Consider the following 57,088-nt stretch of genomic DNA (forward strand, 5'->3'; position numbering starts at 1 on the left):
GGTCACCCAGTGCGATGCATCGGTCCATGATCCGTCGCCGGCCTTGGTCTGTGCGTAGCGATACGGGTTGTTCGCGGTGATATAGTCGGAGAACAGATACAGCGGCTGGTAGAAGCTCTCGGTACCATAGGCGCCGAACGGCTGCGCGGCGTAGAAGCGGCTGCCGCCCGACAGCACGCCGATCACGACCTGCTTGGCAAAGGTCCGATCGAGGATCAGCGGTCCACCCGAATCGCCGCCCGCCGTCGTGCCCTCGTTGGGGAGCGCGTTGTCCTTGAACAGGTTGAAGTCGTACGGGCTCGCTGCCGCCGTGCCGCGGCGCGGATCGTCGAAATCGAGCTGGTACAAGTTCTGCGGAAGGCCGCTGGTGGAGCCGAACAGGAACGCGTCGCGGTCGTCGAACGAACCGAGGATGCCGATCGTGTTCTCGGCGATACGACGGCGATAATCGATGCCGTTGGTGTCGCCCGTCAGCGTACCGCCCTGGCCGTTGCGACCATAGCCGGTGATCGTCACGTGATAGCCGGTGCCGGTCGCCGCGTTGATCGTGGCCGGTGCCGGCAGCGCGGACAGCAGCAGTGCCCAGGTCGGAACGTTGGCAGCCGGCGTATCCAGCGTCGCGATCGCGACATCGCCCTGCAGGAAGTTCTGCGCCAGGCCGAGCTTCAGCGAGTCGGCATTATAGACGACCTGGTTGACGTTGTAGAGGAAGTTGGCGGTGTTGGTCTTGTATTGCTGCGTATTGACCGCGCCGGACGTGGTCGTCGGCAGGAACCAGTCGCGCACCGCGGGCAGGTTGTTCTGCGCGAAGCCGAACGCGATCGGAATGCCGCCGCCCTGCGAGCCATAGCCCCATGGATTCTGCGCGCCGGTACCCGCCGCATTCTCGTTGACGCAGTGGGCGGCGAAGATGACCGTGCGCGGATTGATCAGCGTGCCGGTGCAGATGCCGAGGCCCCCGCCCCCGGAGGCGATCGTCATCTGGCCGACGCCGTTCACCCCGCCCGCAATGTCCTGCGACGTGGTCGGCGTACCGGGTGCACTGATGACGATGTTCGGTACGGTCTGAAGATCGGCCGGGTTCAACGATCCGGTATAGGCATAGGCGATGGTGTCGGCGCCGGTCGGCCGGTCCTGCGCGAACGCCGCCGTCGGCACCATCATCGGTGCCAGCACCGGAAGCGCGACCGAAGCCAGCAGTCCGGTCGACGCGAGCAATCCCGCGCGCGCGCGGCATGCCGCCGAGCGCCTCGAAGCGATCTTCATCCGTATAGTCCCCTGTTAGGGCCCGTTCCTCCCCTGGAACGCTTGCCATAATGGGAGGCTATTCAGACCATTTTGGGAACGCAATCGACGATGGGTCGGAAAGACATATTGTGTAACAATTCGTAACCGTTGCGCCAAATCTGCCACAGGTCGCCCCAGTCGCTATGACCTCGACATAACCTTGATCAAACCAGGATGATTAGGACTCGGCGAAGCGCGCGCGTATAAGGGTGCATCGCCGCCGCCATGTCGCGAGCAGGACGACGACAGAGAGCGCTTTTGCTCCCGCTCGCAGAGCCGAGGAGCGTCTGCGATGATCCCGAAATACGATATCGAGTACAGCCTCATGCGCGAGGCGGTCGAGCGCGCGGCGTGCGAAGCCGCGACCGACGTCACCGCGAAGTCGGCGCATCTGCGCCTCGCCGATCGTTATGCAGATCGCGCCTGGGGCGATCGCGAACAGCGTTGCGCAGATAACGAATGCTGAACTCCGCCGCGCCCGTGCGTGGGTATGCGAGCGGGTACCGGAAGGTTATTCGGGCGTGTCGGAGTCACGTTCGCCCAGCGCTCCGAGGCACTGCGCAAGCAGCGCGGCGACGAGGTGGTTTGGCCGCGCGTCCGCGATGGTCAACGCCTCGGCGATGATCTCGTGCAGCGCGCAGGGATCGTCCTGATCTGGAGCCATGCACTCCGATCGGCATTTGTCCGGTTCGACGCATTTTACTGGGTAAAGATCTCGGTACTTATCCTGTGTTATGTTCGCGCCATGCACATGGCGTTCGACCGGGCCTTGGACCGGCGATGGCGTTCCATACCGATTACGCCACCGCGCTCTTCCCCGATCCGCTCCCCCTTGCTAAGGCCCCCTCGGTAACAGCATTTTTCGCTCGGTCCCCGACGCGCCCGCGTGGCCTATACGGCTGCTTTCCCCTCGGCGCCCGGCGGCCCGACGCCCACGGGAAGGACCCCTATGACTGCCATTGGCCAGGATACCCTCAAGACCCGCACCAGCCTGTCGACCGGCGGCAAGTCGTACGACTATTACAGCCTCGCCAAGGCGTCCGAGCAGCTCGGCGACATCAGCCGCCTGCCGTTCTCGATGAAGGTCCTTCTCGAGAATCTGCTCCGCTTCGAGGACGGCGTGACGGTCACCCGCGAGGATATCCAGGCGATCGTCGACTGGCAGAAGGAGCGTCGCAGCGACCGCGAGATCCAGTATCGCCCCGCGCGCGTGCTGATGCAGGATTTCACCGGCGTGCCCTGCGTGGTCGATCTCGCCGCGATGCGCGACGCGATGACCAAGCTCGGCGGCAATCCCGAGAAGATCAACCCGCAGGTTCCCGTCCACCTCGTTATCGATCACTCGGTGATGGTCGACGAGTTCGGCACCCCGCAGGCGTTCCACGACAACGTCGACCTCGAATATGAGCGCAACATCGAGCGCTACGAGTTCCTGAAGTGGGGCAGCAAGGCGCTCGACAATTTCCAGGTCGTCCCCCCCGGCACCGGCATCTGCCATCAGGTGAACCTCGAATATATCGGTCAGGCCGTCTGGTCGTCGGCGTCGTCGGGTGACCACGGCGACGGCACGATGATCGCGTATCCGGATACGCTGGTCGGCACCGACAGCCACACGACGATGATCAACGGTCTCGGCGTACTCGGCTGGGGCGTCGGCGGGATCGAGGCCGAGGCCGCGATGCTCGGCCAGCCCGTGTCGATGCTGATCCCCGAAGTCGTCGGCTTCAAGCTGCTCGGCAAGCTCAACGAGGGCATCACCGCCACCGATCTGGTGCTCACCGTCACGCAGATGCTGCGCGCCAAGGGCGTGGTCGGCCGTTTCGTCGAGTTCTTCGGCCCCGGCCTGTCGTCGATGACGCTCGCCGATCGCGCGACGATCGCCAACATGGCACCCGAATACGGCGCGACCTGCGGCTTCTTCCCGATCGACGACAAGACGCTCGATTACATGCGCCTCACGGCGCGGTCCGATGAGAACGTCGAGCTGGTCGAGGCCTATGCCAAGGCCAACGGCTTCTGGCGCGACGAGAACGCCGAGGACCCCGTCTTCACCGACACGCTCGAGCTCGACATGGGCACCGTCGTCGCCTCGCTCGCCGGCCCGAAGCGCCCGCAGGACCGCGTCAGCCTCAACAAGGTCGACGAGGTGTTCAACAGCGACCTCCACAAGCTGTACCACAAGGAGCAGCCCGCGCGCGTCGCTGTCGAGGGCCGCGAGCATGACATCGGCGACGGCGACGTTGTGATCGCCGCAATCACCAGCTGCACCAACACGTCGAACCCGTCGGTACTGGTCGCCGCAGGGCTCGTCGCGCGCAAGGCGAACGCGCTCGGCCTGAAGTCGAAGCCATGGGTGAAGACCTCGCTCGCCCCCGGTTCGCAGGTCGTCACCGACTATCTCGACAAGGCCGGCCTCACTGCGGACCTGAACGCACTCGGCTTCAACCTCGTCGGTTACGGCTGCACCACCTGCATCGGCAACTCGGGGCCGCTCGCGCCGGCGATCTCGGCCGCGATCAACGAGAACGACCTCGTCGCCGCGTCGGTGCTCTCGGGCAACCGCAACTTCGAAGGCCGCGTGTCGCCCGACGTCCGCGCCAACTTCCTCGCCTCGCCGCCGCTGGTGGTCGCGTATGCGATCAAGGGCACCGTCACGACCGACATGATCGAGACGCCGCTGGGTCAGGGTTCGGACGGCCAGGACGTGTATCTGCGCGATATCTGGCCGACCAACGAGGAAGTCCGCACGACGATGGACGCCAACATCGACGCCGGCATGTTCGGCGCGCGCTATGGCGACGTCTATGCGGGCGACGCCAAGTGGCGCGAGATCGACGTCACGGGCTCGGACACCTACGCCTGGCGCGCAGGGTCGACCTATGTCGCCAACCCGCCATACTTCGAGGGCCTCAGCATGACGCCGTCGCCGGTACAGGACATCATCGACGCCAAGCCGCTCGCGATCCTCGGCGATTCGATCACCACCGATCACATCTCGCCGGCCGGTTCGATCAAGGCCGACAGCCCCGCAGGCCGCTTCCTGCAGGAGCATCAGGTCAGCAAGGCGGACTTCAACAGCTATGGCGCACGCCGCGGCAACCATGACGTGATGATGCGCGGCACCTTCGCCAACATCCGCATCAAGAACGAGATGGTCCCCGGCATCGAGGGCGGCATGTCGAAGTACGACGGCGAAGTCATGGCGATCTACGACGCCGCTATGCGCTTCAAGCAGGACGGCACGCCACTCGTGATCGTCGCCGGCAAGGAATACGGCACCGGCTCGTCGCGCGACTGGGCCGCGAAGGGCACCAACCTGCTCGGCGTCCGCGCCGTGATCACCGAGAGCTTCGAGCGCATCCACCGCTCGAACCTGGTCGGCATGGGCGTGCTGCCGTTGCAGTTCGCAGACGGCACCGATCGCAAGACGCTCGGCCTCGACGGGTCGGAGACGTTCACGATCCTCGACGTCGCAAGCATCCGCCCGCGTCAGGACGTCACGGTCAAGATGACCCGCGCCGACGGCACCAGCGAGACGTTCCAGACCAAGTGCCGGATCGATACCGTCAACGAGCTGGAATATTTCCTCAACGGCGGCATCCTCCACTACGTCCTGCGCAAGCTGGCCGCGTAAGAGTTCCGTCATCCCGGAGCGATCCGGGGTGACCTCACAATACCGTCATCCCAGCGAAAGCCGGGGTATCTCCGTGAGGCCCACGTCGCCCACCACGAGGGATATCCCAGCGTTCGCTGGGATGACGTATTTTGGGGAGGTTGACGCGAGCAATCGCGCCTGATCGAAACGTCAAAGCCAGTCCGTCATCCCAGCAAAAGCTGGGATATTCCTGTGAGGCTCACGTCGCCCACAACGAGGAAGACCCCGGCTTGCGCTGGGGTGACGGCGGTAATCAGCCGAAAAAAGGCGGGGCGACCGCAAGGATCGCCCCGTAGTTCAGGGAGAAGACCGGGACAGGGGAGACCCGGTCAGTCGCCGTCCACAGGGGGAGAGGGGCGGCGACGCACTCCCTTTCGGCCCGATATGTTGCAGCCATATGTCGGCGATGTGTGGGACCGCCATTTTTGCATCCCGGTGGTTCGGAGATGTTCAATACACCCCTACCGGCCTCGCCACCGCGAGGGGATCGTAAGCCGGGGCGGATCGCACCGCCCCGGGACGGTCATCCGATCATCATCAGGCTCGCATTGCCACCCGCCGCCGTGGTGTTGATCGACGTCGAGACTTCCTCCAGCAGCCGGTCCAGCGCGTACAGGCCCCGCGCATCAACGGTGAGGACCGAAACGATCGGTCCGGATGCCGCCGCCATCGCCTCGACCATCGTCGTCACCCTCGCAGCGTCGCCTTCCACCAGGACTGCAGCAAACGCGCCGCCCTCTCCCTCGAACTTTTCCCGGACGCTCGCCGGAAGATCTGCCGGCAACGCCATCCCCTCGACCCGCCCCGAATTGCCGGTCGCGAGCACTGCCGCCATCTGCGCGAACAGGCCCGTCGACGTCGCTGGCTTCATCAGGACGCAGCCGCGCGGGTGCAGGGCATACAAATTCCGCTCGCCGACGGGGCCAGGCAGTTCCAGTTCGACGCCCAGCGCCGAGTGTATCCCGTAATGCCGCGCGATCGACGCCGCCTGCACCTCGCCCTGCTGGTCGAGCCATTCCACGAATGCCGCCAGCGCCCTGTGACCGTGATCCGCGCGCAACCCTGCGCGCGGTGCCGACGCCGCGAGGCGGCCGAGATACAAGGGACCGCCAGCCTTGGGGCCCGTCCCGGACAGGCCGCGCCCACCGAACGGCTGGACGCCGACGATCGCACCGATGACGTTGCGATTGACGTAGAGATTGCCGGCTTTGACGCGTGCAGTAACGTCGGCCACCGTCGCGTCGAGGCGGGTGTGAAGCCCGAAGGTGAGGCCGTAGCCGGTCGCGTTGATCGCATCGATCAGTGCGTCCAACCGGTCACGGCGGAAGCGGACGACGTGGAGCACGGGGCCGAACACCTCGCGGTCGAGATCGGCGATAGAATCGATCTCGATGATCGTCGGTGGCACGAACGTCCCGTGGACGCACTCCGGCGACAGCTCCTGCTGGTCGATGCGGTGGCCGCTCAGGCGCATCCGCTCGATGTGCGCCGCGATGCCCGCCTTCGCCTCGGCGGTGATGACCGGGCCGATATCGACCGCGAGCCGATCGGTGCGGCCGATCCGCAATTCCTTCAGCGCGCCCTTGAGCATCGCCAGCGTACGGTCGGCGACCTCCTCCTGCAAACACAGGATGCGGAGCGCCGAGCAACGCTGGCCGGCGCTGTCGAACGCCGAGGCGATCACGTCCGCCACCACCTGTTCGGCGAGCGCGGAGGAATCGACGATCATCGCATTCTGGCCGCCGGTCTCGGCGATCAGCGGGATCGGCGCGCCGGCCGCGGAGAGCCGCGTCGACAATTGCCGCTGGATCAGGCGTGCGACCTCGGTAGAGCCGGTGAACATGACGCCGGCCGTCTCGGGCGCGGCGACCAGCGCGGCACCGATCGCGCCGTCACCGGGGACGAACTGCAGCGCGTCGGCGGGAATCCCGGCGGCGTGGAGCAGGCGGACCGCTTCGGCGGCGATCAGCGGGGTCTCCTCGGCGGGCTTGGCGAGCACCGGGTTGCCCGCCACCAGCGCGGCGGCGACCTGCCCGGCGAAGATCGCGAGCGGGAAATTCCACGGGCTGATGCAGACGATCGGGCCGAGCGGCGTGGCGCCGGAGCCGAAATTCGCCCGCGCCTGCTGCGCGTAATAGCGCAGGAAATCGATCGCCTCGCGGACTTCGGCGATCGCGTTGGGCACCGACTTGCCCGCCTCGCGCACCGCCAGCCCGATCAGCAACGGCATCCGTGCCTGCATCGCATCGGCCGCACGGTCGAGCATCGCGGCGCGCTCAGCAACCGGCGTTGCGTACCAGCCGCTCGCGTTCGCCCGCGCAACGGCGGCGCGCGCCTGATCGACCGAAACCTCCGTCACCTGCCCGACGACGTCGCGGTGGTCAGCCGGATTGAGCACCGGGCGCGTTTCGCCTGCCCCGTCGGCGGACGCCGCGGTCCATGCGATCGCCGCGCTTTCCTGCAATGCCGCCGTCAACGCGGCTAGCGCGGTCTCGTCGCTGAGATCGATGCCGTCGGAGTTGCGGCGATCGGGATACAGGCCGCCCGGCAGCGCGATCTCGTCATGGCGCGCGCCCGGGTTCGGCATCGCGGCGACGATCTCGACCGGATCGGCGATCATCTCGTCGACCGACACCGCGGGGTCGGCGATCCGGTTGACGAACGACGAGTTCGCGCCGTTCTCGAGCAGCCGCCGGACCAGATACGCGAGCAGCGTCTCATGCGTGCCGACCGGGGCATAGATGCGGCACGGGCGGTCGAGCTTGTCCTTGCCGACCACCTGTTCGTACAGCGGCTCGCCCATGCCGTGGAGGCACTGGAACTCGTATTGCCCGATTGCGAAGTCGCGCCCGGCAAGGCGGTAGATCGTCGCGAGCGTCTGCGCATTGTGCGTCGCGAACTGCGGGAACACCGCGTCGGGCGCCGCCAGCAGTTTCTTCGCGCAGGCGACATAGGCGATGTCGGTGTGGAGCTTGCGCGTATAGACCGGGAAATCGGCGAGCCCGTCGACCTGCGCGCGCTTGATCTCGGCGTCCCAATACGCGCCCTTGACGAGGCGGACCATGATCCGGCGATCCGCGCGACGCGCGAGGTCGACGATCCAGTCGATCACGAACGGGCAGCGCTTGCCATACCCTTGCACGACGAAGCCGAGCCCGTTCCAGCCGGCGAGCTCGGCATCGAGCGCGAGGCTTTCGAGCAGGTCGAGCGACAGTTCGAGACGATCCGCCTCCTCCGCGTCGATGTTGAAGCCGATGTCGTAGCGCTTCGACAGCAGCGCGAGCCGCTTCACCGCCGGCAGCAGTTCCTCCATCACGCGCGCCGCCTGGCCGCGGACATAGCGCGGGTGCAGTGCGGACAGCTTGATCGAGATGCCCGGCCCGGCATAGACGCCGCGCCCCGCCGAAGCCTTGCCGATCGCATGGATCGCGTTCTCGTAATCGGCGTAATAGCGCACCGCGTCGGCGGCGGTGGTCGCCGCTTCGCCGAGCATGTCGTAGCTGTAGCCGAAGCCCTTGCTTTCCATCTCTTTCGCGCGCTTCAGCGCCTCGGCGATCGTCTCGCCGGTGACGAACTGCTCGCCCATCATCCGCATCGCCAGGTCGACGCCGCGGCGGATGACGGGTTCGCCGACGCGTGCGACCAGCCGCGAGAGCGCCGCGCCGAGCCCGCGATCGTCGACGCTGCCGACCAGCTTGCCGGTCACCACCAGCCCCCAGGTCGCCGCGTTGACGAACAGCGACTTGCCGCCGCCGAGATGCGCGCGCCAATCGCCGTCCGCGATCTTGTCGCGGATCAGCGCATCACGGGTCGCCGCATCGGGAATCCGCAGCAGCGCCTCGGCAAGGCACATCAGCGCCACGCCCTCTTGGCTCGACAGCGAATATTCCTGGACCAGCCCCTCGACGCCGGTGCCGCGGTGGTTCGCGCGGAGCTGCGTCACGAGGTCGCGCGCCGTCTCGCGGACCGCGTCACGGGTCTGCGGATCGAGCGTGGCGGCGGCGGTCAGCGGCGCGAGCGCCTCGGCTTCGTCGCGGCGATAGGCGGCGGTGATCGCCGCTCGCAACGCCGAGGGTGCGCGGATGGCAGGAGCGAAGGCGGCGAAGGGCTGGCTGGTCATGCAACCGCCATAGATCGCTTCCGAAAGTCGATCCGACTTATGTATCGGCGCGTGAGAGGCTATATCGCTTTTATAGGCGCGGTTCCCGGATCGATTGGAGTGATTTTATGCCGTCGACAGTCGAAATGGATGGCTTCGACCACAAGATCGTCGCCGCGCTGTCGAACGACGGCCGGATGTCGATCACCGACCTCGCAAGCGCGGTCGGCTTGTCGAAGACGCCGTGCCAGGTCCGCCTGCGCAAACTGATCGCGAGCGGCGTGATCCGCGGGTTCTGCGCGATCGTCGATGCCGAGAAGATGGGGCTGGATCACGTCGCCTTCGCCGAAGTGAAGCTCGACGACACGCGCGAACAGGCGCTGAAGGCGTTCAACGCGGCGGTGCGACGCATTCCCGAGGTCGAGGAATGCCACATGATCGCGAGCAGCTTCGACTATCTGCTGAAGGTGCGGACGGCGGATATCCGTCGGTATCGGGTCGTGCTGGGGGAGAAGATCTCGAGCTTGCCACATGTGGCGAGTACGTCGACGTTCGTGGCTATGGAAACGGTCAAGGATCGGAGTCGGTAGGGAGACGGCGTTAGGTGACCGGCCGATCTCTCACCTTTGTACAGATGCACCACCCCGGCGAAGGCCGGGGCCCAATTGGCAAGGTCAGCGTAACGGACCGCACCCCTCATCATCACCGTTTCCTAATTGGGCCCCGGCCTCCACCGGGGGGTAAGCGCACGGTCTAAGCAACAAACGGACGTAGATGTATCTGGAGCACGCGTGTGTCCGCTAGCATGCTGCATGACAAAGAATTCATCGGTACTATAACCTATGTTGCACGTTCATCCAGGAGACATGACGAGGACGAAATGATGGGGCGTATCCTGACGGTGGCGTTGGCGTGGGCCGTGGCTGTTCTGGGCGGCTTCTTTGCCGTCGCGGGTGGCGTGCTTCTCGCCTGGCATGGGTCGCCCTATTACCTGATCGTCGGCCTTGCGATGATCGTCAGTGGTGCGCTGATCGGCCGCGGCGATCCGCGTGGACGCTGGCTGTTCGTCGCGATCTGGGTGGCGACGTTGATCTGGGCGGTTTGGGAAGTCGGCCTCGACGGCCTGCAACTCGTTCCCCGCGTCGTCGCGCCCACCGTGCTGCTGGTGCTCGTCCTACTCACCGGATTAAGCGGTCGGCGGCAACGCGGCGGCTTTCACGTCAATTCGCGCGCGGTACCGGCTGCGTTCGGCGTCGGCGCCGTCCTGTTGACGGGCGGGTTCCTCGTCCGCGGTCACGACGTCGATGCGCAGGGCTCCGTTCCCGCGCTTCCTGCAACCGGGCCGGCAGCGGGCGCGGCGAGTGAAACCGATGGCGACTGGACCGAATATGGCGGCACGCTGTCCGGGCGTCGCTATTCGGCGCTGGGCGACATCACCCCCGCCAATGTCGGTCGCCTCGAACTCGCCTGGACGCAGCGGACGGGCGATCTCCCCGACGCAGCCGAAGCGGTCGAGCACAAGCGCGAATATCATTCGGAAGCGACGCCGATCCATATCGGCAACACGCTGTTCACCTGCACGCCGCATTCGTTCGTCCAGGCGATCGACGCGACCACCGGCCAGACGCGCTGGTCGTGGCACGAGGACGCCAAGCGCGAGGGCAACAACTACCTCGTCTGCCGCGGGGTCGCGCATTACCAGGCACCTGTGGGCACACCCTGCCCCAACCGGATCTTCGCACCGACCTTCAACGCGCGCCTGGTCGCCCTCGATGCCGAGACCGGACGCCCCTGCCCGAGCTTCGGCCAGAACGGCTCGATCGACCTGCGCGAGAACATGGGCGTGTCGACGCCTTCCGATCAGATCGGCACCTCGCCGCCGGTCGTCGTTAACGGCCGGCTGATCATCGGCGAGCGGATCGTCGACAACGTCAACCGCAACATCCCGAGCGGCGTCGTCCGCGCCTATGATCCGATCTCGGGCAAGCCGGTCTGGGCCTGGGACGTCGGCCGTTCGCAGGACGCGATCGCGCCGCTCGCCAAGGGCCAGGTGTATACGCGGGGCACGCCCAACGTGTGGGGCGCGATCACCGCCGATGCGGCCAATGGCATCGTCTATCTCGGCACCGGCAACGCCTCGCCCGATTACTGGACCGGCTACCGGCGGCCGTTCGACGACCGGTTCGGCACCTCGATCGTCGCGCTCGACGTGGCGACGGGCAAGCTGCGCTGGACCCGCCAGCTGGTGCACCACGACATGTGGGACATGGACCTGCCGATCGGGCCGTCGCTGTTCGACTATCGCGCGCCCGACGGCCGGACGATCCCGGCGCTGCTTCAGACCACCAAGATGGGTCAGGTGTATTTCCTCAACCGGCTGACCGGTGCGCCGCTCGCCGCGATCGAGGAACGCAAGGTGCGCACCGATGGCGCGACGCCCGGCGTGAAGGTTTCGCCGACGCAGCCCTTCTCGACCGGCATGCCATCGTTCACGCCGCCCGCGCCGAGCGAAGTCTCGACCTGGGGCGCTACGCCGATCGATCAGCTCATGTGCCGGATCGATATCCGCCGCTCGCAGGGCGCCGGTATCTACCAGCCGATCGGCACCACGCCGATCATCGGCCACCCCGCGTTCGACGGCGTGACCGACTGGGGTGGTGCCGCGGTCGATCCGGTGCGCGGGATCATGACCGTGAACACGATGGAAATGCCGTTCAAGCTGTGGCTGATGCGGCGTGACGATCCGCGTGTCGCCGAGCTGATGAAGCAGAAGAAGGGCGGCGAGAATGCGCGCCAGGCGCAGCTCCAGACGCAGTACAACACGCCGTATACCGCCGTCGTGCAGGCGTGGATCGGGATCTTCGGGGCGCCGTGCAACGCGCCACCCTGGGGTCACCTGACCGCAGTCGACCTGAAGACGAAGAAGATCCTGTGGCAGGAGGTGCTGGGTACCGCACGCGATACCGGGCTGTTCGGATCGCATCTCGGGGTACCGATCAAGACCGGCGTGCCGAACCTCGGCGGCTCGATCGTCACCGCGGGCGGGCTCGCGTTCATCGGCGCGACCACCGACCAGTATCTGCGCGCGTTCGACCTGCGCAACGGCAAGGTCGTGTGGAAGGCGCGGCTGCCGGCCGGCGCTCAGGCGACGCCGATGACGTATCGGGGCGCCGATGGCCGCCAATATGTCGTCATCACCGCGGGCGGGCATGGCGCGCTCGGGACGCGCTACGGCGACTACACGATGGCGTTCGCCTTGCCGAAGACCAGCTGACGTTCCGTTACCCGCTTGTCGACCGCGGTCCTGTGGGACATCCTGTCGCGGTCGATACAGGCGGGAGTGGATATATGGTGCGGGTTACGGGGTATGTTCTGGCGTTGCTGGCGTTGGGTGTGGGGGTCGTGCCCGCATTGGCCGCCGATCCGGTGACCGCCTACCATCCCGCCCCCGCAGCGATCGCCAGGATCCTCGAAACGCCGCCGACTCCGAGCGTCTGGGTCAGCCCGGATCATCGCACGCTGGCGATCCTGGGCCGCGAGAATTTGCCGACGATCGCCAATCTGTCGAAGCCGATCCTGCGGCTGGCGGGCTACCGGATCGACCCGGCGACCAATGGCCCTGCCGAAGTCCGCGTCCAGTGGCTGAACGCGCTGTCGTTCAAGGACGTGGCGAACGGGCGGACCGTCGCGGTCGCACTGCCGGCGGGAACGCGGTTCGCATCGCCCGACTGGTCGCCCGATGGCCAGCATCTCGCGTTCGTCGTGCAGGAGCCGGCCGGGCTTGCGCTGTGGATGGCCGATCGCTCGGGCAGCGCGCGCATGCTGGCGCGTGGATTGAATGCCGCGTTCGGGTCGTCGTTCGCCTGGACACCCGACAGCAAGGCGATCGTCGCGCGGCTGGTGCTGGCCGACCGGGGCGCGGCGCCTGCCGAAGCCGCCACGCCGTCGGGGCCGGTCGTGCAGGAGAGTTCGGGCCGCACGTCCGCCGCGCGCACCTATGAGGATCTGCTCGCCAATGCGCATGACGAACGGCTGTTCGACTATTATTTCACCGGGCAGATCGCGCGCATCGATCTGGCGAGCGGTGAGACGATGCCCATCGGCCGGCCCGGGCTGTTCACCGGGTTCAGCATATCGCCCGACGGGCGCTATCTGCTGACCGAACGGCTCAAGCGGCCCTATTCCTACCTGCTCCCCGCCAGCTTCTTCCCGACCGAAATCGCGGTCTCGACGATTGACGGCCAGCCGGTGAAGGTCATCGCAGATCGTCCGCTCGCCGACGACCTCCCGGTCGATTTCGACGCGGTGGTGACGGGCCCGCGCGAGGCCGAGTGGCGCAGCGATGCACCCGCCACGCTCGTCTGGGCCGAAGCGCTCGATGGCGGCGCGCCCAAAGCGAAGGTGCCGTTCCATGATCGGCTGGTGATGCAGGCGGCACCGTTCAGCGCCGCGCCGGTCGAACTGGCCAAGACCGTCAGCCGCTATGCGACGACGATGTGGGGCGACGACGGCTTCGCGCTGGTCGTCGACCGCGAATGGAAGACGCGCACCGAGCGCCGCTATGCGGTCGTGCCCGGCCAGCCCGGAGCGGCCAAACTGCTCGCGACGCGCAATTATCAGGACCAGTATGGCGACCCCGGCTTCCCGCTGACCGAGGAGAATGCGGCGGGCAAGCCGGTGATGCGCTTCACGCCCGACCACAAGGCGGTATTCGCGAACGGCGACGGCGCGACCAAGACGGGCGCGTTCCCGTTCCTCGCACGGATGCCGATCGCAGGCGGCGAACAGACACGGCTGTGGACCGCGAAGGCGCCCTATTACGAGACCGTCGTGTCGTTGCTCGACGACACGGGCGCGCGCATCCTGACACGTCGCGAGAGTGCGAAGCTCGCTCCCAACTACATGATCCGCACCGTCCGCGGCGGTACGGCCAAGCCGATCACCGACTTCGCCGATCCCGCCCCGGTGTTCGCGGGCGTCACGCAGCGAACGATCACCTATGCGCGCGCCGATGGCCTGCCGCTGTCGGGCAAACTCTACCTCCCCGCCGGATACGATGTGAAGCGCGACGGGCCGTTGCCGACCCTGTTATGGGCATACCCGTCCGAATATACCGACGCGAAGGTGGCGGGGCAGACCGTCGACCAGGGCAACCGCTTCACCCGGCCGCGCGGGATCAGCCATCTGTTCCTGCTGACGCAGGGCTATGCGGTGCTCGACGATCCGGCGATGCCGATCATCGGCGAGAACGGCGCCGAGCCCAACGACAGCTATGTGAAGCAGTTGCAGGCGGATGCGCAGGCCGCGGTCGATGCGGTGGTGAAGCTAGGCGTGGCGGACCGCGACCGGATCGCGGTCGGCGGGCATAGTTACGGCGCGTTCATGACCGCCAATCTGCTCGCGCATACCGACCTGTTCCGCGCCGGGATCGCGCGGTCGGGCGCGTATAACCGCACGCTGACGCCGTTCGGCTTCCAGGCCGAGCAGCGCACCTATTGGCAGGCAACGCCGACCTATACCGAGATGTCGCCCTTCACCTATGCCGACCGGATCAAGGCGCCGATCCTGTTGATCCACGGCGGCGCGGACGACAATTCGGGCACCTTCCCGATCCAGTCGGAGCGGATGTACGCGGCACTCAAGGGCAACGGCGCGACGGTTCGCTATGTCGTGCTGCCGAACGAGCCGCACGGCTATCGCGCGCTCGAATCCGCCGAGGAGACGCTGTGGCAGATGACCGACTGGCTCGACCGCTACGTGAAGCCCGTGCGCCCGGCGCCGACGAAATAGTCGCAGGCCGAAGGGAGAGCGGAGCCCGCTCTCCCGTTGCGTGGTTCAGGACGTCGCGGGCTCCGGCGCCACCGTCGCGACACGAACCGGCAAACCGTCGATACTCTTCGTACGTCCTGCCCATTTCGCGAGCCGTTCGGTGCCGGCCTGCGCGGCATGATATTTCGACAACGTCTCGCGCTCGCGCTCCAGCGTCATGAACGGGACGCCCCAGCCGCAGCTCGTCTGGACCTCGTCGACGTCGATGACGAAGATCTGCCGCGTGCCGGGCAGCGGCGTGAACCGCGCGTACAGATCGGCCCAGCCCTCATCCTGCGGCAGCACCGCCCGCCCCTTGCCATAGATGCGGAAGATCAGCGCCGGCTGGTCGAACGCGCAGAACATGATCGTGATACGCCCATCCGCCGCCAGATGCGCATTGGTCTCGTTCCCGGAGCCCCCAACGTCGAGATACGCGACCGTCTTCGCATCCAGAACGCGAAAACTGTCCATGCCCTTCGGACTGAGATTGATCCGCGCGCCCTCCGCCGCGGTCGCAACGAAGAATACCGGTTGCCGGGCGACGAATGCGCGATGATCGTCGGTCAACGCAGGAAAAAATTCCATCATTCGGCTCCGAATTGACGCGTGCAAGATCCGCGCATAGGCTTTGCGCATGAAACACGACCCTATCGCCACCGGCAAGCGTAAATCGGTCAATATGTCGGTCGATACCGGCATCGTGGCCGCAGCGAAGGAAGCGGGCGTCAACCTCTCGCGGGTCACCGAGGCCGCGCTGCGTAGCGCGATCAAGATCGAGCGTGAACGGCGGTGGAAGGACGAGAATCGAGAGTGGATCGAGGCGCAAAATCGATGGATCGACGAGAACGGAATACCACTTTCCGGTCTTGAGACGCTCTAAATGGCGCAATTCGACGTCCATTCGATCGACGGCCATGGCCTCGTCGTGAATTGCCAAAGCGATCTTTTGAGCGACTTACGCTCGCGGGTCGTTGCTCCGTTACGCCGGCCGGACGAATCGTCTGTTTCGCAATCCAGGCTCAATCCGCTCGTGAAGGTGGATCGCACGGAATATAGGGTAGCCGTCCACTTTCTACGTGCCGTCGATAGTCGACAATTGGGCGAAAAGATCGGCTCACTTCTCGACTATGAATACGACTTAAAGGCCGCGATCGACATGGTCGTAAGCGGACTTTAAGCCGCCGTCCCGCCGACCGTGAGCCCGTCGACCAGCAACGTCGGTTGCCCGACGCCAGCCGGTACCGACTGCCCGCCCTTGCCGCAGATGCCGATACCTTCGTCGAGCGCGAAGTCGTTGCCGATGCCGCGCACCTTGGTCAGCGAGCTCGGGCCGTCGCCGATCAGCGTCGCGCCCTTGATCGGGGCGCCGAGCTTGCCGTCCTCGATCAAATACGCCTCGGTGCAGCTGAACACGAATTTTCCGGACACGATATCGACCTGCCCGCCGCCGAACGCCTTGGCAAAGATGCCCTTCTTCACACGCGACAGAAGCTCGGCCGGATCGTCGTTGCCGGCCTTCATGAAGGTGTTGGTCATCCGCGGCATCGGTGCGTGCGCGTAGCTCTCGCGACGGCCATTGCCGGTCGCCTCGACGCCCATCAGCCGTGCGTTGAGCCGGTCCTGCATATAGCCCTTGAGGATGCCGTCCTCGATCAGCACGGTCTCGCGCGTCGGCGTGCCCTCGTCGTCGATCGTCAACGACCCGCGACGATCCTGCAAAGACCCGTCATCGACCACGGTCACGCCCTCGGCCGCAACGCGTTCGCCGATGCGGCCGGAGAACGCCGACGTCCCCTTGCGGTTGAAATCGCCTTCGAGCCCGTGACCGATCGCCTCGTGCAACAGAATCCCAGGCCAGCCATTGCCGAGCAGCACGGTCATCTCACCGGCCGGCGCCGCGATCGAGTCGAGGTTCACCAGCGCCTGCGACAACGCCTCGTCGATCGCACGGTTGTAGGTCGCCGGTTCGAACAGGTCGGTGTAGAGATAGCGACCGCCGATCCCATAGCTGCCCGTCTCGCGTCGGCCATTCTGTTCGGCGACGATCGATACGTTCAGGCGCACCAGGGGCCGCACATCCGTCGCGACGAACCCGTCTGCGCGGACGATCTCGACCACCGACCATGTACCCGACAGGCTGACCGACACCTGCGCCACGCGAGGATCGCGGGCGCGGGCGGCGGCGTCGATCGTCTGGCAGAGGTTCACCTTGTCCGCGAACGGCACGAGGTCGAGCGGGTCGGCGGCGGTGTAGCGGCGCTGGTTGGTGCCTTGCGGCGGGCCAGCCTTCGCGGCCACGCCCGGCTCGATCAACGCCATCGTCTCGGCGGCGCGGCGGATCGCGGCGGGGGTCATCTCGTTCGAATGCGCGAACGCGGTCATCTCGCCCGAGACGGCGCGCAGGCCGAAGCCAGAACTCGTATCGTAGGAGGCCGTCTTCAGCCGGCCATCGTCGAACCCGAACGCCTCGGCCTTGCGATATTGCAGATACAACTCACCGTCGTCGGCCTTGCCGAGCGCCTTGGCGGTCAGCGCCTGCGCCTGTTCGGGGTCGAGCGTGTCGCGGTAGAGGAACGAACGGGGGTCTGCTGCTATCGTCATCCGATAGATATAAGGGGCTTAGCGGCCTGCGCCATCCCCGTGATCGCGCAATGTCGCCTGGTCCGCGCCGTCAGCCGCGCCGCCGACTAGGATGAAGCGGCGGTCGCAATAGCCGCAATCGACATAGCCGGTCTCGTCGATCTGCAACCACACGCGTGGGTGGCCGAGCGCCGCACCGCCGGGAATATCGGTGGCGCCATCGCAGGCGACGCGGGCGTGGGTGACGCGGGTGGTTTCGAGCGGCGGATGCATGCGGGGTCGATAGCAAGGGTGCGCGGGCCGGGCAATTGCTTCTTCCTTCTATCAGCGTCGAAGGGAGAGAAGGAAGAATGGGTTCGCGCAGAGGCGCAGAGGACGCAGAGATGTTGCATCCAGCCTGTCGACCGGGAGACACCACTATCTGTTCCGCTGTAGATTATCGAAGGGTCGTTTCGCGACAAGCGCGACACCTCCGCGTCCTCTGCGCCTCTGCGCGAACAAATCTTCTTTGACGCTCCCGAGGGGATGACCAGCCCCGCCCGCCCCGCTATGCCGCTGGCATGACCGAAGCCGCGATCGCCATCAAGAACCTCTGCAAGACCTACGCCCCCGTCGGCACCGCGCCGCCGAAGCGCGCGCTAGACGGGGTGACGTTCGACGTGCCCCGTGGCCAGATCTTCGGCCTGCTCGGCCCCAACGGCGCGGGCAAGTCGACGCTGATCAACATCCTCGCCGGCCTCGTCAACAAGACCGACGGCAACGCCGCGATCTGGGGGTTCGACATCGACGAACACCCGCGCAACGCCAAGGCGTCGATCGGGATCGTCAACCAAGAGATCCTGTTCGATCCCTTCTTCTCGCCATTCGAGACGCTGGAGATCCAGGCCGGCCTGTACGGCGTGCCCAAGGCGAAGCGCCGCACGATGGAACTGCTCCGCGCGGTGCATCTGGAGGACAAGGCGCACGCCTATGCCCGCACGCTGTCGGGCGGCATGAAGCGGCGGTTGATGGTGGCGAAGGCGATGGTCCATTCGCCCCCCGTCCTCGTCCTCGACGAGCCGACCGCGGGCGTCGACATCGAACTGCGCCAGCAGCTCTGGACCTATGTCCGCAGCCTCAACCAGGCCGGCGTCACGGTGGTCCTCACCACCCATTACCTCGAAGAAGCCGAGGAACTCTGCGACCGGATCGCGATCATCAACAACGGCCGGCTCATCGCGAACGAACCCACGCGCGAGCTGGTCGGCAAGGCGCAGGAGAAGATCGTCGCCGTCACCGTCGACCGCGACGTGACCGACATCCCCGCCAACGCCTGCTTCCAGAAGATCGCGCTGATGGGCACCCGCACGCTGGAAATCACCTACAAGAAGGACCGCGTGAACGCCGGCGAAGTCCTCGCCGCGATCCAGTCCGGCGGCTTCGGCATCGTCGACGTCTCTACCAAGGAACCCGATCTCGAGGACGTCTTCCTCAGCCTGACCCGCGCCGCCAACGCATGACGAGCGACATCCTGATCGTCGGCTCGGGCGCCGCAGGTCTCACCGCGGCGCTCAATCTGGCGGACCGCTTCAAGGTCACCGTGTTGGCGAAGGGAGCGCTCAACGAAGGCTCGACCGCCTGGGCGCAGGGCGGGATTGCCGCGGTGCTCGAACCCGGCGACACGTTCGAGAACCATGTCGAGGACACGATGGTCGCCGGCGCCGGCCTCAACGACCGCGCGATCGTCGAGATGGTCGTCGAGGGTGCCCCCGCCGCGATCGAGCGCCTCACGCATCTCGGTGTCCCGTTCGAGACCGAGGGCAACGCACTCCACTTGACGCGCGAAGGCGGCCATTCGCACCGCCGCATCGTCCATGTCGCCGACGCGACCGGATGGGCGGTACAGGAGGCGTTGCAGAAGGCCGCCGAAGCGCATCCGAACATCACGCTCGTCCCAGACCAGATCGCGATCGACCTCGCCACCGGCCGCCATGAGGAACGCTATTCGGGCGCCGGCAACGTCTGGGGCGTCTACGCCGTCGACCGCCACACCGAGCGCGTTTCGCTGTATACGGCGCGCGCGACCATTCTCGCGACCGGCGGCGCAGGGCGAACGTATCTGTTCTCGACCGCGCCACGCGGCGCGACCGGCGACGGTATCGCGATGGCATGGCGCGCAGGCGCCCGCGTCTCCAACATGGAGATGATGCAGTTCCACCCGACCTGCCTCTACAATCTGGAGGTCAAGAATTTCCTGATCACCGAGGCGGTTCGCGGCGAAGGCGGGCGGTTGATCAACCCGTCGACCGGCATGCGCTTCATGTCCGACTACGACGCCGAGCGGATGGAACTCGCGCCCCGCGACGTCGTCGCCCGCGCGATCGATGCGGAGATCAAGCGCGACGGCCTCGACTATGTCCATCTCGACATCAGCCACATGCCGGCCGACTTCATCCGCCACCACTTCCCGAACATCCACGAGAAGCTCCTCGGTCTCGGCATCGACATGACGACCGACCCGATCCCGGTCGTTCCCGCCCAGCATTATACCTGCGGCGGCATCGTCATCGACGAACACGGCAAGACCGACCTGCCGGGCCTGTACGCGGCCGGCGAATGCACCGAATCCGGTCTCCACGGCGCCAACCGCCTCGCCTCCAACTCGCTGCTCGAATGCTTCGTGTTCGGCGAGGCGGCGGCGGACAATATTGCGGCGAACTGGGACAGCCTGCCCCCGCCCCCGCCGATCCGCCCCTGGGACGAAAGCCGCGTTACCGATTCCGACGAAGAGGTCGTGATCAAGCAGACCTGGACCGAAATCCGCCGCTTCATGTGGAATTACGTTGGTATCGTCCGCACCACCAAACGGCTCGAACGCGCCAAGCACCGCATCGAATTGCTCAACAACGAAGTCGCTGAATATTACCAGCACTTCCGCGTCACCCCCGACCTGATCGAACTGCGCAACCTGCTCCAGACCGCCGAACTGATCGTGCGCTCGGCGCTGCACCGGCACGAGAGCAGAGGTCTGCATTACACGCTCGATTATCCCGCCATGCTGCCGGACGCAGTCGATACGGTTCTCGTTCCCTGAGCCGGCCGCTGTTCGGCGCATCCTGCGCGCGTTTCGTCGCAGCGATGCACCGTCATGGTTTCGCAGGGCGAATCAACGGATAAGGGTCGGGTCTTCAGTGCAGGACGTTCAGACCATCATGACCTCGGCGAGTGCGTTCAAGCGGCTTCTGGCAACCACGCTGTTCGGGTTGGCCCTGGCCGGATGCGGATCGGCATCGCGGCCGAGCCCGCCGGCCGTCTCGCCGGTGCATGAGGCGCAGAGTTTCGTCTCGATCCCGGTGCCCCCGCCGCTGCCCCGCGCACTGCGCCCCGCGCCGGCCAGTCTGGTCAACGCGATCTCCGAATTGCAGAGCGGTTTCCAGGGCAAGGCCGGCATTGCGGTCCGTGCGGTCGACGATGGCTGGACGGTGGAGGCCGGCGGGCGCCAGTTGCTGCCGCAACAGTCGGTCAGCAAGCTGTGGGTCGCCCTGACCGTGATGGACCTGCGCGATCAGGGCAAGCTGCGCCTCGACGAGCCGATCGTCGTCCGCCCGCAGGACCTGACGCTGTTCCACCAGCCGATCGCCATGCTGGTGAAAGGCGACGGCTATCACACCACGATCAACGACCTGCTCACGCGCGCGCTGACGCATAGCGACAATACCGCGAACGACCGGCTGCTGACGCGCGTCGGCGGGCCGTCCGCGGTGCGATCGATGATCGAGCGCAAACAGCTCGGCGCGATCCATTTCGGGCCCGGCGAGCGCATGCTGCAGAGCGGCACCGCGGGCCTGACCTGGCAGCCGTCCTATGCAGTCAATGGCGGCTTCCTGACGGCGCGGAACAAGCTGTCCCCTGCCGTGCGCGAGGCTGCGCTCAATGCGTATGTGCGCAATCCGCCCGACGGTGCGGCGCCGATCGCGATCGCCGATGCGATCGCCCGGCTGGCAAAGGGGGACCTGCTGTCGGAAACGTCGACCAAGATCCTGCTCGACACGATGGGCCGCTCGGTCACCGGCCGCGCCCGCCTGCGCGCCGCACTCCCCGGCGGTTGGGAGATCGCGCACAAGACCGGCACCGGCCAGGACCTCGGCCGCCGCAACGCCGGCTTCAACGACGTCGGCCTGCTGACCGCCCCGGATGGGCGCCGCTATGCGATCGCGGTGATGATCGGGGACACGATCCGGCCGATGCCCGAGCGGCAGCGGTTGATCCAGGCCGCCGCCGCGGCGGTCGCCAACTACGCGGGCAGCACGCGGCCGATGAACTGAAAGTAGCGGTTCGGGGGTAGGCTACCCCAGCGTCCGTCACCCCGGACTGGTTCCGGGGTCCACCGTTCCGCGAACTCACGTCTATCGAGCGTGCGGAGCGGTGGATGCCGGAACGAGCCCGGCATGACGGGGTAGGCTCAGTCGAACCCGTTGGCCAGAAACCGCTCCGCCACCGCGCAGTGCATTGCGATGCCGTGCGCCATCACGCGTTCGTCGATCGTCATCTTCGTGTTGTGGAGCGGCGGATTGGTGCGCGGGTCGCTACCCTCGGGCGCCGCGCCGATAAAGGCCATCGCGCCGGGCAGCTTCTGGAGCACGTACGAGAAGTCCTCCGCGCCCATCATCGGCGGCATCACCTGATAGGCGCCTTCGCCCCCGATCGCGGTCGCGCACGCCTTCATCAGGTCGGTGGCGCGCTCGTCGTTGACGGTGACCGGATAGCCCTCCTCGATCGTCGGCGTACCGACTGCGCCGTGCGCGGCGGCGATACCCTCGACCATGCGGATGAACGCCGCGCGGACCTGTTCTCGCGTTCGTTCCGAGAGCGTGCGCATCGTGCCGAGCATCTCGACGATCGACGGGATGACGTTGTGCGCGCTGCCGGCGTTGAGCTTGGTGATCGAGAGGACGGCGGGGTCGGTGACCGCCACCTGACGCGCAACATAGGTCTGCAAGGCGGTGACGATCTCGCAGGCGATCGGCAGCGGATCGAGGCAGTCGTGCGGCATCGCCGCATGGCCACCACGCCCGGTGATCGTCGCACGCAGCGTATCGGTCGAGGCCATCAGCGTACCCGCCCGGCTAACGACATGGCCCATCGGCATGTTGGGCGAGATGTGGAGCGCGAAGCCGGCTTCCGGGAGCGGCGAGTCGAGCAGGCCATCGGCGATCATGTGGCGAGCACCGTGATGCCCCTCCTCGCCGGGCTGGAACATGAAGACGACCGTGCCGGGAAGGTCTTCGCGACGCGCGCACAGTGCCTTTGCCGCGCCAACGAGCATCGCGGTGTGCGAATCGTGACCGCAGGCGTGCATCGCGCCGTCGATCTTGGAGGCAAACGGCAGGCCGGTTTCCTCCTGCATCGGCAGCGCGTCCATGTCGCCGCGGAGCAGCACCGTGCGGCCGTTACCACCGGCGGTGCCGCCGCGCCCGCCGCGGAGGATCGCGACGAAGCCGGTGGTCGAGGTGCCTTCACGAATTTCGAGCGGGAGACCGGCGAGGGCTGCCTTCACCTTGTCCGAGGTGCGGGGGCAGTGGAGGCCGACTTCAGGATCGGCATGGATCGCGCGGCGGAGTTGAATCGCCTCGTCGAGGCTGTCTTCGCCGATGGTGGTCCAGTCGGTGGGCGCCCAGTCGGTGGTGGATTCGAAATCGAGGGACATGTCTGACTCCTTGAAAACTGGCTTCCACCCCGGCGGAGGCCGGGGCCCAATTGGGAAGGTCGATGTAACGGAGCGCCGTCCGACGTTACCTCCGTCCCCCAATTGGGCCCCGGCCTCCGCCGGGGTGGTGTTTGGTTGGGGTGGCTGCCCGCCCCAGATCATGCAGGCAGTCTACCCCCTGAAGAGGCCGCCTAACACCCCGCGCAGGACGGTGCCTACCAAGCCACCGCTCGACGACGAGCGGCGAGACTTGGTGCCGAAGACCTGCTTGCCCAACTCGTTCGCCACCTGCCGACCGATCGAGGAACTGGCAGCGCGGGTCGCGGAGGTGGCCATCTTGGCCCAGGGCGAGTTGGCCGCCTCGCGGTCAGCTTCGCGTTGCTGGCGGTCCGCCTCGCGCTGGTCCGCAACACGGGCGCGTTCCGCTTCTTTCGCGGCCCTGGCATCGAGCTTCGCTTGCGCCGCAGCAGCCTTCTCCGCCTCGGTCGTCGCCTTCGCCTCAGCCGCCGCAGCGCTCGCCTCCTGCGTCTTCGCGGCGAGCAATTCCTCCGCCGACTCGCGGTCGACCAGCGTATCGTATTTCGCGCCAACCGCGTCGGTCTCGGTCATCACCTTCCGCTCGGCAGGCGTGATCGGCCCCACGCGCGAGGCGGGCGGCTTGATCAGCGTGCGCTCGACCGGCGTCGGCGCACCGTCCGCCTGGAGCAGCGACACCAGTGCTTCGCCGACTTTCAGCTCGGTGATGATCGTCGCGACGTCGACGCCGGGGTTCGCCCGGAACGTCTCCGCCGCCGACCGCACCGCCGCCTGATCGCGCGGCGTGAACGCGCGGAGCGCGTGCTGAACGCGGTTGCCGAGCTGGCCCGCCACCGTGTCGGGGATGTCGATCGGGTTCTGCGTGATGAAATACACGCCCACCCCCTTCGAGCGGATCAGGCGGACGACCTGTTCGATCTTCTCCAGCAGCGCCTTCGGGGCTTCGTCGAACAGCAGATGCGCCTCGTCGAAGAAGAAACACAGCACCGGCTTGTCGGGATCGCCGACCTCGGGAAGGTGCTCGAACAGCTCGCTCATCAGCCACAGCAGGAACGTCGCATAGAGCTTCGGAGAGGCCATCAGCTTGTCGGCGGCGAGGATGTTGACGATCCCCCGCCCCTTATCGTCGACGCCGATGAAATCGTTCATCTCCAGCGCAGGCTCGCCAAAGAAATTCTCCGCACCCTGCGTGCGCAGCTGGAGCAGCGAGCGCTGGATCGCGCCGATCGACTGCTTCGAGACGTTACCGTACGTGACCGTCAGCTCATCGGCACGGCCGGCGCATTCGGTCAGCATCGCCTGGAGATCGTCGAGGTCGATCAGCAGCAGCCCCTCCTTGTCGGCGACGTGGAAGGCGATCGTCAGCACCCCCTCCTGCACCTCGTTCAGGTCCATCAGCCGCGACAGCAGCAGCGGGCCCATCTCGCTGATCGTGGTGCGGATCGGATGCCCCTGCTCGCCGAACAGGTCCCAGAACTGCACCGGGTTGTCGGCATAGGCCCAGCCATCGTCGCCGATCGCCTTGGCGCGCTCGGCAAAGCTCGCATGCGTCTTCGCGGTCGGCGAGCCGGCCATCGCAAGGCCCGACAGGTCGCCCTTCACGTCGGCGACGAAGCACGGCACGCCGTTCGCGGAAAAGCCCTCGATGATCCCTTGCAACGTCACAGTCTTGCCCGTGCCGGTCGCACCCGCGATCAGGCCGTGGCGATTGGCGCGCTTCAATTCGAGCGTCTGCGGCTTGCCGTCCACGCTCGCGCCGATGAAGATGCCGTCGGTCATGGGTCTCGTCCTCTGTATCCGGCGCCGACCCTAACCCCGCGCGCCGCAAAGAAAAAGGACCGCCGCTCGGGGGAGCGACGGTCCTTTCCGATCAGTCGTGTCGGTCGTGGATTACTTGATCTTGACCGGCAGGAACTGCGCCGGCCCACGGCCACGCTTGACCTGCAATAGGACCTGCGGTCGGCCCGCAGCCTTGGCGACGTTGACCGCGTTCTGGACGTCGACCGCGGTACGGACGGGCGTGCCGTTGACCGAGATGATGACGTCGCCGCGCTTGAGCTTGCCGTACGCATCGCTGGTCTGCGCGACCACGGCGATCACGACGCCCTGCGTGCTCGCCTCGACCCCGACCGCCTGCGCGATCGCGGGGGTCAGCGGCTGTACGCCGATGCCGAGCGCTGCGCCGGCCGTTGGTGCCGCGGTCGTGCCGGCATCGTCGCCGTCATCGCTGTCGTCGCCACCAAAGCCCTGTGCGTCACCGCCCAGCGTCGCGGCCAGCTTGTCCGCGCTCGGACGCGGCACGACGACCACGTTGGCCGTCGTCGGCTTGCCGTTGCGCAGGATGTCGAGACGTGCGGTCTGGCCGGGCTTCACGTTCGAGACGAGGTACGACAGCGACTGGTCAACCGTCACAGGCTGGCCGTTCACCTTGGTCACGACGTCGCCTGCGCGCACGCCGGCCTTTGCCGCCGGGCCGCCTGCGGTGACGTCGTTGATCAGTTCGCCCTGGTTCTTGGCGATGCCGAGCGCCGCGGCAGTATCCTCGTTGATCGTGCCGCCCGGCTGCAGCTGGACGCCGATATAGCCGCGCTCGATCGTGCCGCCCTTCATGAACGTCGCGATGATCGGCTTGGCGACGGCGGCGGGGATCGCGAAGCCGATGCCGATATTGCCGCCCGACTGGCTGAAGATCTGCGAGTTCACGCCGATCACGTTGCCGTTGAGATCGAACATCGGGCCGCCCGAGTTGCCCTGGTTGATCGACGCGTCGGTCTGGATGAAGCGGTCATACGCGCCGCCCTGGCCGGTGACGCGGTTGATCGCCGAGACGATGCCCGCGGTCACGGTGCCGCCGAGACCGAACGGCTCGCCGATCGCGACGACCCAGTCGCCGACGCGCGCGCCGTTCGAGTCGCCGAACTTCACGAACGGCAGGTTGGCCGCATCGATCTTGAGCAGCGCGAGATCCGATTCCTGATCCTTGCCGATGACCTTGGCGACATATTCCTTCTTGTCGCTCAGCGTCACGGTGATCGAGTCGACCGTCGCGCCCTGCGCACCCGGCGAGATCACGTGGTTGTTGGTGACGACATAGCCGTCGGGCGAGATCAGGAAGCCCGAACCGAGCGAGGCGCCTTCGCGCTTCACCGGGGGCGCGCCCGGCGCGCCGCCCATGCCGCCGAACAGGTCGCCGAACGGCGTGCCCGCGAACGGATTGGCCTGCTGCTTCTGGACGATCGTCTGCTTGGTCGAGATGTTGACGACCGCGGGCTGGAGCCGCGCGACCATGTCAGCGAAGCTCATCGGCGCGCCGGGTTTCGGCGAGACCGCCTGGATCGCACCGGGTTCGTTCTGCGCGACCTGTGCGCCGCTCGGCTGGAGCGCGAGCGTCGCGGTCGCGCCGCCGAGGAGAAGAGCACTGGTAATGGCGTAGGCGTAACGCACTAGATGTTGTCCTCTCGTTTCATCAATCGAAACAGGGTGCGGTTAGGCACACCGTCCTGAACAATGCTTGAATATGAACGCGGGGCGAAAGGTTCCGCGGGCTTAACGCCCGCGGCCCTCGAATTCCCGCAAATAGCTGTTGTTCGGCGAAAGAATGATCGACGTCGATCCTTCGGGTGCAGGCCCGCCATCCGCGCCGAACGTGTGACGATACGACTGCATCGCGCGGTAGAAGTCGTAGAAATCGGCGTCCTTGCCAAAGCTCTCGGCATAGATCTTCGCCGAATCCGCATCGGCCTGCGCACGCACGATCTGCGCCTGCTTCTGGCCTTCGGCGCGGATCGTGATCGCCTCCTGCTGGCGCGCGCTCGACATACGCTTGAGCGCGCTTTCGAGCGGCAGGCCGACCGGCAGGTTCGCCTGCTTGATACGGACGTCGACGATCTCGACGCCGTACTGGCTGGCGACGCGCTGGAGGCCCTTCTGGATATTGTCCATCAGCTCGGACCGCTCGGGGCTCAGCAGTTCGACGAACCGCCGCTTGCCGAGTTCGTTGCGCAGCGCCGAGCCCAGGATGGGGCGAAGCTGATCGGGAATCCGGTCCTCGCTGCCGACCGCATTCCGCATCTTGCGCGGATCGACGATCCGGTAGCGGGCGTACGCATCGACCTCGAGGCGAAGCTGGTCGGTCGACAGCACCAGCGTGTTGTCGAGTTCGAGATCCTGCACGCGCTTGTCGATCCAGACGATCCGGTCGACGAACGGGATGCGCGCGATCAGGCCCGCGCCGGTCTGGCCGAACGGCGTGTTGGGCGTCCAGGCGTTGACCGTGCGGATCGGCTGGCCGAAGCGCAGGATCACTGCCTGCTTGGTCTCGGGCACGATCGCGAAAGTCGATGCGGCGAGGATCACCAGCAGCAGCGCGACGATGCCCGCGACGATCGGATTGCGGAAACTCACGGCGTTCACTGGGCAGCTCCAGGCTGGGGGGCAGCCGCCGCCGCGGCCGGCGCTGGCGTCGACTGGACAGCCTCTGGGTTCGGCAAACGCTTGGCGTTAGACAGCGGCAGGTATGGCACCACCCCGCCCGGCGTCTCGACGATCGTCTTGTCGCTCTTGGCGAGCACCGCCTCCATCGTCTCGTAATACATCCGTCGCCGCGTCACTTCGGGCGCAAGCTTGTACTGCTCATACACCTTGTCGAACGACGCGGCCTCGCCCTGCGCACGCGCCACGACCTGCTGCGCATAGGAGCGCGACTGGTTGAGGTTGGCGATCGCCTCCTGCTGCGCGGCGGTGACCGCGTTGAAGTCCTCGACGATCCGTGCGGGCGCAGCGGCCTGCTTGATCGCGACGCCCTGGATACGGACGCCCGACTTATAGTCGTTGAGGATCTGCTGCGTCAGTTCGGCGACACGCTGTTCGATCACCGTGCGGCCGGTACCGATCGCCTGGTCGAGCGTGGTCGTCGCGACCACCGCGCGCATCGCGCTCTCGGCGGCGGCGCGGACCGTGTCGTTAGGCTCGGCAAGCTGGAACACGTAATCGCGCGGGTCGGCGATGTCCCAGCGGACCGAATACGCCAGGTCGATGATGTTCTGGTCACCGGTTAGCGTGAGATTCTCGCCGTCGCCGACGGGGAAGTTGTCGGTGCGGATCTTCTGCACGTCGACCACCGTCACGTCGGCGATCGGTGCGGGCATCGTCAGGCGAACGCCCGGATCGAGCGTGCCGGCGTATTTACCGAAATAGGTGACGACGCCGCGCTGCTGCGGCCCGATCTGGTGGATCGACGTGAAGAGGATCCAGACGACCAGAATGATCGCGACGCCGATCGCCCAGAGCGCGCGGGCATTGGCACCCGACGGCAGGCCGCCGAAACCGCCATTGCCGCCGCCGCCACCGCCCGATCCTCGGGCTTTGCGCAGGAACTCGTCGAGCGCGGTCGGTTTGGCCGTCGTCTTGCGGCCACCCGGAGGTTGCGCCCAAGGGTTGCGAGGGCCGCTGTTACCGTCGTCGCCCGAGCCGCCCCAAGGGCCTTTCGGTGTTTCGGTGGCGAGGATATCGGGGCGCCGGAACCAGCGCGAGAAGATCGTCATACCAACCTTTATAGGTAAGCGCTGGCGGAAAAACAGTGCCAAGCGCCCTTGGCGGCCCTATCTGGCCCGCATGATCGATATCGAAGGCGTAAAGGCGGCGGTTGCCGCAGTGGCGGGCAAGCGGGCGACCGTCCGGATGGAAGGGACGCGGGCGGGCATCATCATCGACGCGACCGGGCTCGACCCGCAGGCGCGCGATGCTCTGGAGGCGACCGTGCGAATGGCCGCGACGCAGCCCGGTGTGTCCGAAGTACGGATCGCGGTGACCGCGGAACGCTCGACGCGCCGGCTGATCGCGGTCGCCAGCGGCAAGGGCGGCGTCGGCAAATCGACGCTCGCCGCCAACTTGGCCATCGCGATGTCGCGCGCCGGTCGTCGTGTCGGGCTGGTCGACGCCGATATCTATGGTCCGTCCCAACCTCGCCTGATGAATGTCGAGGGCACGCGCCCGACTGCGAAGGACAAGGTGCTCGACCCGGTGCCGACCCCGTACGGCGTGCCGTTGCTGTCGATGGGCCAGCTCGTCGAGCCGGGCAAGGCGATCGCGTGGCGTGGGCCGATGGCGGCGGGTGCGCTCGGCCAGCTGGTCGAGGCGGACTGGGGAGCGACCGATACGCTCGTGCTCGACCTCCCGCCCGGTACTGGCGACGTCCAGCTGACGATGGTCCAGAAATACCGGCCCGCGGGCGCGGTGATCGTCTCGACCCCGCAGGATCTCGCGCTGATCGATGCACGCCGCGCGATCGACCTGTTCGAGAAAGCGGGCATACCGATCATTGGGCTGGTCGAGAACATGGCCGGCTATATCTGCCCGCATTGCGGCGAGGCGTCCGACCCGTTCGGCAATGGCGGCGCGGAAGCGGCGGCACGCGAACTCGGCATCCCGTTCCTCGGCCGCGTGCCGCTGACGATCTCGATCCGCACCGCGTCTGACGCGGGCACGCCGCCGGCATCTGCCCCCGACGATACGGTATTCATGCCGATTGCGGCTCAGGTCGTCGCATGGCTCGGAAAACTGTGAAACTCGCGGGCCTGATCCACGTTATATGATTACCGGTCGTACCGAGTGGCCTTCTGCCACGGTACGAGCGGACCAGGTTTCTCGCATAGGAGGCATCGATGCCGTTGACCGCCGATGCCGACATCAAGACGCTGCTCGAAGGCGCGCGGACGATCGCGATGATCGGCGCCTCCGACCGCCCCGACCGCCCCTCCTACGGCGTGATGGCCAAGCTCCAGGCGCACGGCTACCGCGTGATCCCGGTCAATCCGCAGATCACCGGCGAGCACATCCACGGCGAATTCGTCTTCCGCGACCTGTCGCAGCTTGGCGACCCGATCGACATCGTCGACATCTTCCGCAACTCGGCGGCGGCCGGCGATGCGGTCGACCAGGCGATCGCGGCGGGTGCGAAGGCCGTGTGGATGCAACTCGGCGTCGTCAACGAAGAAGCGGCGGCGCGGGCCGAAGCCGCAGGGCTGCAGGTCGTCATGGATCGCTGCCCGGCGATCGACATCCCCCGGCTAGGCGTGGCCAAGATCGAGCAATGACGCTTGATCGCTCGGACGATCGCGGCCACGCTGCGATCCTGTTGCGGAGGGGCTGATGCTGGCGATGCTGTTGTCGATCCTGATCGAAGATCCGCTGATGGCTACCGCGAAAGCACGGATGGCCGCCGAGCAACCCTGTATCCAGAGCGCCAACGAGACCGACATCACGGTCTGCGGCATGCGTACCGCGGACCGGTTTCGCGTACCGTTCGTCGTCCATGACTCGGGCGACCCCGCGCATGAATCGGTCCGCAATGAACGCACCCGCCTGCTCCACCGTACCTCGCCGCTCGACGACCTCGGCCCGTTCCAGGTCGGCGGCGGCATGGCGGGCGTCACCATGACGGTCGGCGGCGAAGGCGGGACGTCGCTCCGCAAACCTGCACCATAGAGTCCCTGCTTATGATCGCTCTCGTGCTGTCCGCACTCCTGCAGTCCGCCGCCACCACGCCCGCGCCCACGGCTGCGCCCGCCCCCGCGCCGGTCCCGCAACGCTTCTCGATCCTGGTCGACCCGTGCGCCACCACGTCGAAGGATGGCAACGAGATCGTCGTCTGCGGCGCCCCGGCGACGGGCAGTCCCCGCCTGCCGATGCGCGACGACCGCGGTCCACCCGATCATCCGGTCGCCTCCAATCCCGAACTGAGCGCCGTCCGCGCACTGAGCCTCGAGGGAACGCCGTGCGCGGCCAGCCAATGGGGCTGCCAGGTCGGCGTCGGCCCGCCGATCATGCCCATCGCCAAGGCCGCGGTCGGATTGGTGAAGAGCGCGCTGGCGAAAAAACCCGACAAGACAGGCCGCGTGCCGATCGACCTCGACGGGCCGGTGGGGAGCGTGAACTGACCCGTGACGAGTGAACCAGCGCTTCCGTCGTGCGAACGAACGTCGGGGTGACGCGGCGCGGCAGCGCGGGTCGGTGAGCGAAGAGGCTATCCAAGTCCTCGAAGACGATCGACACCAGCCTCCCCCGCGAAGGAACCGGACTGCCATGATCCTCCCGCTCCTCCTGCAAGCCGCGATCGCGTCCGCCACCCCGGCCATCGCCCCGCCGCCGCAGAGCTGGTCGATCCTCAATCCGCCTGCCTGCCCCGGTTCGAGCCCGAATGAAATCGTCGTCTGCGGCGCGAAGGATAATCCTGAGCAGCGCCTGCCGCTGCCCGACGAACGCCCGCCGCAGGATCGCCCGCGTCAGCCGATCGGCGATCCGCGCGCGATGCTCGACAATGCCGGGCCGGTGTGTCCGCCGGGCGGGTGCACCGGCGTCGACCTGCTGACGGTACCGGTCGTGCTGATCCGCGGCATCGGCGCGCTGATCGATCCGCACAGCTGTTGCGAGAATAACGAGGGGAAGGATCCGATGGCGCTGGTGCGCGATATCGGGAGCAAGTTTCGGAAAAAGCCGGACAAATCGAACCGGGTGCCGATCGTGCTGGATGAACCGGTGAAGTAAGGTAGCGCGGCGCATCACTCCGAGATGATCGCCCCCGTCCTTGTTTCCCCGCGAAGGCGAGGACCCAGTCTGGGCTCCCGCCTTCGCGGGAGAACAAGGAAGAGGTTGCTTTGCTATACACCACCCCGGCGAAGGCCGGGGCCCAATTGGAAAGGTYGCAGTRACGAAGCGATATACTTCGTTAGCAACGTCCCCCAATTGGGCCCCGGCCTTCGCCGGGGTGGGGCTATTCGCTCAGTGGACGGTCGCGCGAATCACGCCGCCAACGGCATCGGCGCACATCGGTCGTCATCCATATCCAGCTCGAACATCATTGCCGGGGCCTCACCCCCACGCCCGCGCGACGTCCGCGCCTCGACCCGCCCGGTTGGCCGGAACCCGAGCTTCGCCAGCACGCGCCCCGACGCCGGGTTATCCACGAAATGGAACGCATCCAGCCGCCGCAAGCCCAGCGCATGTCGCGCCATCGCCACCACCGCCTCGCCAGCCTCGGTCGCATAGCCGCGGCCCCAGGCTTCCGGCGCCAGCCAATAGCCAAGCTCGTGCCCGGCCTCCGCCGCGCGGATACCGATCCCGCCAACGAGTCGCGGTGCGCCCGCTTCCATCGTTTCGATCATGAAATGTGGGTCGTGCGGCCCACGCGGTTGCGCCAGAAACGCCTCGGCATCCCCCAGCGCATACGGCCAGGGCGCACGCGCCAGCTTGGCGACCACCGACTCATGGCCGATCGCCCGCGTCAGTGCAGGCGCATCCTCCGGCCAACCCGGCCGCAACGTCAGTCTCTTGGTGCGCGCGAACACAGCTCTCTCCTTCACGCATCGCGCCTAGCGTCCTGCCATGTCCGGATGACACGGCAGCGACAGGCGAGGGGGAGGGAGCAATAAAAAAGGGAGCCGGGGTGACCCGTCTCCCTTGTTCAGGTTCGCTTTCGCGACCCGGGTCACCCTGGTGGGCAACCCGGATGGTTACCCGATGTTATTCGGCTGCAGCTGCCATATCGGCAGTGTCGTTCGCTGCCAGCTCGACCGAGCAGAACTTGCGACCAAGTTTGCCCTGGCTGAACACGACACGGCCATCGACCAGCGCGAACAGCGTGTGGTCGGTACCGATGCCGACGTTGGTGCCCGGGTAGAACTTCGTTCCGCGCTGACGCACGAGAATGTTGCCGGCGACGCACGCCTGGCCACCGAACTTCTTGACGCCGAGGCGACGACCGGCCGAATCGCGACCGTTGCGCGAAGAACCGCCTGCTTTCTTATGTGCCATCTGAAGCTACTCCTTATGCCTGAGCGGCCGGGGCATCAGCCTCGGTCTGCTTGGCGGTCTGGCCGCCGACCGACACGATCTTCAGGATCGTGTGCTGCTGGCGATGGCCGTTCTTGCGACGATAGTTGTGACGACGACGCTTCTTGAAGACGATGACCTTGTCCGCCTTCGCCTGCGCGATGATCTCTGCAGCGACGACGAAGCCCTCGACGGACCGCAGCTCCGAGCCTTCGCCCGCCAGCAGAACGTCACCCAGCGTCACCGACGCACCTGCATCGCCCTCGATCTTCTCGATGACGATCTTATCTCCGGCGGCGACGCGATACTGCTTGCCGCCCGTGCGCACGACTGCGAACATGGCCCTTGTCACTTTCCAAATACATGTGCCCCACGAACGCAGGGTCCGCCGGGAGAAGCCGGGCAGCTAAGGGAGGGGGGCGGCGTTGTCAACCGCCAAGGGGCGGGAATGGGTCGTAAAGAGGGCCGGCCTGGGGTCGTTCACCACAACTTCGCAAGATTGTTTCCCCACGAAGGCGGGGACCCAGACTGGACTCCCGCCTTCGCGGGAGAACAAGCTTCTTTAGACTAAGGCGATTCGCCTCAGTGCCGGTGAACCTGCCGCAACGCATACCGGCCATCCGCATACTCGCTGAACAACCCGGAGATCGCCGGATGATCCACAGGCTCGTCGCTGTCGTCCGGCACCAAATTCTGCTGGCTTACATACGCGACGTAGCTCGACTCCATGTTCTCGGCGAGCAGATGGTAGAATGGCTGGTCCTTCCGCGGACGAATGTCCTCGGGGATCGCCGCATACCATTCGTCGCTATTGGCAAACACGGGGTCCACATCGAAGATCACCCCGCGGAAATCGAACAGCCGGTGCCGCACGACGTCGCCGATCGAGAAGTTCGCGTGCGAGATCGGCGGCGCGACGACCTCGGCGGGGATAAGCGGGCTCGTGATATCGTGAGCGATACTGTCGTGTCGGGGCATATCGACCAATTTAGGGGCTGTTTTGCGCCGCACAAGGAAAACGCGCCGGACGGTGCGTCAAAGCTCGAAATCCGCTTGCGTCCCCAGGGGCACTTCATTAGAGGCCGCGCTTCGACCGATCGGAGGGACTGTTCGCAGCGCCTTGGATGACCTGCGGAGAGGTGGCAGAGTGGTCGAATGTACCGCACTCGAAATGCGGCGTACCCGCGAGGGTACCGTGGGTTCGAATCCCACCCTCTCCGCCATTACTTTCTGATATCGCTAGATAAATCGCCCTTACCGGGCGCCTCTAAGCGTGGCATGTTAGGCGGGACGTCGCCGACAGCATGGGCGCGTCGCGCACACGACTTGTTTTGGCTCTCGATACTCGCCCGTTCTCGTGGTCCCGCGCTCGTCATCCTGACGAAAGTCTGGATTCAAGATAACGCGCGCAGTGCTATTTGGCGTCAGATCCCGACTTTGGTCCGGATGACGGCACACTATCGGCATCCGGCGCTACGGCCGAAGATGTCGTGAAGTATAGACCGGGCTATAAACTCTGTCGGACAAGCAAACGCCCGGACCGTTGCCGATCCGGGCGCCTGCGTGACGATCGCTCGTCAGCCCCCATTTTTTCGCTTCCGCTCAGCACCTTGTATGCGGCGTAAAAGCAGTCCCCGAACCACGGCCGTTGCCTGTGTCTCAGCGAGGTTTTTGCTAGTTATGTCGCCGGCCTTTGTCACGGTATTTGCGCGTGCTGCGGCACGATTGGATAAGCCCTGTGGCGATTACGCAACATACCAATCTAGCCATCGGGCGGGATCATATCCATGACGCAGCGATCTCCGCTCGGACTGAGCGCCCCTCCAACCGCGCACGTCCCTGGCACAGCCGTCTCGCACGTGTTGCCTCGCGCGGGGCCGCGTCCTAGAGCCGCAGGACTGTTTCCCTAACGATCGAACCCGGCTGCCCATGATCCTGTCCCGCTACGAACGGATGATAGCCCGCCGCTATCTGCTGCCGGGCAAGGGGGAGGCATTCATCTTCCTCGTCGCCTCGATCAGCCTGGTCGCGGTGATGCTCGGCGTCGCCGCGCTCGTCATCGTGATGAGCGTGATGAACGGCTTCCGCGCCGAGCTGTTCGACAAGATCGTCGGGCTCAACGGCCATGCGGTGGTGCAGGGCGTCGGCGGGCGTCTTCCCGACTGGCGCGAGATCGTCGCGCAGGCGCAGAAGACTCCGGGCGTGACCAGCGCGCTGCCACTCATCGAACAGCCGCTCGCCGCCACCTATAACGGCCGCGCCGAGGCGGTGCTGGTGCGCGGGATGCGAGTCGGCGATATCCGCCGCAACTCGACGATCAGCAACAAGATCGTGATGGGGTCGCTACAGTCGCTGACACAAGGGTCCGGGCGGATCGCGATCGGTTCGCGTCTCGCCGAATCGCTCGGCGCACAGGTCGGTTCGGAGATTTCGCTGTTTAGTCCGCAGGGGCAGACTACGCCGTTCGGCACGGTGCCGCGGATCGTCAGCTACACGGTCGGCGCGATCTTCGAGATCGGCATCTACGACTATGACAAGCAGTACATTATCATGCCGATCGAGGATGCGCAGACATTGCTCCTGATGGGCGATGCGGCGGGCCTGGTCGAGCTGAAGACGGTCGACGCGGACAAGGTTGGCGAAATCCTGAAGCCGCTTGCGGACAAGATCGGCGGCAACGCGGTAATCGCCGACTGGCGGACGATGAACGCGCAGCTGTTCGAGGCGCTTGCGGTCGAGCGCGTCGCGATGTTCACCGTGCTGTCGATCATCATCCTGGTCGCGGTGTTCAACATCCTGTCGTCGCTGATCATGCTGGTCCGCGCCAAGACCCGCGACATCGCGATCCTGCGGACGATGGGCGCGACGCGTGGCTCGATGATGCGGATCTTCATTGTCGTCGGTACCACCATCGGCGCGCTGGGGACGGTCGCGGGCCTCGTGCTCGGCTTCATCTTCCTGTTCTACCGGCAGGGCGTGGTGAACTTCGTCCAGCTCGTCACCGGCCAGAACCTGTGGGATCCGTCGATCCGCTACCTCACCGAACTCCCGTCGAAGACCGACCCCGTCGAGATCGTCGTGATCGCGCTGATGGCGCTCGTCTTCAGCTTCCTCGCAACGCTCTATCCAGCCTGGAAAGCGGCGAGTACCGACCCCGTGCAGGTGCTGCGTTATGAATGAAGGCCTTAAAATCGATCGCCAGATCGAGAAGTTCGATGATTACGTCCTCCAGACCAGCGGGCTGACCAAGAGCTTCACGCAAGGCGGCGCGACGATCGACGTGCTGCGCGGCGTCGACCTCGCGATCGCACCGGGCGAGATCGTCGCGCTGCTCGGGCCGTCGGGCTCGGGCAAGTCGACCTTGTTGCAAGCCGTGGGCCTGCTCGAGGGCGGCTTCCAGGGATCGATCAGGATCGCCGGCACCGAGGCGGCGAAGCTCAACGCGCATGAGCGTACCGTGGTGCGCCGCGACAGTCTCGGCTTCGTCTACCAGTTCCATCACCTGCTCCCAGATTTCAGCGCGACCGAGAACGTCGTCCTCCCGCAGCTCGTCCACGGCGCGACGCGGGTCGAAGCGGACCGGCGGGCGGCGGAATTGCTGACCCAGCTCGGTCTCGGCCACCGCCTGACGCATCGCCCGAGCCAGCTCTCCGGTGGCGAGCAACAGCGCGTCGCGGTCGCCCGCGCGCTCGCCAACAAGCCCGCGCTGGTGCTGGCGGACGAGCCGACCGGCAACCTCGACGAGCACACCGCCGACATCGTCTTCGCCGAGTTCATCCGGCTGGTCCGCGAACAGGGCACCGCGGCGGTGGTCGCGACGCACAACGAGCGGCTCGCGGCCCGCATGGACCGGGTGCTGCGACTCCACGAGGGGCGGCTGGCGTGACCTGGGGCGAGACGCCGACGCTCACCGGGCATCACGTCACGCTCCGCCCGCTGGTCGCCGACGACATGGACGCGCTGGTCGCCGCGGCGTCGGCGGACAACCTCTGGGACACATTTTACGCCAACGTGTCGATGATGAAGGCACCCGACCGTTGGCTGGCGGCCGCGGTGCGCGAGCAGGACTTCGGGCGGGCTCGGTTGTTCGCGGTGGTGGCCGGCGGGACCGTCGTCGGCACCACCCGGTTCATGCGAATGAACGAGGCCAACAAGCGGCTCGAGATCGGCGGCACTTTCTACGCGAGGTCCGTGCAGCGCACCGGCGTCAACACCGAAGCCAAGCTGATGCTTCTCACGCATGCGTTCGACGCGCTGGGCTGCGAATGCGTGCAGATCCGCACCGACTCACTCAACAAGAACTCCCAACGCGCGATCGAACGCCTCGGCGCGAAACGCGACGGCGTCCTGCGCGGGCACCAAGTCATGGCGGACGGCCGCTTGCGTGATACGGTGGTCTACAGCATCCTCCGCCACGAATGGCCGGGCGTGCGTCAGAACCTGGCGTATCTGCTGGCCCGACACCCCGCCTGACTGGAGGACCGCCCATGACCGCGATCACCGACTTCACCGTAAAGACCGCCGACGGCACCGCGGTCTCGCTGGAGCCGTATAGCGGCAAGGTGCTGCTGATCGTCAACACCGCGTCGAAGTGCGGCTTCACCCCGCAATATGACGGCCTCGAAGCACTTCACCGCGATTATGCCGAGCGTGGCTTCGAGGTGCTGGCGTTTCCGTGCAATCAGTTCGGCGGACAGGAGCCGGGCGACGCAGCGGAGATCGCCAACTTCTGCACGCTGACCTACGACGTGACGTTCCCGGTCTTCGCGAAGGTCGACGTCAACGGGGCAGGGGCGGACCCGCTGTTCGAGCGGCTGAAGTCGGAAGCACCCGGCGTGCTGGGGTCGAAGGCGATCAAGTGGAACTTCACCAAGTTCCTGGTCGATCGCGACGGCACTGTGGTCGACCGCTACGCGCCGACGACCAAGCCCGATGACATCCGCAAGGATATCGAGAAGCTGCTTTAAAACGATCTGCTTCCACCCCGGCTAAGGCCGGGGCCCAATTGGGGGACGGCGATGAAGACCGCTACGCTTCGTTACTGCAACCTCTCCAATTGGGCCCCGGCCTTCGCCGGGGTGGTGCGCGCTTAGTGGCGGCGGACATCAGCCCAAGAATGTTCCCCCGCGAAGGCGGGGGCCCAGACTGGACTCCCGCCTTCGCGGGAGACCAGTCTAGCACGTCAAACCGAAAATGCCGGCGCCCCCTTCTTATGCGCCAGCGCAGAAGCAACCGAAGTCACCCCGCCAAACAAGAAGCTGATCCCCAACACATACCCCGGCAACGTCAACGCCGACCAAGGCAGCGTCGCCAACACAATCACCGCCAATACGATGTTCACCACACCCAGCGCGATCATCAACCCCTTGCCACGCCGAAACCGCGCGCCAAGCCCGATCTCCAACGCCCCACGCAAACCAAGCCAAACCGCAATCAGCAACGTCAGCGAAATAGCCCCCGTCGCCGGCTCGAACGCCATGATCAGCCCGATAACCAGCGACACCAGCCCAAACCCGATCGCATAGCCGCGCCCCTCATGCCCCTTGCCGGCAAACCCTGACACGATCGACACTATCCCGGCGGCGATGAGAAACGCCCCGATCACCAACGTCGCAGCATAGGTCGCAGAAAACGGCGACGCGAACGCCATGATCCCGAGCACCACCGACAACACGCCGTAAGCCAGGATCCACCCCCAACCAGCGCCCGCGCGAGGCGTCCCTGCAGCCGTGGTTTCGGTATCGGCAAAGCGCCCGCGTGGATCGGTCATAAGAAATGCTCCCAGAAGTCCCCGCCGCAACGGCTCGTCGTGTCCGCGGTTCCGATCGGACTCAACGACGCTGGTCGAATCACGCCACAGCGCCTACCTCCGGTCGATGCATTCCGGTTACGTCCCCCTCCGCGTTTTCTCCTGCTACACCATGCTCGACGGCGCCATCGATCCGAAAGCGATCGCCAAGCAGGCGCGCGGCCTGGGCTTCCCTGCCGCCGCGCTCACCGATCGCAACGGGCTCTACGCCGCCATGGCCTATTCGGACGCCGCCAAGAAGGACGGCGTGCAGCCGATCATCGGCGTGATGCTCGGCGTCAGCCGCCCCGACATGCCCGACGGCGTCGCCACCCCGTTCGACTGGATCGCGCTCTATGCGCAGGACATGACGGGCTACGACAACCTCTGCGCGCTCGTCTCGATGGCGCATCTCGACCGTCCGATCGAGATGCCCGCACACGTCGATTTCGCCGCACTCGAACGCCACACCGACGGTTTGCTAGCCCTGACCGCCGGCGGCGAGGGCGGTCTCGCCCGGCTGTTCGCGGAAGGCCAGCCCGACCGCGCCCGCGCGTATCTCGATCGCCTCCAAGGCCTGTTCGGCGACCGCCTCTACATCGAACTCTCACGCCGCAACGATGCGACCGAAATGGCGGCCGAGAACGACCTCATTGACATCGCCTACGAGCGCAACCTGCCGCTGGTCGCGACCAACCCGTGCTGCTTCACCGAGAGCGCATTCGGCGATGCGCACGACGCCATGCTCTGCATCGCGCACTCGACCTATGTCGAGACCGAGGATCGCATCCGCAGCTGCCCCGAAGCCTGGATGAAGCCGGCCAAGGTCATGCACGAGATGTTCGCCGACCTGCCCGAGGCGATCGCCAACACGCTCGTCGTCGCGCAGCGCTGCGCTGTGATGGCGCCGTACCGGAAACCGATCCTCCCCAGCCTCGCCGGTGACATCGAGGGCGAGGCGAAACTCCTCCGCGACGACGCCGAAGCCGGTCTCGAAGCACGCTTGGCCCGCATCACCGAACTGCACGGTGAGGGTGAAGACGGCTGGCGCGAGGTGTATCGCCAGCGCCTCGCATTCGAGGTCGACGTGATCGTCCAGATGGGCTTCCCCGGCTATTTCCTGATCGTCGCCGACTTCATCAAATGGGCGAAGGACCACGACATCCCGGTCGGCCCGGGCCGCGGTTCGGGCGCCGGCTCGGTGGTCGCCTGGTCGCTGACGATCACGGACCTGGACCCGATCAAGCTGGGCCTGCTGTTCGAGCGCTTCCTGAACCCGGAACGCGTGTCGATGCCCGATTTCGACATCGATTTCTGCGAAACCCGCCGCGGCGAGGTGATCCGCTACGTCCAGGAGAAATACGGCCGCGATCAGGTCGCGCAGATCATCACCTTCGGGAAGCTCAAGGCGCGCGCGGTCCTCAAGGACACCGGCCGCGTGCTCCAGATGAGCTATGGCCAGATCGACCGCCTCGCCAAGCTGGTGCCGAACCACCCGACCGACCCCTGGACGCTGGAGCGAGCACTCAACGGCGTCGGCGAGCTGGCCAAAGAATACGCCAACGACAATGGCGTGCGGAAGCTGCTCGATCTGGCGATGAAGCTGGAAGGCCTGCCGCGCCACTCGTCGACGCATGCCGCCGGCGTGGTGATCGGCGATCGGCCCTTGGCCCAGCTCGTGCCCCTCTACCGCGATCCCCGCTCCGACATGCCCGTCACGCAGTTCGACATGAAATATGTCGAGGGCGCCGGGCTCGTGAAGTTCGATTTTCTCGGTCTCAAGACCCTGTCGGTGCTCCAGAAGGCGGTGCAGTTGCTCGCCAAGCGCGGCATCGTCGTCGATCTCGACGCGCTCGAATGGGATGATGCGGGCGTCTACGCGCTGCTGCAAAAGGGCGACACGGTCGGCGTGTTCCAGCTCGAGTCGGAGGGCATGCGCCGCACGCTGTCCGCGGTCCGCCCGTCCAATTTCGGCGACATCATCGCGCTCGTGTCGCTCTATCGACCGGGCCCGATGGACAACATCCCGTCGTTCGGCCGCCGCAAGAACGGCACCGAGGCGATCGACTATCCACACCCGCTGCTCGAACCGATCCTGTCCGAAACCTACGGGATCTTCGTCTATCAGGAACAGGTCATGCAGGCCGCGCAGGTCCTCGCCGGCTTCTCGCTCGGCGGCGCCGATCTGCTGCGCCGCGCGATGGGCAAGAAGGTGAAGGCCGAGATGGACGCGCAGCGCGCGGGCTTCGTCGAGGGCTGCCTCACCGTCAACGGTATCAAGAAGGCCGAGGCAAACGCGCTGTTCGACTTGATCGACAAGTTCGCCGGCTACGGCTTCAACAAGAGCCATGCCGCCGCCTACGCGCTGCTCGCGTATCAGACCGCGTGGCTGAAGGCGCACCACCCGCACGAATTCTTCGCCGCCTCGATGTGCTACGACCTCCACCAGACCGACAAGCTGGCGATCTTCACCGACGACATGCGCCGCCTGGGGATCACCGCGCTGCCGCCGTGCATCAACGCAAGCCAGGCCGAGTTCGACGTCGAGGTCTTGGCGGAAGCCGACGCCCAACCAGCAGAATGTTCACCCGCGAAGGCGGGTGCCCAGTCTGGGCCCCCGCCTTCGCGGGGGGACAATCTAGCGGTGCGTTACGCATTGGGCGCGCTGAAATCGGTCGGCGAAGGCGCGATGGAGAAGCTCATCGTCGAGCGTACCCAGAACGGCCCGTTTGCCGGTCTCGACGATCTCGCCAAGCGAGTCGACCCGCGCCTGCTCAACAAGCGCCAGCTCGAAACGCTCGCCGCCGCGGGCGCGTTCGACGGCCTCGACCAGAACCGCGCCGGCATCCACGCCACCGCCGAGACGATCCTCGCGATCGCCGCGCGCACGCACGAACAGAAGACCAGCGGGCAGGGCGGCCTGTTCGGTGACGCCGAACCCGCGGGCGACGCGATCAAGCTGCCGCCGTCGGTCCGCTGGACGCTCAGCCAGCGCATGGACCAGGAGAAGGAAGCGTTCGGCTTCTACTTCTCCGCGCACCCGGTTGATCGCCACCGCCACATCGCCAACAGCCACGGCGCCCGCGCCTACACCGCACTGTCGGAGCTCAACATCCCCGACGACGGCAGCCGCGCCGGCGCGACGATGGCGGTGCTGGTCGAGGACGCGCGCTACCGCACCTCCGCGCGCGGCAAGCGCTTCATGATGGCGCAATGCTCCGACGCCAGCGGCCAGTTCATGGCGACCTGCTTCGACGAACAGGTCTCGCGAGACCTCGAAGAGGCGGCCAAGGCCGGCGGCTGCGGGCTCATCACCGTCGAACTCGACCGCAAACCCGGCGAGGACACGCCGCGCGTGAGCATCAAGCGCATCCAACCGTTCGAGGGCCTCGCCAACCTCGCCCGCTTCCAGGTGGTCGTGACGATCTCCGACATGGCCGCGTTCGCCAGCCTGGCCTCACTGCTTGCCGAGCATCGCGGCGCACGCGGCGAGGTCCGGGTCCGCGCGCAACTCCCCGATGGCGAGGTCTGCATCCTGCTCGGCCGCGATTTTCTCCTCGACGGAGAGCTTGTCGAGCACATCGAGTCGTTGCACGGTGTCGCCAAGGTGGAGATGAAGACCTCGGAAACGAGGCTCGCTCTGGTCGGATAACAGCTTGGGAGAGCGAGAATGCTGGGTGGAATGCAGGATTTCGAGCTTCGTGTTCCCCGCCTGATCGACCATGCGGCGCGCGAACACGGCGCAAGAGAACTCGTCAGCTACTGGGCCGACGGCCGCGAGACGCGCACCAACTGGGCCGGCATCTCGCGCGACGCCCGCAAGCTGGCGCAGGCACTCGAAAAGCTCGGCGTAGCCCCCGGCGACCGGGTCGCGACGCTGGCGATGAACCACGCGCATCACCTCGTCGCCTGGTACGGCACGATCGGCATGGGCGGCGTCATCCACACGATCAACCCGCGCCTGTTCGACGAGCAGCTCGTCTACATCGCCAACCACGCCGAAGACCGCGTGATGCTCTACGACAAGGCGTTCCAGCCACTGGTCGATCGCCTCCGCGGCCAGTGGACCAGCATCCGCCACTACATCTGCTTCGACGATCTCGGCCCCGACGGTTTCCAGGCGATGCTCGACGCCGAGGACGGCGATTACGAGTGGGTCGAGGGGCCGGAGCGCGAGCCGTGCATGCTCTGCTACACCAGCGGCACCACCGGTCATCCGAAGGGCGTGCTCTACACGCACCGCTCGACGATGATTCACGCAATGGCCGAGGTCGCGCCGTGGGTGTTCGATCTTTCGCCCAACGCGGTCGTGCTGCCGGTGGTCCCAATGTTCCACGCCGCCGCCTGGGGCCTGCCGTTCGCGTGCGCGCTCTCGGGGGCGAAGGTCGTCTATTCCGCGGTCAACGACCCGGCCGTGCTGTGCCGCCTGATGAACGACGAGAAGGTGACGCACTCCGCCGGCGTGCCGACCGTCTGGCTTGGGATGTTCGGCCACATAGACGCCTCGGGCGACGCCCCGCGCCACCTCACACAGGTGACGATCGGCGGCTCTGCGGCCCCCCGCGCGATGATCGAGCGGATCATGGGCATGGGTGCCACGGTGAAGCACCTCTGGGGCATGACCGAGACCTCCCCAATCGGCACCGCCGGCTTCGCCCCGCCGCACTGGGACGACATGAGTCACGACGAAAAGCTCGATCTCGTCGGCAAGCAGGGGAGCGTCCCCTTCGGGATAGAACTCCGCATCATCGATGACGAAGGAGCCGTTCTTGCGCGAGACGGCAAGGTCGCAGGGCGGTTGCAGGTGCGCGGCCCGTGGGTCGTCCAACGCTATTTCGGTGCGGACGAGGATGTGGTGGACAAGGAAGGCTGGTTCGACACCGGCGACGTCGCGATGCTCCACGCGGACGGCACAATGCAGATCACCGATCGCTCGAAGGACGTCATCAAGTCCGGCGGCGAATGGATCAGCTCGGTCGACCTGGAGAACGCCGCTGTCGGTTGCCCGGGGGTGGCGGAGGCGGCGGCGATCGGCATCTACCATCCCAAATGGGACGAACGCCCGCTGCTGCTGGTGGTCCGCAAACCTGGCAGCGAGGTCACCGAACAAGCGATCCTCGATCACCTTGCGAAGCACGTCGCCAAATGGTGGCTCCCCGACGCGATCGTCTTCGTCGACGACCTGCCGCACACCGCGACCGGCAAATTGCTGAAGACCGCGCTGCGCGAACGCTTCAAGGATTTCGCGCTGGCGGCTTAGCCCTCCCCCGTCGTCATCTCAGCGAAAGCTGGGATCTCCCGGTTCGAGCCACACCCTTCCACAACGGGGATGTCCCAGCTTTCGCTGTGATGACGGGAGGGTCGGTGGACGAGCGAGTGAGACGATGCACGAACAGCTCACCCTTCCTTGTTCTCCCGCGAAGGCGGGAGCCCAGTCTGGATCCCCGCCTTCGCGGGGAAACACGCTTCTTCGTGTGATCGAGGACGCCCGACACCCCCGATCATTTCGCACTTGCACAATTCCCGCGATCCAGCGAGCTTGTCACAATGACAGCGGCCCCCCCGATCATCCGAACCGGCGCGAACGAAACCAACGCCGTCACGTTGTCCGCACGACCGGAAGCGCTCCGCCTCGACTCCGCCGAAACCGCGGTCGTCGTGATCGACATGCAGAACGCCTACGCCTCACCCGGCGGCTATGTCGACACGGCCGGCTTCGACATCAGCGGCTCGGCCGGTACGATCGCCCGGATCGCCAAGGTCCTCGACACTGCGCGCGCAGCAAAAATGCCGGTCGTGTTCCTCCAGAACGGCTGGGACCCCGACTATGTCGAGGCCGGCGGCCCCGGCTCGCCCAACTGGCACAAGTCCAACGCGCTCAAGACGATGCGAGCCCGCCCCGAACTCCACGGGCAGTTCCTCGCCCGCGGCGGCTGGGACTACGAGATCGTTGACGCGCTCGCCCCCCAACCCGGCGACATCCGGGTGCAGAAAACCCGCTACAGCGCGTTCTTCAATTCGCAGCTCGACAGCATCCTGCGTAGTCGCGGCATCCGCAACATCGTCTTCGTCGGCATCGCCACCAACGTCTGTGTGGAGAGCACGCTGCGCGACGGCTTCCACCTCGAATATTTCGGCGTGATGCTGGAAGACGCGACGCACCATCTCGGCCCGCCCGGGATGCAGGCGGCCACCGTCTACAACGTCGAGAAATTCTTCGGCTGGGTCAGCACGGTAAGCGATTTCTGCGGTTCGTTCGGGCAGTTGCCGAAGTGACCGGCGTACTTCTGTTCCCTCGCGAACGCGGGGGCCCAGGAACCAGGAACGCTGGCGCTCGTGATCCTGGCCCCCTGCCTTCGCAGGGGAACCGTTTAGTTCGCTAGGTAAAAGGAACTCAGATGCCGTTCGAAGCCATCAACCCACCCCAGTTCCCGACCCCGATCGCGCCCTATTCGGCGGGCGCGAAGGCCGGCAACACCGTCTATGTCTCGGGCGTACTGGCGCTAGGCGAAGGCGGCACGGTCCTCCACATCGGCGACGCCGCCGCCCAAACCCGCGCGGTGCTCGACACCATCAAGACCACGCTCGAAGCCGCTGGCGCGACGCTCGCGGACGTCGCTTTCAACCACATCTTCCTGAAGGACCTCGCCGACTACGCCGCCTTCAACGCGGTCTATGCCGAGTATTTCCCCGGCCCCAAGCCCGCCCGCTACTGCATCAAGACAGAACTCGTGAAGCCCGAGTGCCTGGTCGAGATCGCCAGCATAGCCCACCTCGCCTGATGGGAACCGCGGGCGGCATCCACTGGGAAGAGCACGGCCAGCCCGATGGCCCGGCGATCCTCTTGTCGAGCGGCCTCGGCGGCTCGGGCAGCTATTGGCAGCCCAACCTCGCCGCCCTCGGCGCCGGCCACCGCGTCATCATCTACGACCACCGCGGCACCGGCCGCTCCGACCGCCACGTTCCCGGCGACCTCACCGTCGAGGCTATGGCCGCCGACGTCGTCGCGCTCATGGACGCGATCGGGCTCGACCGCTGCACCTTCATCGGCCACGCGCTCGGCGGCCATATCGGTCTCGCGCTCGCCTTGGCCGCGCCCGAACGCCTCGACCGACTCGTCGTCATCAACGGCTGGGCCAAGCTCGACCCGCACACCGCCCGCTGTTTCGACACGCGCCTCGCACTGCTCAATGACAGCGGCCCCCGCGCATATCTCCATGCGCAACCGCTGTTCCTCTACCCGCCACAATGGATATCCGATCACCACGACCGGATTCAGGACGAGGAAGAGGACATGCTCGCGCATTTTCCCGGCGTGGAAATGATCCAGCGACGAGTCGCGGCCGTCCGCCGGTTCAACATCGCCGGCCAATTCGACGAGATCCGCGTGCCGACCTTGCTGGTCGCGGCCGACGACGACATGCTCGTGCCACCGTCCGCGTCCGAAAAGCTTGCCGCCGGCATCCCAGGCGCGCAGCTTGCCCGGATGGCGGCGGGCGCACACGCCTGCAACGTGACGCGCGCGGACCATTTCAACATGTGGCTGCTCGACTGGCTCGACGGCGAATAGGAGCGGCATATGCAGGTCGGCGTCTTCGTGCCCATCAACAACAATGGCTGGCTGATCAGCGAAAACGCGCCGCAATACAAACCGAGCTTCGATCTCAACAAGGCGATCGCGCAAGCGGCGGAGAAGCACGGCCTCGATTTCCTGCTGTCGATGATCAAGTTGCGCGGCTTCGGCGGCAAGACCGAATTCTGGGATTACGGTCTCGAGAGCTTCACGCTGATGGCCGGGCTCGCCGCCGTCACCGAGAAGATCAAGATCTACGCGACCTGCGCCACGCTGCTGGTGCCCCCTGCCTATGCCGCTCGGATGTGCAACACGATCGATTCGATCAGCCACGGGCGGTTCGGGCTGAACCTCATCACCGGCTGGCAACCACCCGAATATACCCAGATGGGGATGTGGCCCGGCGACGAGCATTTCCGCAATCGCTACACGATGCTCGACGAATATGCCCACATCCTCCGCGAGTTGTGGGAGGAGGGCACGTCCGATTTCAAGGGCGACTATTACCAGATGACCGACTGCCGCGTCTGGCCCAAGCCGACCGGCGACATGAAGATCATTTGCGCCGGTTCGTCCGATGACGGCTTGGCGTTCTCGGCGAAATGGGCGGACTACGCGTTCTGTCTGGGGAAGGGCGTCAACACTCCGACCGCGTTCGCCTTCAACAACGAGCGGCTAGCAGCTGCCACAGCCAAGACCGGCCGCGACGTGCAGATCTTCGTTCTGATCATGATCATCGCTGCCGAAACCGACGACGAGGCAATGGCGAAGTGGCAACACTACAACGCCGGCGTCGACGTCGATGCGATCGCCTGGCTGATCGACCAAGGCGCCAAGGACACGCACAACAAGGACACCAACGTCCGCCAGCTCGCCGCCCCCGAGGGCGCGGTGAACATCAACATGGGCACATTGGTAGGCTCGTACGAAAGCGTCGCGCGGATGCTGGACGAGATGGCCGCCGTCCCCAACACCGGCGGCGTCCTCCTGACCTTCGACGATTTTCTGGAGGGGGTGGAGGCATTCGGCGAACGAATACAACCACTTATGAAGAGCCGCGAAGGCGTGATGGCCAACTGAAGAAACCCGATATTGGCCTAACCCTCCCTAACCTTCTTTTCGCCTCTCCTTCTCCTACCGGGGCAAGAGGGGCGCACGCAGGGTCATCACAAGGCAGCCACCACCCCGGCGAAGGCCGGGGCCCAGTTGGAAAACGGAGCTAATAGCGGACAGCCCCTCGTTACGACCACCTTTCCAACTGGGCCCCGGCCTCCGCCGGGGAGGCGGTTGGGATAGGCCATCGTGAACCAAGCTGTTCCCCCGCGAAGGCGGGGGCCCAGACTGGACTCCCGCCTTCGCGGGAGAACAAGCGGCGCGCGGGAAGGGGGTTACGCCGCCCGAGGCGTCCGCTTCGCCTTACGAATCCGCGGCTCAGCAATCATATCCGCCGCCTTCTTGATCTCCTGCCGCAGCTCGTCCCGCTTCTCATGGATAGACGCGATCACCGGCCCCATCGCGACCCCAAGATCGACCAGCACCGCCTCCGCCAGCTGCAGCGAACTCTCCAGCGTCTCCGGCACCGCATCGGTCACGCCCGCGCGGTACAACTCCGCCGCATGCGCCGTATCCCGCGCACGCGCCACGATCGGCAGGTCCGGCGCCAACGCGCGCACCCGCCGCGCAAGCCGCACCGTCAGCACCGGATCGTCCATCGTCAGGATCAGCGCCTTGGCGGTATGCAGCTTCAACCGATCGACCAGTCCCGCCCGTGCCACGTCGCCAAACAGCACCGGATGCCCTTGAGCCCGAGCTGCCTCGACCGAATCGATATCCGCCTCGACCGCGACATACTTCTGGCCGTGGACCGCAAGCATGTCCGCCACCATCCGACCCACTCGGCCAAAGCCGATGACGACGGTCCCGGGCCCGTCGTCGTCGATCTCGACATCGCCCGCATCGGCAACCGACCGGCTTTCCAACTGCCGCGACACGGTGCGGCCAAGCTTCGCCAGCAGCGGCGTGATCGTCAGACCGATCGCCGTCACCGTCTGCCAGAACGACGCGGTCGACGGCAGGATCAGCTGGGCCTGCGCCGCAGTGGCGAGCACGATCAGCGTCGTTTCGGACGGGCTGCCCATCAGGAGTCCGGTCTCAGCGGCAACACCTCGGCGGGAATTGGCGACGCGGAGGAATAGGAACGTGACGACGGCCTTGGTCGCCACCACGCCGGTCACTGCGAGCAGCAGAGACGGCCAGTTCTGCGCGATCAGCCGGAGGTCGAGGCTCATGCCGACGGTGATCAGGAACACGCCGAGCGCGAGGCCCTTGAACGGCGCGGTGATGACCTCGACCTCGCTGTGATATTCGGTTTCGGCAATCAGCAGCCCGGCCAGCAGCGCGCCGACGATCGGCGACAGCCCTGCGGCGGTCGTCGCGACGCTCGCGACGATCACCACCAGCAGCGATGCGGCGAGGAACAGCTCGGGGCTCTTGGTCCGCGCGGCTTGTCCGAACAGACGAGGCAGGACAATGCGCCCGCCGATATACATCGCGACCACGGTCAGCCCTCCGCGCAGCGCGACGCCGGCGATGTTCGACCAGCCGTCGGCGCTCGCGGTCGGAGCGAGCGCGCCGAGTACGAAGATGATCGGGACGAGCGCCAGATCCTCGAACAGCAGCATCGCGAACGCACCGCGACCGACTGCACCGGTGGTCCCGACCAGCGGCAGGACGAGCGCAGTCGACGATAACGCGAGCGCGAATCCGAGCCCGATTGCGCCCGCCCATTCCTGGCCGATGAAGTGGAGCGCCACGCCGATGATCAGCGCCGAGCCGATCAGTTCGGCGGCGCCGGTGCCGAACACGAGGCGCTTCATCGACCACAGGCGCTTGAACGACAGTTCGAGGCCGATCGAGAACAGCAACAGGATGATGCCGAACTCCGCGAAGGGTTCGATCGATTCAGGGTTGGATATGGTGAGGTAATAGAGCCAAGGCGCAGACCCCGTGAGCGAACCCAACCCAGCAGGGCCGACCAGCAGGCCGACCAGGATGAAGCCGATGACCGGGCTGACCCGGAACCGCGCAAACGCGGGAATGACGAGCCCGGCCGCGCCGAGAATGACGAGCGCGTCGCTGAAACCTTGATTGTCGAGCCGTAATGCCATGCGTGCGACCTTAGGGGACGCATGACGCATTTGTCAGGAAGAAATACTGCGCCGCCAATCGACGTGCACGTGCATATCTCCGCAATGTTTCCAGCACGCGCGCCTCGTCGGCGGAGGCCGGGGCCCAGTTGGGAAGGTCGCGGTAACGAAGCGCCGTCTTGACCGGCGAGGTTACCCAACTGGAACCCCGGCCTTAGCCGGGGAGGTGCGTATTGGCGGAGCACAAACCCGAAAAGGGCGCGCTCGTGCAAGCTAACCCCGCTCCCGTCATCGGGAGCGGGAAAGCCAGGTCAGGCCCAGTTTGCCATTTCGGTTTCGAGGTTCGACCGCACCTGCTCGAAGAACTGCTCGGTCGTCATCCACGGCTGGTCGGGGCCGATCAGGATCGCGAGATCCTTGGTCATGTGGCCGTTCTCGACCGTCTGGACGCAGACGCGCTCGAGCGTCTCGGCGAACTTCGTGACGTCGGGCGTGTCGTCGAACTTGCCGCGATACTTCAGGCCACCGGTCCACGCGAAGATCGACGCGATCGGGTTGGTCGAGGTGGCCTTGCCCTGCTCGTGCATGCGGAAGTGACGCGTGACGGTGCCGTGCGCCGCCTCGGCTTCGACCGTCTTGCCGTCCGGGGTCAGCAGGATCGAGGTCATCAGGCCGAGCGAGCCGAAGCCCTGTGCGACCTGGTCCGACTGGACGTCGCCGTCGTAGTTCTTGCAGGCCCAGACGAACTCGCCGTTCCACTTCAGCGCCGATGCGACCATGTCGTCGATCAGGCGATGCTCGTAGACGATGCCCGCTTCCTTGAACTTGTCCTTGAACTCGGCCTCGAACACCTCGGCGAACAGATCCTTGAAGCGGCCGTCATAGGCCTTGAGAATCGTGTTCTTGGTCGACAGGTACACTGGCCACTTCAGGTTGAGGCCGTAGTGCATCGATGCGCGCGCGAAATCTCGGATCGAATCGTCGAGGTTGTACATCGCCATCGCGACGCCCGCCGACGGGAACTGGAATACTTCGCGGTCGATGACCGTGCCGTCGTCGCCTTCGAAGACGAGGCGCAGCTTGCCGGGGCCGGGGACCAGATAGTCGGTCGCGCGGTACTGATCGCCGAATGCATGACGGCCGACGACGATCGGGTGCGTCCAGCCTGGGATCAGGCGGGGGACGTTCTTGATCACGATCGGCTCGCGGAAGATGGTGCCGCCGAGGATGTTGCGGATCGTGCCGTTCGGCGACTTCCACATCTTCTTCAGGCCGAACTCGGTCACGCGCTGCTCGTCGGGCGTGATCGTCGCGCACTTGACCGCGACGCCGTGCTTCTGCGTGGCGAGCGCGCTGTCGATCGTGACCTGGTCGTCGGTCGCATCGCGATGCTCGACGCCGAGATCGTAGTAGTCGAGCTGGATGTCGAGATACGGCTTGATCAGGCGCTCGCGAATCCATTCCCAGATGATCCGGGTCATCTCGTCGCCGTCGATCTCCACGATCGGATTCTTTACCTTGATCTTCGCCATGTGCGCGTCCTTCGGGGGAGGGGTTTGGGGAGCGTCTAGGGGAGCGCGCCGCCACGATCAACCATTGGCCAATGGCCGAGCAACACATGGTCCTGTAAGGAAAAGCCGGTTCGTCGTTGTATCGCACGTCCGGCACGGATAGACCCGGCGGTTATGGCATCGCTCGACAAGCCGCCCGTCACGACCTCCACGGTCAAATGGCGATTTCCCGCAGTCCACCCGGAAGGCCACAAGTACGTCGCGATCGCGACTGGCATCACGTTGTTGCTGACTATCGTCAGCCACGTGCTGTTCTGGCCGATGGTCGGGATTGTGATCTGGGTCGCGACGTTCTTCCGCGATCCGATCCGTACCACGCCGCAGGGCGAAGGGCTGATCGTGGCGCCGGCCGACGGGCTGATCACGATGATCCAGCGCGTGCCGATCCCGCGTGAACTCGCCGGCGAGAACGGTCTCGGCGATGCGCCGCTGGTGCGCGTGTCGATCTTCATGTCGGTGTTCGACGTGCATATCAATCGTACGCCTGTCGCGGGGACGGTTCGACAGGTGGTCTACATTTCGGGCAAGTTCCTCAACGCCGATCTCGACAAGGCCAGCGACGAGAACGAGCGTCAGCATTTCGTGGTCGAGGATCGTCACGGCATGCGGATCGGCTTCACGCAGATCGCCGGACTGGTCGCACGGCGCATCCTCGGCTTCGTCAAGGCCGGCGACATGGTCGCGGCCGGCCAGCGCATCGGGCTGATCCGGTTCGGTAGCCGCGTCGACGTATACCTGCCCGATCATGTCGTACCGCAGGTCTGCCTAGGCCAGCGCAGCATTGCAGGCGAGACCGTGCTTGGTCGCGTCGGTGGCGTTCCGGTTGGTGGTGTCGCGCAATGATCGATCGCGACGAGATCGATGACGATTCGACCGACGCCCGTGGTCGCGGAAAGTTCGGTCGCACCCGCCGTGCGCCGCGCGGTCTTCCGCTGCGTGCGGTCGCGCCCAATGCCGTAACAGCACTGGCGTTGTGCTCAGGCCTTAGCGGCGTGCGATTTGCGATCGGCGGCGAATGGCAAAGCGCCGTCGCGATGATCATGGTTGCCGGCGTGCTCGACGGACTCGACGGCCGCATCGCCCGGATGCTCCACGGCGAAAGCCGTTTCGGCGCCGAACTTGATTCGTTATCCGACGCGATCTCGTTCGGCGTTGCGCCTGCGCTGATCGTGTATCTTTGGTCGCTGGCAGCGCTGCCGCGTGTCGGCTGGATCTGTTCGCTGATCTTCGCGGTATTCTGTGCGCTCCGTCTTGCACGCTTCAACGCCAAGATCGACGAGAGCCATCAGCCGCACAAATCGGCTGGCTTCCTGACAGGCGTTCCGGCCCCAGCGGGTGCGGGCTTGGCACTGATGCCGATGTTCTTCTGGTTCTGGACCGACGAGCCGAAATTCGCATCGCCTTACTTCGTCGCGCCATGGGTAGCGTTCGTCGCGCTCCTCATGGTGTCCAGCATCGCGACCTACTCGTGGAGTTCGGTCAAACTCCGTAGCAACATCCGGTTCGAGGCCATCGCGCTCGTCGTGTTGCTCGGGGCCGCGATGGTGAGCGCGCCTTGGCATACGCTCAGCATCATCTGCGTACTGTACCTGATCTCGATGCCGTTCAGCATCGCGAGCTACGCCAAGATCAGGCGGCAGCGTTCCAGCGGCGGGCGGGTGCCGGAGCTGTTGTCGACGCCCAGCGCCTGACTGCGATCCGGCGTTCCGCCACGGCCAATGTGCGGAGCGGCTGGAACGCGGGTTCGACATTGCCCATCGCGAGGCGGACGATACGATCCCACTGCGGCGCGATCGACGAGACGATCATCATGCCCGCGACCGCGAATGCACCAGCAAAAACCATGAAGCTCAGAACCAACATCACGTCCGCCTTCCTATGAGTTGCGAACAAATTCTCAATGTCCGCAAACACTTGGTCAGAAACATCGTTCCATTCGTCGCATTTTGAATCCGGCCATACCGGTTCGAATCAGCGCCGAGTCGAACATCTGTTCCCCGTTGAGCCCTTTATGTTCTCATTGCGTTCTATGAGTCAAGCGGGCCGTGTGCGATTGCTTTTCCCATAAAGCCACGCTAAGGGCCGCGCCTCTAACCCCGCATGGGAGGCATCATAGCCCGGTGCGTCACGGTCATTCGGCCACGACGTCATCCGCTTCCCAGAGGCACAACCGGAAGGATATATCCCTATGGCGGCTCCAGTCGTCTCCATGCAGCAGCTCATCGAAACGGGCGCGCATTTCGGCCACCAGACTCATCGGTGGAACCCCAAGATGAAGCCTTACATCTTCGGTGATCGTAACGGCGTCCACATCCTCGACCTTTCGCAGACCGTGCCGCTGTTCGCGCGTGCGCTCGAATTCGTCTCGTCGGCTGTCGCCGGTGGCGGCAAGGTCCTGTTCGTTGGCACGAAGCGCCAGGCGCAGGAGCCCGTCGCGGACGCAGCGCGTCGTTCGGGCCAGCACTTCGTCAACCATCGCTGGTTGGGCGGCATGCTCACCAACTGGAAGACTATCTCGGGTTCGATCAAGCGGCTCAAGACGCTCGAGGAAATGCTGTCGGGCGACACTGTCGGCCTGACGAAGAAGGAAGTCCTTCAGCTCACCCGCGAGAAGGACAAGCTCGAGCTTTCGCTCGGCGGCATCCGCGACATGGGCGGCATTCCCGACGTGATGTTCGTGATCGACGCGAACAAGGAAGAGCTGGCGATCAAGGAAGCCAACACGCTGGGTATTCCCGTCGTCGCGATCCTCGATTCGAACGTGTCGCCGGACGGCATCGCCTTCCCGGTTCCCGCGAACGACGACGCAGCCCGCGCCATCCGCCTGTACTGCGAGGCGATCGCGATCGCCGCGACGCGCGGCGGCCAGGAGCAGCAGCGCCGCACCGGTGCCGACGTCGGCGCGATGGTCGAGCCGCCGAAGGAAGAGGCACTGAGCGCAGAGCCGACCGTCGAAGCTACGGCTGACACGGCGCAGGCAACTGCGAATGCCGATACCGCTGCAGAATTCGCAGCCGAGGGTGAGCGCCAGATCGACGCATAAGCGTCGTCGCCGAACCGTCATGCGGGCGGGGTAGGGCGAAAGCTCTGCCTCGCCCGCAACCATATTCAGACCTAAAAAGGATTAGAGACATGGCCGATATCACGGCAGCGATGGTCAAGGATCTGCGCGAGAAGAGCGGCGCGGGCATGATGGATTGCAAGAAGGCGCTGAGCGAGAACGCGGGCGACATGGAGCAGGCAATGGATTGGCTGCGCACCAAGGGGCTCGCAGCCGCCGCCAAGAAGTCCAGCCGTACCGCGGCCGAGGGCCTGGTCGGCGTCGCCGTATCGGGCACCAAGGGTGCAGCGGTCGAAGTCAATTCGGAGACCGATTTCGTCGCCAAGAACGAGCAGTTCCAGTCGTTCGTCCGTGACGTCACGCAGATCGCACTCGCAACCGGTGGCGACATCGAGGCGCTCAAGTCGCAGGCGATGCCATCGGGCAAGACCGTCGAGGAAGTCCTGACGAACAACGTCGCGACGATCGGCGAGAACCAGTCGCTGCGCCGTTCGCGCACGCTGGAAGTCAGCAAGGGTGCGGTCGTGCCCTACATCCACAACCAGGCGGCCCCCGGCCTCGGCAAGATCGGCGTGCTCGTCGCGCTTGAGTCGGAGGCTTCGGACGAGGTTCTCCAGGCGCTCGGCAAGCAGCTTGCGATGCACATCGCAGCGGCATTCCCGAAGGCGCTGAACGAAGCCGACCTCGACGAGTCCGAGATCGAGCGCGAGCGCGCGATCGCGACCGAGAAGGCCGCCGAGTCGGGCAAGCCTGCCGACATCATCGCCAAGATGGTCGAGGGCGGTATCGCCAAGTACCGCAAGGAGCATGCTCTGGTCAGCCAGCTGTTCGTGATGGACGGCAAGACCAAGATCTCCGACGTCGTCGCCAAGGCCGGCAAGGATGCGGGCGCCGAGATCAAGCTGGTGGACTATGTCCGCTTCCAGCTCGGCGAAGGCATCGAGAAGGAGCAGTCCGACTTCGCAGCCGAGGTTGCTGCGGCGAGCGGCGTTCCGCAGGCGTAAGCCGACTTACCCTCGCCCTTTCGGGGAGAGGGTATTGGAGATCGGGCGCTCGCCAAATATCCTCCGTCATGCCGGACTCGTTCCGGCATCCACGGTCCCGCATTCTCGCCGAGAGTTGAGTGTGCGGAGCGGTGGACCCCGGAACAGGTCCGGGGTGACGGAGTGGGGTTGGCGGGCGTTTTGTTGTCCGGGTCCTTGGATTGGGAGTGGCGAGGTCTCGAACCTCACTTCCCCTCATCCGGCGCTACCGGGCCCCCTTCTCCCCGTGGGGGAGAAGGGTCGCGGGGTAGCCTTGGCGCTGCTCCGTCATCTCCGCGCAGGCGGGGATCCATATACTCCGCGGCCGGTGATCTATTGAGACGCTAGCCAGTATGGGTTCCCGCCTTCGCGGGAATGACGATAGTTCTCTGGTGCGCGCGTTTAGCGACCGGGGATTTTCCGTCCCGTCTCCATCCAGTTTCGATGCACGCGCCGCGCAGCGCTTCACATCTCAGGCCTCGCCGCCTAAGGTCCGCGCCGCCCCGCCAATCACAATTCGAGATTTATGACGCCTCCGCGCTACAAACGTATCCTGCTGAAACTGTCGGGCGAAGTCCTGATGGGCAATTCCGGCCTGTCGATCGACACCGAGGTCACCGCGCGCGTCGCGCAGGAGATCGCCGACATCAAGGCCAGGGGCTATGAGATCTGCATCGTCGTCGGTGGTGGCAACATCTTCCGCGGCATGGCGGGTGCTGCCCGCGGCATGGACCGCGCGACCGGCGATTACATGGGCATGCTCGCGACCGTGATGAACGCGCTCGCGGTGCAGAACGCGCTGGAGCAGATCGGCGTCGATACGCGCGTCCAGTCGGCGATCCCGATGGCGTCGGTCTGCGAGCCGTTCATCCGCCGTCGCGCCGAGCGTCACCTCGAAAAGGGTCGCGTCGTGATCTTCGCGGCAGGCGTCGGCAGCCCCTATTTCACCACCGATTCGGGCGCCGCGCTGCGTGCTGCCGAGATGAAGTGCGACGCGCTGTTCAAGGGAACCTCGGTCGACGGCGTGTATAACGCCGACCCGAAGACGCACCCCGACGCGGTGCGCTACGAGACGGTATCGTACAGCCGCGTGCTGTCCGACGACCTCAAGGTCATGGACGCGAGCGCGATCGCGCTGTGCCGCGACAACAACATCCCGATCGTCGTCTTCAACATCCGCGAACCCGGCAATCTCGCCGCGGTGTTGGCGGGTGATGGCGTGTCGACGATCGTCCAGAACGAGCAGGAGCTTTAAGATGGCCGCATACGACAAGACCGATCTCGAACGCCGCATGGCGGGTGCCGTCGAAGCGCTGAAGAGCGATCTCGCAGGCTTGCGCACGGGCCGCGCGTCGACCGCGTTGCTCGATCCGGTGATGGTGACGGTGTACGGCTCGTCGATGCCGCTGAACCAGGTCGCGACCGTGTCGGCGCCCGAGCCGCGCATGCTGTCCGTGCAGGTCTGGGACAAGTCGAACGTCGGCCCGACAGACAAGGCGATCCGTTCGGCGGGCCTCGGGCTCAACCCGATCGTCGACGGGCAGACGCTGCGTCTGCCGATCCCGGATCTGACCGAAGAGCGCCGCAAGGAGCTCGCCAAGCTTGCCGGCCAGTACGCCGAAAAGGCGCGCATCGCGGTCCGCAACGTCCGTCGCGACGGGATGGATTCGTTGAAGGTTGACGAGAAGAAGGGCGTGTTCGGCGAGGACGAGCGCAAGCGTCACGAGACCGAAGTCCAGAAGCTGACCGACAGCATCATCGCCGAGCTCGATGCGACCGCGACCGCCAAGGAAAAGGAAATCCTGGGCAAGTGAGGGCGTTCGGCGCTGCATCGGCGGGGGCTTCGGCCGGGGCTACCTCTGCCGCGCCGCTCGTCGCCGTTCCTGCGGGCGGCGCGGTGCCGCGTCATGTCGCGATCATCATGGACGGTAACGGCCGCTGGGCG

At 65.8% G+C, this 57,088-nt stretch carries 51 protein-coding genes and 1 tRNA gene (2 of these 52 running past the window's edge); 33 read left to right on the forward strand and 19 right to left on the reverse strand.

The window, feature by feature from the left end; translation table 11 throughout:
- Positions 1-1,266, reverse strand: the 5' portion of a protein-coding gene (locus VH567_RS04555) for an autotransporter domain-containing protein (protein WP_423323527.1). It extends 2,247 nt beyond the left edge of the window; 1,266 of the gene's 3,513 nt are visible here — the first part of the coding sequence; the start codon lies at positions 1,264-1,266; its stop codon lies beyond the left edge, outside the window.
- Positions 1,267-1,579: 313 nt separating this feature from the next.
- Here VH567_RS04555 and VH567_RS04560 point away from each other — a divergent pair, with 313 nt between their 5' ends.
- Positions 1,580-1,753: a hypothetical protein gene (locus VH567_RS04560; protein WP_423323529.1), complete on the forward strand. Its 174-nt coding sequence runs from the start codon at positions 1,580-1,582 to the stop codon at positions 1,751-1,753.
- A gap of 45 nt (positions 1,754-1,798) precedes the next feature.
- Here VH567_RS04560 and VH567_RS04565 read toward each other — a convergent pair whose 3' ends face one another.
- A complete protein-coding gene (locus VH567_RS04565; RefSeq protein ID WP_423323531.1) occupies positions 1,799-1,951 on the reverse strand; it encodes a hypothetical protein in 153 nt (50 codons plus the stop codon).
- A 285-nt stretch (positions 1,952-2,236) separates the two neighbouring features.
- Between VH567_RS04565 and acnA the strand changes: the two genes are divergently transcribed.
- Complete coding sequence (gene acnA, locus VH567_RS04570) at positions 2,237-4,921, forward strand: aconitate hydratase AcnA (protein ID WP_423323533.1); 2,685 nt, start codon at positions 2,237-2,239, stop codon at positions 4,919-4,921.
- A 544-nt stretch (positions 4,922-5,465) separates the two neighbouring features.
- On the opposite strand, the gene putA is transcribed toward acnA, so the two are convergent.
- Complete coding sequence (putA, locus tag VH567_RS04575) at positions 5,466-9,062, reverse strand: trifunctional transcriptional regulator/proline dehydrogenase/L-glutamate gamma-semialdehyde dehydrogenase (RefSeq protein ID WP_423323535.1); 3,597 nt, start codon at positions 9,060-9,062, stop codon at positions 5,466-5,468.
- 107 nt (positions 9,063-9,169) lie between these two features.
- On the opposite strand from putA, the gene VH567_RS04580 reads away from it, so the two are divergent.
- The 3 genes from VH567_RS04580 to VH567_RS04590 all read left to right on the forward strand — a co-directional run bounded on the left by VH567_RS04580 (position 9,170) and on the right by VH567_RS04590 (position 14,831).
- Positions 9,170-9,631 carry an Lrp/AsnC family transcriptional regulator gene (locus VH567_RS04580; protein ID WP_423323537.1) on the forward strand — a complete coding sequence of 154 codons (462 nt, stop codon included), beginning with the start codon at positions 9,170-9,172 and terminating at the stop codon, positions 9,629-9,631.
- Between the two features lie 293 nt (positions 9,632-9,924).
- The gene (locus tag VH567_RS04585) at positions 9,925-12,315 is read left to right on the forward strand and encodes a membrane-bound PQQ-dependent dehydrogenase, glucose/quinate/shikimate family (protein WP_423323539.1); all 2,391 of its coding nucleotides are present in this window, start codon (positions 9,925-9,927) and stop codon (positions 12,313-12,315) included.
- Positions 12,316-12,389: 74 nt separating this feature from the next.
- Entirely contained in the window at positions 12,390-14,831 is a 2,442-nt protein-coding gene (locus VH567_RS04590; RefSeq protein ID WP_423323541.1) for a prolyl oligopeptidase family serine peptidase, read from the forward strand.
- Positions 14,832-14,876: 45 nt separating this feature from the next.
- Here the strand turns inward: VH567_RS04590 and VH567_RS04595 are convergent, their stop codons facing one another.
- Entirely contained in the window at positions 14,877-15,440 is a 564-nt protein-coding gene (locus tag VH567_RS04595) for a pyridoxamine 5'-phosphate oxidase family protein (protein WP_423323543.1), read from the reverse strand.
- A 46-nt stretch (positions 15,441-15,486) separates the two neighbouring features.
- Here VH567_RS04595 and VH567_RS04600 point away from each other — a divergent pair, with 46 nt between their 5' ends.
- Both VH567_RS04600 and VH567_RS04605 read left to right on the forward strand, forming a co-directional pair.
- Complete coding sequence (locus VH567_RS04600) at positions 15,487-15,732, forward strand: type II toxin-antitoxin system CcdA family antitoxin (protein ID WP_423323545.1); 246 nt, start codon at positions 15,487-15,489, stop codon at positions 15,730-15,732.
- Positions 15,733-16,029 (forward strand): CcdB family protein, encoded by a 297-nt coding sequence (locus tag VH567_RS04605; RefSeq protein WP_423323547.1) that lies wholly within the window; start codon positions 15,733-15,735, stop codon positions 16,027-16,029.
- Here the strand turns inward: VH567_RS04605 and tldD are convergent.
- Together tldD and VH567_RS04615 are read right to left on the reverse strand one after the other, a co-directional pair.
- Positions 16,026-17,453 carry a metalloprotease TldD gene (tldD, locus tag VH567_RS04610; protein ID WP_133019330.1) on the reverse strand — a complete coding sequence of 476 codons (1,428 nt, stop codon included), beginning with the start codon at positions 17,451-17,453 and terminating at the stop codon, positions 16,026-16,028. The two genes, VH567_RS04605 and tldD, sit on opposite strands and share 4 nt — an antisense overlap.
- Before the next feature lie 18 nt (positions 17,454-17,471).
- Positions 17,472-17,705 carry a zinc-finger domain-containing protein gene (locus tag VH567_RS04615; RefSeq protein WP_093398825.1) on the reverse strand — a complete coding sequence of 78 codons (234 nt, stop codon included), beginning with the start codon at positions 17,703-17,705 and terminating at the stop codon, positions 17,472-17,474.
- 287 nt (positions 17,706-17,992) lie between these two features.
- On the opposite strand from VH567_RS04615, the gene VH567_RS04620 reads away from it, so the two are divergent.
- The 3 genes from VH567_RS04620 (at position 17,993) to VH567_RS04630 (ending at position 21,736) form a co-directional block, all read left to right on the forward strand.
- Positions 17,993-18,931: an ABC transporter ATP-binding protein gene (locus VH567_RS04620; protein ID WP_423323550.1), complete on the forward strand. Its 939-nt coding sequence runs from the start codon at positions 17,993-17,995 to the stop codon at positions 18,929-18,931.
- A complete protein-coding gene (gene nadB / locus VH567_RS04625) occupies positions 18,928-20,505 on the forward strand; it encodes an L-aspartate oxidase (protein ID WP_423323552.1) in 1,578 nt (525 codons plus the stop codon). Before VH567_RS04620 ends, nadB begins: the two co-directional genes overlap by 4 nt.
- Positions 20,506-20,623: 118 nt before the next feature.
- Positions 20,624-21,736 (forward strand): serine hydrolase, encoded by a 1,113-nt coding sequence (locus VH567_RS04630; protein WP_423323554.1) that lies wholly within the window; start codon positions 20,624-20,626, stop codon positions 21,734-21,736.
- A gap of 137 nt (positions 21,737-21,873) precedes the next feature.
- On the opposite strand, the gene VH567_RS04635 is transcribed toward VH567_RS04630, so the two are convergent.
- From VH567_RS04635 to hflK, 5 genes are all read right to left on the reverse strand, one after another.
- Complete coding sequence (locus tag VH567_RS04635) at positions 21,874-23,118, reverse strand: M20 metallopeptidase family protein (protein WP_423323557.1); 1,245 nt, start codon at positions 23,116-23,118, stop codon at positions 21,874-21,876.
- Between the two features lie 171 nt (positions 23,119-23,289).
- Positions 23,290-24,933: a helicase HerA-like domain-containing protein gene (locus VH567_RS04640; RefSeq protein ID WP_423323559.1), complete on the reverse strand. Its 1,644-nt coding sequence runs from the start codon at positions 24,931-24,933 to the stop codon at positions 23,290-23,292.
- A gap of 111 nt (positions 24,934-25,044) precedes the next feature.
- Positions 25,045-26,598: a Do family serine endopeptidase gene (locus VH567_RS04645; protein ID WP_423323561.1), complete on the reverse strand. Its 1,554-nt coding sequence runs from the start codon at positions 26,596-26,598 to the stop codon at positions 25,045-25,047.
- 102 nt (positions 26,599-26,700) lie between these two features.
- Positions 26,701-27,567 (reverse strand): protease modulator HflC, encoded by an 867-nt coding sequence (hflC, locus tag VH567_RS04650; RefSeq protein WP_423323563.1) that lies wholly within the window; start codon positions 27,565-27,567, stop codon positions 26,701-26,703.
- Entirely contained in the window at positions 27,564-28,697 is a 1,134-nt protein-coding gene (hflK, locus tag VH567_RS04655; RefSeq protein ID WP_423323566.1) for a protease modulator HflK, read from the reverse strand. Before hflK ends, hflC begins: the two co-directional genes overlap by 4 nt.
- Positions 28,698-28,767: 70 nt before the next feature.
- Between hflK and VH567_RS04660 the strand changes: the two genes are divergently transcribed.
- From VH567_RS04660 to VH567_RS04680, 5 genes are all read left to right on the forward strand, one after another.
- Positions 28,768-29,718, forward strand: coding sequence for an Mrp/NBP35 family ATP-binding protein (locus tag VH567_RS04660; RefSeq protein ID WP_423323568.1), 951 nt, complete (start codon positions 28,768-28,770; stop codon positions 29,716-29,718).
- Between the two features lie 98 nt (positions 29,719-29,816).
- Positions 29,817-30,248 carry a CoA-binding protein gene (locus tag VH567_RS04665; protein WP_423323570.1) on the forward strand — a complete coding sequence of 144 codons (432 nt, stop codon included), beginning with the start codon at positions 29,817-29,819 and terminating at the stop codon, positions 30,246-30,248.
- Between the two features lie 55 nt (positions 30,249-30,303).
- Positions 30,304-30,639 carry a hypothetical protein gene (locus tag VH567_RS04670; protein ID WP_423323573.1) on the forward strand — a complete coding sequence of 112 codons (336 nt, stop codon included), beginning with the start codon at positions 30,304-30,306 and terminating at the stop codon, positions 30,637-30,639.
- Between the two features lie 11 nt (positions 30,640-30,650).
- Positions 30,651-31,091 carry a hypothetical protein gene (locus tag VH567_RS04675; RefSeq protein ID WP_423323575.1) on the forward strand — a complete coding sequence of 147 codons (441 nt, stop codon included), beginning with the start codon at positions 30,651-30,653 and terminating at the stop codon, positions 31,089-31,091.
- A 145-nt stretch (positions 31,092-31,236) separates the two neighbouring features.
- Positions 31,237-31,698, forward strand: coding sequence for a hypothetical protein (locus VH567_RS04680; RefSeq protein WP_423323577.1), 462 nt, complete (start codon positions 31,237-31,239; stop codon positions 31,696-31,698).
- A 254-nt stretch (positions 31,699-31,952) separates the two neighbouring features.
- Here VH567_RS04680 and VH567_RS04685 read toward each other — a convergent pair whose 3' ends face one another.
- From VH567_RS04685 to hspQ, 4 genes are all read right to left on the reverse strand, one after another.
- Entirely contained in the window at positions 31,953-32,498 is a 546-nt protein-coding gene (locus VH567_RS04685; RefSeq protein ID WP_423323579.1) for a GNAT family N-acetyltransferase, read from the reverse strand.
- A 175-nt stretch (positions 32,499-32,673) separates the two neighbouring features.
- Positions 32,674-32,964, reverse strand: a complete 291-nt coding sequence (gene rpmA / locus VH567_RS04690) for a 50S ribosomal protein L27 (RefSeq protein ID WP_056055842.1) — start codon at positions 32,962-32,964, stop codon at positions 32,674-32,676.
- Between the two features lie 13 nt (positions 32,965-32,977).
- A complete protein-coding gene (rplU, locus tag VH567_RS04695) occupies positions 32,978-33,322 on the reverse strand; it encodes a 50S ribosomal protein L21 (protein WP_056065957.1) in 345 nt (114 codons plus the stop codon).
- 242 nt (positions 33,323-33,564) lie between these two features.
- Positions 33,565-33,960 carry a heat shock protein HspQ gene (hspQ, locus tag VH567_RS04700; protein ID WP_423323582.1) on the reverse strand — a complete coding sequence of 132 codons (396 nt, stop codon included), beginning with the start codon at positions 33,958-33,960 and terminating at the stop codon, positions 33,565-33,567.
- 155 nt (positions 33,961-34,115) lie between these two features.
- Here hspQ and VH567_RS04705 point away from each other — a divergent pair.
- The 5 genes from VH567_RS04705 (at position 34,116) to VH567_RS04725 (ending at position 37,949) form a co-directional block, all read left to right on the forward strand.
- Positions 34,116-34,205, forward strand: a tRNA-Ser gene (locus VH567_RS04705).
- A 706-nt stretch (positions 34,206-34,911) separates the two neighbouring features.
- Entirely contained in the window at positions 34,912-36,162 is a 1,251-nt protein-coding gene (locus tag VH567_RS04710) for a lipoprotein-releasing ABC transporter permease subunit (RefSeq protein WP_423323585.1), read from the forward strand.
- Complete coding sequence (locus VH567_RS04715; RefSeq protein ID WP_423323587.1) at positions 36,155-36,868, forward strand: ABC transporter ATP-binding protein; 714 nt, start codon at positions 36,155-36,157, stop codon at positions 36,866-36,868. Before VH567_RS04710 ends, VH567_RS04715 begins: the two co-directional genes overlap by 8 nt.
- Positions 36,865-37,455 carry a GNAT family N-acetyltransferase gene (locus tag VH567_RS04720; RefSeq protein WP_423323589.1) on the forward strand — a complete coding sequence of 197 codons (591 nt, stop codon included), beginning with the start codon at positions 36,865-36,867 and terminating at the stop codon, positions 37,453-37,455. Before VH567_RS04715 ends, VH567_RS04720 begins: the two co-directional genes overlap by 4 nt.
- A 14-nt stretch (positions 37,456-37,469) precedes the next feature.
- Positions 37,470-37,949, forward strand: coding sequence for a glutathione peroxidase (locus VH567_RS04725; protein ID WP_423323591.1), 480 nt, complete (start codon positions 37,470-37,472; stop codon positions 37,947-37,949).
- Between the two features lie 215 nt (positions 37,950-38,164).
- Here VH567_RS04725 and VH567_RS04730 read toward each other — a convergent pair whose 3' ends face one another.
- On the reverse strand, positions 38,165-38,752 hold the full coding sequence (locus VH567_RS04730; RefSeq protein ID WP_423323593.1) for an HdeD family acid-resistance protein: 588 nt from the start codon (positions 38,750-38,752) through the stop codon (positions 38,165-38,167).
- A gap of 106 nt (positions 38,753-38,858) precedes the next feature.
- On the opposite strand from VH567_RS04730, the gene dnaE reads away from it, so the two are divergent.
- The 6 genes from dnaE to rutA all read left to right on the forward strand — a co-directional run bounded on the left by dnaE (position 38,859) and on the right by rutA (position 47,423).
- Entirely contained in the window at positions 38,859-42,422 is a 3,564-nt protein-coding gene (gene dnaE / locus VH567_RS04735) for a DNA polymerase III subunit alpha (RefSeq protein ID WP_423323596.1), read from the forward strand.
- 18 nt (positions 42,423-42,440) lie between these two features.
- A complete protein-coding gene (locus tag VH567_RS04740; RefSeq protein ID WP_423323599.1) occupies positions 42,441-44,030 on the forward strand; it encodes a long-chain fatty acid--CoA ligase in 1,590 nt (529 codons plus the stop codon).
- Positions 44,031-44,317: 287 nt separating this feature from the next.
- Positions 44,318-45,046: a pyrimidine utilization protein B gene (gene rutB / locus VH567_RS04745; protein ID WP_423323601.1), complete on the forward strand. Its 729-nt coding sequence runs from the start codon at positions 44,318-44,320 to the stop codon at positions 45,044-45,046.
- A 122-nt stretch (positions 45,047-45,168) separates the two neighbouring features.
- Complete coding sequence (gene rutC, locus VH567_RS04750) at positions 45,169-45,552, forward strand: pyrimidine utilization protein C (protein ID WP_423323603.1); 384 nt, start codon at positions 45,169-45,171, stop codon at positions 45,550-45,552.
- Positions 45,552-46,340: a pyrimidine utilization protein D gene (gene rutD / locus VH567_RS04755; RefSeq protein ID WP_423323605.1), complete on the forward strand. Its 789-nt coding sequence runs from the start codon at positions 45,552-45,554 to the stop codon at positions 46,338-46,340. Before rutC ends, rutD begins: the two co-directional genes overlap by 1 nt.
- Positions 46,341-46,349: 9 nt before the next feature.
- Positions 46,350-47,423 (forward strand): pyrimidine utilization protein A, encoded by a 1,074-nt coding sequence (gene rutA / locus VH567_RS04760; RefSeq protein ID WP_423323607.1) that lies wholly within the window; start codon positions 46,350-46,352, stop codon positions 47,421-47,423.
- A 308-nt stretch (positions 47,424-47,731) separates the two neighbouring features.
- On the opposite strand, the gene VH567_RS04765 is transcribed toward rutA, so the two are convergent.
- Positions 47,732-49,510 carry a cation:proton antiporter gene (locus tag VH567_RS04765; protein WP_423323609.1) on the reverse strand — a complete coding sequence of 593 codons (1,779 nt, stop codon included), beginning with the start codon at positions 49,508-49,510 and terminating at the stop codon, positions 47,732-47,734.
- Between the two features lie 290 nt (positions 49,511-49,800).
- Entirely contained in the window at positions 49,801-51,021 is a 1,221-nt protein-coding gene (locus VH567_RS04770) for an NADP-dependent isocitrate dehydrogenase (protein WP_056055940.1), read from the reverse strand.
- A gap of 153 nt (positions 51,022-51,174) precedes the next feature.
- Between VH567_RS04770 and VH567_RS04775 the strand changes: the two genes are divergently transcribed.
- Both VH567_RS04775 and VH567_RS04780 read left to right on the forward strand, forming a co-directional pair.
- The gene (locus tag VH567_RS04775; protein WP_423323611.1) at positions 51,175-51,903 is read left to right on the forward strand and encodes a phosphatidylserine decarboxylase; all 729 of its coding nucleotides are present in this window, start codon (positions 51,175-51,177) and stop codon (positions 51,901-51,903) included.
- Positions 51,900-52,751: a CDP-alcohol phosphatidyltransferase family protein gene (locus tag VH567_RS04780; protein WP_423323613.1), complete on the forward strand. Its 852-nt coding sequence runs from the start codon at positions 51,900-51,902 to the stop codon at positions 52,749-52,751. The genes VH567_RS04775 and VH567_RS04780 overlap by 4 nt, the downstream gene beginning before the upstream one ends.
- Here VH567_RS04780 and VH567_RS04785 read toward each other — a convergent pair.
- Positions 52,690-52,923 (reverse strand): hypothetical protein, encoded by a 234-nt coding sequence (locus tag VH567_RS04785; protein WP_423323730.1) that lies wholly within the window; start codon positions 52,921-52,923, stop codon positions 52,690-52,692. The two genes, VH567_RS04780 and VH567_RS04785, sit on opposite strands and share 62 nt — an antisense overlap.
- Positions 52,924-53,248: 325 nt before the next feature.
- Here VH567_RS04785 and rpsB point away from each other — a divergent pair, with 325 nt between their 5' ends.
- From rpsB to VH567_RS04810, 5 genes are all read left to right on the forward strand, one after another.
- On the forward strand, positions 53,249-54,103 hold the full coding sequence (gene rpsB, locus VH567_RS04790) for a 30S ribosomal protein S2 (protein WP_248525206.1): 855 nt from the start codon (positions 53,249-53,251) through the stop codon (positions 54,101-54,103).
- A gap of 89 nt (positions 54,104-54,192) precedes the next feature.
- Entirely contained in the window at positions 54,193-55,125 is a 933-nt protein-coding gene (tsf, locus tag VH567_RS04795) for a translation elongation factor Ts (protein WP_423323615.1), read from the forward strand.
- 544 nt (positions 55,126-55,669) lie between these two features.
- Positions 55,670-56,398 (forward strand): UMP kinase, encoded by a 729-nt coding sequence (gene pyrH / locus VH567_RS04800; RefSeq protein WP_423323617.1) that lies wholly within the window; start codon positions 55,670-55,672, stop codon positions 56,396-56,398.
- 1 nt (position 56,399) lies between these two features.
- Positions 56,400-56,957 carry a ribosome recycling factor gene (gene frr, locus VH567_RS04805; RefSeq protein WP_056055952.1) on the forward strand — a complete coding sequence of 186 codons (558 nt, stop codon included), beginning with the start codon at positions 56,400-56,402 and terminating at the stop codon, positions 56,955-56,957.
- A protein-coding gene (locus VH567_RS04810; protein WP_423323619.1) for an isoprenyl transferase crosses the window boundary here: on the forward strand, positions 56,954-57,088 show its 5' portion. 645 nt of this gene lie beyond the right edge of the window; the window shows 135 of its 780 coding nt (coding positions 1-135); its start codon is at positions 56,954-56,956; its stop codon lies off the right edge, out of view. The genes frr and VH567_RS04810 overlap by 4 nt, the downstream gene beginning before the upstream one ends.

This window comes from Sphingomonas sp. 4RDLI-65 (genome assembly GCF_049472435.1).
Lineage (GTDB): Bacteria > Pseudomonadota > Alphaproteobacteria > Sphingomonadales > Sphingomonadaceae > Sphingomonas.

Bases quoted from the DNA above. Each gene is read 5' to 3' on its own strand.
- VH567_RS04560 (WP_423323529.1), top strand. From the start codon at position 1,580: ATGATCCCGAAATACGATATCGAGTACAGCCTCATGCGCGAGGCGGTC.
- VH567_RS04565 (WP_423323531.1), bottom strand. From the start codon at position 1,951: ATGGCTCCAGATCAGGACGATCCCTGCGCGCTGCACGAGATCATCGCC.
- acnA (WP_423323533.1), top strand. From the start codon at position 2,237: ATGACTGCCATTGGCCAGGATACCCTCAAGACCCGCACCAGCCTGTCG.
- putA (WP_423323535.1), bottom strand. From the start codon at position 9,062: ATGACCAGCCAGCCCTTCGCCGCCTTCGCTCCTGCCATCCGCGCACCC.
- VH567_RS04580 (WP_423323537.1), top strand. From the start codon at position 9,170: ATGCCGTCGACAGTCGAAATGGATGGCTTCGACCACAAGATCGTCGCC.
- VH567_RS04585 (WP_423323539.1), top strand. From the start codon at position 9,925: ATGGGGCGTATCCTGACGGTGGCGTTGGCGTGGGCCGTGGCTGTTCTG.
- VH567_RS04590 (WP_423323541.1), top strand. From the start codon at position 12,390: ATGGTGCGGGTTACGGGGTATGTTCTGGCGTTGCTGGCGTTGGGTGTG.
- VH567_RS04595 (WP_423323543.1), bottom strand. From the start codon at position 15,440: ATGATGGAATTTTTTCCTGCGTTGACCGACGATCATCGCGCATTCGTC.
- VH567_RS04600 (WP_423323545.1), top strand. From the start codon at position 15,487: ATGAAACACGACCCTATCGCCACCGGCAAGCGTAAATCGGTCAATATG.
- VH567_RS04605 (WP_423323547.1), top strand. From the start codon at position 15,733: ATGGCGCAATTCGACGTCCATTCGATCGACGGCCATGGCCTCGTCGTG.
- tldD (WP_133019330.1), bottom strand. From the start codon at position 17,453: ATGACGATAGCAGCAGACCCCCGTTCGTTCCTCTACCGCGACACGCTC.
- VH567_RS04615 (WP_093398825.1), bottom strand. From the start codon at position 17,705: ATGCATCCGCCGCTCGAAACCACCCGCGTCACCCACGCCCGCGTCGCC.
- VH567_RS04620 (WP_423323550.1), top strand. From the start codon at position 17,993: ATGACCGAAGCCGCGATCGCCATCAAGAACCTCTGCAAGACCTACGCC.
- nadB (WP_423323552.1), top strand. From the start codon at position 18,928: ATGACGAGCGACATCCTGATCGTCGGCTCGGGCGCCGCAGGTCTCACC.
- VH567_RS04630 (WP_423323554.1), top strand. From the start codon at position 20,624: ATGACCTCGGCGAGTGCGTTCAAGCGGCTTCTGGCAACCACGCTGTTC.
- VH567_RS04635 (WP_423323557.1), bottom strand. From the start codon at position 23,118: ATGTCCCTCGATTTCGAATCCACCACCGACTGGGCGCCCACCGACTGG.
- VH567_RS04640 (WP_423323559.1), bottom strand. From the start codon at position 24,933: ATGACCGACGGCATCTTCATCGGCGCGAGCGTGGACGGCAAGCCGCAG.
- hflK (WP_423323566.1), bottom strand. From the start codon at position 28,697: ATGACGATCTTCTCGCGCTGGTTCCGGCGCCCCGATATCCTCGCCACC.
- VH567_RS04660 (WP_423323568.1), top strand. From the start codon at position 28,768: ATGATCGATATCGAAGGCGTAAAGGCGGCGGTTGCCGCAGTGGCGGGC.
- VH567_RS04665 (WP_423323570.1), top strand. From the start codon at position 29,817: ATGCCGTTGACCGCCGATGCCGACATCAAGACGCTGCTCGAAGGCGCG.
- VH567_RS04670 (WP_423323573.1), top strand. From the start codon at position 30,304: ATGCTGGCGATGCTGTTGTCGATCCTGATCGAAGATCCGCTGATGGCT.
- VH567_RS04675 (WP_423323575.1), top strand. From the start codon at position 30,651: ATGATCGCTCTCGTGCTGTCCGCACTCCTGCAGTCCGCCGCCACCACG.
- VH567_RS04680 (WP_423323577.1), top strand. From the start codon at position 31,237: ATGATCCTCCCGCTCCTCCTGCAAGCCGCGATCGCGTCCGCCACCCCG.
- rpmA (WP_056055842.1), bottom strand. From the start codon at position 32,964: ATGGCACATAAGAAAGCAGGCGGTTCTTCGCGCAACGGTCGCGATTCG.
- rplU (WP_056065957.1), bottom strand. From the start codon at position 33,322: ATGTTCGCAGTCGTGCGCACGGGCGGCAAGCAGTATCGCGTCGCCGCC.
- hspQ (WP_423323582.1), bottom strand. From the start codon at position 33,960: ATGCCCCGACACGACAGTATCGCTCACGATATCACGAGCCCGCTTATC.
- VH567_RS04710 (WP_423323585.1), top strand. From the start codon at position 34,912: ATGATCCTGTCCCGCTACGAACGGATGATAGCCCGCCGCTATCTGCTG.
- VH567_RS04715 (WP_423323587.1), top strand. From the start codon at position 36,155: ATGAATGAAGGCCTTAAAATCGATCGCCAGATCGAGAAGTTCGATGAT.
- VH567_RS04725 (WP_423323591.1), top strand. From the start codon at position 37,470: ATGACCGCGATCACCGACTTCACCGTAAAGACCGCCGACGGCACCGCG.
- VH567_RS04730 (WP_423323593.1), bottom strand. From the start codon at position 38,752: ATGACCGATCCACGCGGGCGCTTTGCCGATACCGAAACCACGGCTGCA.
- dnaE (WP_423323596.1), top strand. From the start codon at position 38,859: ATGCATTCCGGTTACGTCCCCCTCCGCGTTTTCTCCTGCTACACCATG.
- VH567_RS04740 (WP_423323599.1), top strand. From the start codon at position 42,441: ATGCTGGGTGGAATGCAGGATTTCGAGCTTCGTGTTCCCCGCCTGATC.
- rutB (WP_423323601.1), top strand. From the start codon at position 44,318: ATGACAGCGGCCCCCCCGATCATCCGAACCGGCGCGAACGAAACCAAC.
- rutC (WP_423323603.1), top strand. From the start codon at position 45,169: ATGCCGTTCGAAGCCATCAACCCACCCCAGTTCCCGACCCCGATCGCG.
- rutD (WP_423323605.1), top strand. From the start codon at position 45,552: ATGGGAACCGCGGGCGGCATCCACTGGGAAGAGCACGGCCAGCCCGAT.
- rutA (WP_423323607.1), top strand. From the start codon at position 46,350: ATGCAGGTCGGCGTCTTCGTGCCCATCAACAACAATGGCTGGCTGATC.
- VH567_RS04765 (WP_423323609.1), bottom strand. From the start codon at position 49,510: ATGGCATTACGGCTCGACAATCAAGGTTTCAGCGACGCGCTCGTCATT.
- VH567_RS04770 (WP_056055940.1), bottom strand. From the start codon at position 51,021: ATGGCGAAGATCAAGGTAAAGAATCCGATCGTGGAGATCGACGGCGAC.
- VH567_RS04775 (WP_423323611.1), top strand. From the start codon at position 51,175: ATGGCATCGCTCGACAAGCCGCCCGTCACGACCTCCACGGTCAAATGG.
- VH567_RS04780 (WP_423323613.1), top strand. From the start codon at position 51,900: ATGATCGATCGCGACGAGATCGATGACGATTCGACCGACGCCCGTGGT.
- VH567_RS04785 (WP_423323730.1), bottom strand. From the start codon at position 52,923: ATGTTGGTTCTGAGCTTCATGGTTTTTGCTGGTGCATTCGCGGTCGCG.
- rpsB (WP_248525206.1), top strand. From the start codon at position 53,249: ATGGCGGCTCCAGTCGTCTCCATGCAGCAGCTCATCGAAACGGGCGCG.
- tsf (WP_423323615.1), top strand. From the start codon at position 54,193: ATGGCCGATATCACGGCAGCGATGGTCAAGGATCTGCGCGAGAAGAGC.
- pyrH (WP_423323617.1), top strand. From the start codon at position 55,670: ATGACGCCTCCGCGCTACAAACGTATCCTGCTGAAACTGTCGGGCGAA.
- frr (WP_056055952.1), top strand. From the start codon at position 56,400: ATGGCCGCATACGACAAGACCGATCTCGAACGCCGCATGGCGGGTGCC.